This is a genomic window from Devosia sp. (genome assembly GCF_965229025.1).
Taxonomy (GTDB): Bacteria; Pseudomonadota; Alphaproteobacteria; order Rhizobiales; family Devosiaceae; genus Devosia_A.
Genome location: NZ_OZ245853.1, coordinates 572583 through 630253, shown reverse-complemented (window position 1 = coordinate 630253; position 57671 = coordinate 572583). Strand labels below are relative to the sequence as shown.

Genomic DNA, 57671 nt, shown 5'->3' with positions numbered 1-57671 from the left:
GGGCTATTGAGAATTATCGCGTTTCCAGTCGAAATGCCGATCGCCTGCCCGACATTGCAGCACGGGAGCATTGGCCCCGGCACAAAAGAGAGGACTTCCCCATGCGCTACATGCTGCTGATCCACGGCAACGAAACCTTGATGAACGCCGCCACCCCGGTCGGCGACACCGGAATGAGCCCGGACTACGCCGCCTATAACGAGGCCATGGCCAAGGCCGGCATCATGCTGGGCGGCGAACGGCTGCGCCCCACCACCACTGCGGCCAGCGTCCGCATCGTCGATGGCAAGACCGAAGTCCTCGACGGCCCCTACGCCGAAACCAAGGAACAGTTCGGCGGCTACTACATGATCGACGTGCCCGACATGGAACAAGCGGTCGCCTGGGCCGCCCGCTGCCCAGCTGCCCAATACGGCACCGTCGAGGTCCGCCCGATCTGGCCCACGCGCGGCGCATAAAAAAAGTCGAAAACGGAAAGCGCCCCACGTCATTGTTGGCCGGGCAACTGGTTCCGGCCAACCAAGGAGACCCCTTTCATGCGCTACATGCTGCTCATCCACCACGACGAAGCCGCCCTCGCCGCCGCCCCGCAATCCGAACTCTGGGCCGAATACGGCGCTTTCAACGCCGCGCTCGCCAAGGCCGGCGCCTCGAGCGGCGAACGCCTTCTACCCAGTTCAGCCGCCACCACCGTGCGCGTCTCCGGTGGCAAGACCGCCGTCCTCGACGGCCCCTATGCCGAAACCAAGGAGCAGTTCGCCGGCTACTTCTTCGTCGAAGCCGCCGATCTCGATGAAGCCATCGCCTGGGCCGGGCGCTGCCCGAGCGCCAAGTACGGCTCCATCGAAATCCGGCCCGTCGCACCGGCGGGTAAGTAACTCTTGTCTCCCGACGAGGCGCGCCGCACTGCAGAACAGGTCGCTCGCAACAGCTACGGCCGCCTCGTCGCCTTCCTTGCCGCCCGCACCCGTGATGTAGCGGGCGCCGAGGATGCCCTCGCCGAAGCCTTCGCGGCCGCGCTGCGGCTCTGGCCCGAGACGAGCGTGCCCGACAATCCTGACGCGTGGCTGCTCACCGTGGCACGCCGCCGTCAGACCGACGCGCTGCGCCGCCGCGTGACGCGCCGCACCGGCGAGGAGCATCTGCAACTCATGGCTGAAGAAATCGAAGCTGCCGCGAGCACCCCCGAAGACATACCCGATCGGCGCCTCGCGCTGATGTTCGCCTGCGCGCACCCCGCCATCGAAAAGGGTATGCGCGCGCCGCTGATCCTCCAGACCATCCTCGGCCTCAATGCCATCGACATCGCGTCGGCCTTCCTGATCCCGCCCGCCACGATGGGCCAACGCCTCGTCCGCGCCAAAACCCGCATACGCGACGCCGGCATCCCCTTCCGCGTGCCCGAAAAAACCGAACTCCCCGAGCGCCTCGATGCGGTACTTGAGGCCATCTACGCCGCCTACTCCAAGGGCTGGGGCGAGATCGGCGACACTGGCACCCCGGAGCTCGCAACCGAAGCCATCTGGCTCGGCCGCCTCGTCGTCGCGCTCCTGCCCGATGAGCCCGAAGCCAAGGGCATGTTGGCCCTCATGTACTACGCCGAGTCCCGCCGCCCCGCCCGCCGGACGGCCGAAGGCGCCTACATCGCGCTTGAAGCCCAGGACACCGGCCTCTGGGACAGCGCCCAGATCACCCTCGCCGAAACCCTCCTGAGCGAGGCCAATGCCGGCGGCCCCAGCGGGCGCTATCAGATCGAGGCCGCCATCCAGTCCGCCCACGTCGCTCGTCGACGCTTCAACCTCGACAACTGGACCGCGATCGTCGCGCTCTACGACCACCTGCTGGTCCTGACCGGCTCCCCCGTCGTCGCCCTCAACCGCGCCACCGCGCTTGCCGAAACAAAGGGGCCAGAGGCAGCTCTCGCCGCACTCGACGCCATCGCCCACGACAAGCGCCTGGCCCAATACCAGCCCTACTGGGCCGCTCGCGGCCATCTCCTCGCCCGCGCCGGTCGTGCAGCAGAAGCCGACGCAGCCTACGAACTCGCCATCGGCCTCTCAAGCGATCCCGCGGTAGAGGCCTATCTGCAGCGGCAGCGCCACGCCCTGCCCCAAACCCGGCACTAGCCCTCAACGCATTTGTCACGTCGGGATTTTCCCCGACTCCAAACCGTCCCCCGATAGCGCCATGCTCCCCCGACTGAACCGCAGCATTGGGGGCAAAGATGCGGATGATGGCGACTGTGGTGACTTCAATGTTGGTGCTGAGCGGGTGCTCCTCCATGCCGAAAGGCCTGCCGGCGGTCCCGGTGAATGTGGGCGAAGTCTTGACAACGCTCCACTGTGAACTCGCTTCGATCTATGACACCGCATCGGCCGCGCGGCTGTTCAAGGACTGGACGGCCGGCGCTCAACTCAACCTGAAAGTGTCCGATCTCGCCTCGTCGACCCCCGGGCTTACTTTCAAGCCCAAGGTCTCGCCCGCCAAATTGACTCTGCCCGGCTCAGCCACCTTCAACAACACCGGCAGCCAAGAGTTGCAGGTTCGCGATCAGATCGTCATGGCCGATCTGGATCCTGCAACGCCAACGGGTGCCAAGACGCTGGAGCGCTGCCCCGCGATCTCGAAATCCGGCAAGAGCCTTGGCCTCGGGAACACCCTTCGGCAAATGGCAATTGCAGCCGACACGGGCGGTGCAGGAACCATCTCCCTCGACAAGACCAGCATGACGATCAAGTTCACGGTCACGCGGGCTGTAGATGGCGGCCTGTCTTTCGAGAGCACTTACGTCAATGCATCTGTCTCGGCGAGTAAAGTCAGCAACACCCTCGAAAACACCATCGTCGTGGCTTTCGAGCGCACCAGACCTGCGGTGTCGCCGTTGCTCGGATTATCGCCACAGGAGTACGTTGGGGCGAGTTTGGACGCAAAGCTCGACAAGCTCACCGAGGATGACGACAAGGACACCACCATCACCTTGGCACCGGGACAGACGATCACCATCGAATAGCCTCCCCTTGCCCGTCCCCGCCCTTTCCTCTATAGCCACGCGCCATGAAGTACCCGTCACCCCTGGAGGACGGGTGCGTGAGCTTTGCGAGACGCATGGTTCACACCAACCCATGAATGGAACATTCAATGGCTACTGTTGCTAAAGAGCTCAAGGCTCAGGCGCGGAGCGGGGTGGGCAAGGGGGCCGCTCGTGCACTGCGTCGTGAGGGGCTCATTCCTGCCGTCATCTACGGTGACAAGAAGTCCCCGCTTCCGATCAGCATTTCCTACAACGAAGCCATGAAGCGCATCTACGCTGGCGGCTTTCTCTCGCACATCATCACCCTCGACGTTGATGGCGAAATGCACCGCGTCATTCCGCGCGACTACCAGCTCGATGTCGTCAAGGACAAGGCGCTGCACGTCGATTTCCTGCGCGTCGGCAAGGGCACCAAGCTCAATGTCCAGGTGCATGTGAAGTTCGTCAACGACGACCAGTCCCCGGGCATCAAGCGCGGTGGCGTGCTCAACATCGTTCACCACACGCTCGATCTGACGGTTGACGCCGACAATATCCCCGAGGAGATCATCGTTGATCTCGCCGGCCTCGATATCGGCGACATCATCCATATCTCGGCGATCACCCTGCCCGCAGGCGTCTCCGATCACAGCCACGAAAGCGATGTAACCATCGCTTCGATCGTGTCGCCGGCAGGCCTCAAGTCTGAAGAAGACACCGGCCCCGCCGAAACCGCTCCCGCAGCGGCTGCTCCGGCCGCCAAGGCCTAAGCACTCGTTCGACGCCGATCGATCATCTATGCTGCGAGGCGACCCCCGGGTCGCCTCGTTCGTTTCGGAGACTGCCCGATGCATCTTATCGTCGGCCTCGGCAATCCCGGGGACAAATACCGCAACAACCGGCACAACATCGGCTTCCTCGCAGTCGATGCAATCGCCAGTCGCCACGGTTTCCCCGGCTACCGCGAAAAGTACCAGGGCCTGATCTCCGAAGGCACCATTGGTGGCGAAAGGGCCCTGATCCTAAAGCCTCAGACCTTCATGAATTCGTCAGGCGACAGCGTCCAGAAGGTCGCGAGCTTCTATAAGCTCGGCCCCTCGGACATCACCGTCATCTACGACGAGCTCGATCTCGCCCCCGGCAAGTCGCGCATCAAGGTCGGCGGTGGCAATGGCGGCCACAATGGCCTGCGCTCCATCGATCCGCAGATCGGCACCGCCTATCGCCGCATCCGGCTCGGCATCGGCCACCCCGGTCACAAGGATGCCGTGATGCCCTGGGTGCTGGGCGATTTCTCGAAGGCCGATCAGGTCTGGCTTGGCCCGCTCCTCGACGCTCTGGCCGACAACGCCGGGATGATCCTCAGCAACGACGACAACGGGCTGATGAACAAGCTGGCACTCGCCGTTCAGGGCGATGGCGCCGCCCGTCCCCAGCGCCCGCCAACCGCCGACCCGACCCGCCCCAAGGCGCAGAGCCACATCCGCGCTGCACGGGACACTACACCGCAGGCAAAGCCGCCAGAGACCGGCCCAATGGCCGACATGCTGAAAAAGCTCTTCGGCAAAGAATAGCTCGGGCCTGCCAGAAGCCTCGACATCAGCATTTCTGGCACCTCGTCTGCACGAAACGATTGACTTAGGCGCCCCACCGCACGATGTGAGGGCCAACATATTCCGGAGACTGTCATGGGCCTGAAAATGGGCATTGTCGGCCTGCCCAACGTCGGCAAGTCGACTCTCTTCAACGCGCTCACCCGCACCGCTGCCGCGCAGGCTGCGAACTTCCCGTTCTGCACCATTGAGCCCAACGTGGGCGAAGTCGCCGTGCCCGACGCCCGGCTAGCCAAGCTCGCCGCCATCGGCAAGTCGATCAATATCCTGCCTGCCAAGATGAGCTTTGTGGATATCGCCGGCCTCGTCAAAGGCGCCAGCAAGGGCGAAGGCCTCGGCAACCAGTTCCTTGCCAACATCCGCGAGTGCGACGCCATTGCCTATGTGATCCGCTGCTTTGAGGATCCCAACGTCATTCACGTCAACAACAAGGTCGATCCCCTCGCCGACGCCGAAGTCGTCGAGACCGAGCTGATGCTGGCCGATCTCGAAAGCCTAGAAAAGCGCCGCAACGGCGTCGAAAAAAAAGCCAAGGGCGGCGACAAGGATGCAAAGCTCGTCCTCGAGTTGATCGACCGTGCGCTGGTTCTCCTGCGCGACGGCAAATCGGCCCGCCTCGTGGTCCGCTCCGCCGATGAGGAGAAGGCTTTCGGCGAGTTGCAGTTGCTCACCGCCAAGCCCGCCCTCTATGTCTGCAACGTCGATGAAGGCTCTGCCGCCACCGGCAATGCCATGACCAAGCTGGTCGAAGATTACGCCAAGCAGCACAACGCCGCCGTCGTCGTGATCTCCGCCGAAATCGAGAGCCAGCTGGCCCAGTTGCCCGATGCCGAGCAGTCCGAGTTCCTCGAAACGCTTGGCCTCCATGAGCCGGGGTTGAATCGTCTGATCAGGGAAGCCTACCAACTGCTTGGCCTGCAGACCTATTTCACCGTCGGCCCGAAAGAGACGCGCGCCTGGACCATCCACAAGGGCGATCGCGCTCCGCAGGCCGCCGGCGTCATCCACACCGATTTCGAGCGCGGCTTCATCCGCGCCCAGACCATCGGCTTTGAAGATTTCGTCACCCTCGGCGGCGAAGTCGCCGCCAAGGAAGCCGGCAAGGCGCGCGACGAAGGCAAAGAATACGTCGTCAAGGATGGTGACGTGATGCTGTTCAAGTTCAACACCTGAGTCGGCTCGCCTGCCGAGCCGAAACGCGATCCAATTCATCGCTGGCTACTCGCCCAGCATTGTTTTTCATTTCTTGCTCTCCCAACCAATTGTCGCGCGGCTCACAATGACCAACCTGTTTGCCTCCTGGTGGACTGCTACTACGGGCTATCTCAGCGCCTCAATCAGCGTGTTCACCGGTGTCGTCCACCCGGTCTCGCTGCTGGCAACGCTCGGCATGCTCTGCCTCCTTGTCGGGCTCGCCTTGGTCATCCGCTGGCGTGAGCCGAAGGCCATCAATATGCTGGTCCCGGTGGCCATGGCATCGCTCACCCCTGTCGTACTCGGCCTCGCAAATGCCGTTCTGAGCTGGGTCGGCGTGGCCTTCTCACTGTTTGCGGGCACCGTAGTGCTCGTGCTCTTGATCGCGCTCACAGCCCGTGATGCGACCCGTCGGTTACCCATCTGGCTGATCGGCGTGTTCGCCTTGACCTACGCAGCTTTCTCAGCCCTCCTCGCAATTGCCGAGATCATCGCCACGGCCTGAAATCCACGGCCTTAACTTCGTCGCCGCATCGCGCTATCAAGCCCCATGCCAACCTTCACACCCTCCCCGCGCCGCACGTTCGAAGATCTGACGGTGGGCGAGACCGTCACACTTGGACAAACCACCGTGACACGCGAGAGCATTCTCGCGTTCGCCACCGAGTTTGATCCCCTGCCCTTCCACCTCGACGAAGCAGCCGCCAAGGCCTCGCTTCTCGGTGGCCTCGCCGCCAGTGGCTGGCAGACCGCGGCGCTCTCCCAACGCCTGCTTCACGACGGCCTGCTGACAAACCTGGCGGCTGTAGGGGTCGTCGAAGTTCGGGATCTCAAGTGGTCCCGCCCCGTTCTTGTCGGCGACACCATCTCCGGCACCGCTACGGTGGCACGTCTCGACATCTCCACCACCCCTCCGGCCTGTGGCGTCGTCACCATTAAGCTGGCGATCGTGAACCAGCGCAACGAACCCGTCATGCGCCTCAAGCTCACCAACCTCGTCGAAACGCGCTCGATCCCCACGCCACAGCAGCCCTACGACGTCGAGCGCACTCCCGGCGGGAGCACTGCCCCGTGACCCGCTGGTTCGAAGACATCGCCATCGACGAGCCCTACCCCCTCGGAACCCACACCTTCACCGAAGCCGAAATCATCGCCTTCTCCCGAGCGTATGATCCGCAACCCGTGCATATGGAGACGGGCGGCTCTCATGGTCCGCATGGAGGCCTCGTGGCGTCGGGATGGCATGTCGCCAGCGTGTGTCACCGCCACATGGTCGATGCTCTCGCTGCGGAGGAACAGCGCCTCCTCGCGCTCGGCCAGCAGCCCGGCGTCTCAGGTCCCTCCCCTGGCGTCAACCGCATGGCATTCCTCGTCCCGGTGCGCCCAGGCGATGCTGTCACCTTCACGCTGCGCGTCAGCGCCAAGCGTGCCTCCAACTCCCTTCCCGGCTGGGGCATCCTCACCAACCAGCTCGATGGCGTGAACCAGCGCGGCGAAACGGTGTATACCGGCGAGGTCGTCGGGTTTTCGAAGCTCCGCGACTACCGGATGCCGGCGCAGCTGCGGCTGCTAATGGCGTTGACCAAGCTCCCCGGATTGGGGAAGTTGCTGAGGAAATGGAACTGAGTCACGCCATGCGCACTGCCCTAGCCCTCACCACCCTCCTGCTATTGGCGGCGCCGACCGCCGCGCAGTCGCTCACCGGCACCGGGGTAGAAGGCAACTGGGGCTGCCGCGCGAACATCGACGGCACGCGCGCCGGCCTTCTCACCATCTATGCCGGCAGCTATGGCTACGCCTCCGCCAACTACGGCAGCGCCGCCTCAGGCAGCGGCAACGCCGAAATGGCCAGCAACGGCGTCACCTTCCTTGACGGGAACCTGCCGACCAACGCCGGCATCATAAACGGTATCCTGAGCTTTGACGCCGAAGGCAAGGACACACTGGTGCTCAACACCATCGAAAAAGGCGTCCTCACCTGCACGCCTCGCTGATCGAGAGTGGGGTGTGGCGCTAAGACGGCTCAGTGCCCCTCGAAGTCGATCAGCTTGAAGACCTTCACGTCCATGGCGCGCAGCTTCTCGGCGCCGCTCAGGTCGAACAGGTCGATCACGAACCCCGCATGACCCACCTGCGCCCCGGTACGCCGTAGCAACGACACAGCAGCCACTGCCGTACCACCCGTGGCGATGAGATCGTCCACCATCAGCACCTTGTGCCGGCTGTCGATAACGTCGGCATGGATCTCGATCGTGTCGACGCCGTACTCGAGCGCATAGTTCTGGCCAATAGTCTCGCCTGGCAATTTGCCCTTCTTGCGTACGGGAACGAACCCCACACCCAGCGCAATCGCCACCCCTGCCCCGAAGATGAAGCCGCGTGCCTCGATCCCAGCGACATGGGTGATTCCCAACCCGCGATGCGCTGCAGCAATGCGCTCCACGCTCTCACGAAACCCATCGGGATTCTCGATCAGCGTGGTGATATCCCGAAACAGGATGCCCTTTTTGGGATAGTCGGGTATGGCGCGAACAAGCGATTTGAGGTCGAGCATAGGACGGAACCGGTCTTGGAAAACGAACGAGACCTCGTTGCTAGCACAACACCAGCTCGCCGCGAAGCGGGCAGCGGGCGCTGCCCCTGGCAACTATCGCGAGGCTCAGCGCCGCTGCGCGCTATCCACGATCCTGCGAGCGACAACACCCGCACCATGCGCTCCAGCCAGCACGGCGTCCCGCGCCTTGGTCTTGACCTCCGGCGTCAGCAGCACCGGCGCCAGGGCCAGCCCTGCCTGAAACGCCGGGTGCAGCACCACGGTACGGGCGATCGTCGCGGCGGTGACGGCAATACGGATGATTGACATCGATCAGTTCCTCGAACGTCGCCCCAATATCTGGCCCTCAAGACCTCAGTACAAGTCTTCTGGTGCAAAATTGCGGCGCCAAAGACAAAGGGCCCCTTGGGGCCCTTTGCAATCTCATTGATCGCGCGTTGGACTCAGTGCGCGACGTTCGCCCAGATCTTACGCTTGACCATGTACATGATGCCGGCAAACACGATGAGGAACAGCAGGACACGGAAACCAGATTCCTTGCGGTCCACGAGGTGCGGCTCCGCCACCCACATCAGGAATGCCGAGACGTCACGAGCATACTGGTCCGCGGTCTGCGGAACGGCCACGCCACCTTCGGCTTCGCCATAAGTCACGGCGCCATCGGTGAGCGGAGGCGGCATGCCGATCGCGTGGCCGGGGAAGTACTCGTTGAAGTACTTGCCCTCGGGGAGCGAGAACGGGGTGCCGTCCGAGTTCTTCAGCCCTTCCGGGATGGTCTCTTCATAGCCAGTCAGCAGCGCGTGAATATAGTCCGGGCCACCTTCCGCATAAGCGGAGAAGTAGTTGAGGATCCACCAGGGGAACGGCTGCGTGGTGCCGCGCGCCTTGGCGATCACCGAGAAGTCCGGCGGCACGAGACCGAAGGACGCCTTGAGGTCGGCGTCGCTTTGGCCAGTACCCGGCCAGCGATCAGCGGCAACGCCAGGGCGCTTCCCGCCGTCGACGGAATCATCTGCCACTTCATAAGTCGCAGCGAGAGCCTTGACCTGAGCTTCCGAAAACTCCGGACCGCCTGGCTCCTGAAGGTTACGGAAGGACAACAGCCGAGCCGAGTGGCAAGCAGAGCAAACTTCCTTGAAAACCTGGAAGCCCCGCTGCAACTGGTTCTTGTCGTAAGTGCCGAAGATCCCACCGAACGTCCAGGACTGCTTGGCAATCTCTGGGGTGGAATGTTCCTGCGCCGACGCCGGAGCGGCTGCCACGACCATCAGGACGGTCATGGCCAGAGCGCCGATAATGCTTTTGGTCTTGATCATTGCGGCCCCGGGCATCAGTGCGAGTTTGCAGCCGCGGCAGGGATAGCCCCGCTCGTGGCCGGCGACGTCTTGAGAACAGCTTCCGAGATCGACGCCGGCAGGGGCCGGGGCGTCTCGAAGCGACCAAGAAGCGGCAGGATGACGATAAAGTAGACGAAGTAGTATGCCGTGCAGAGCTTGGAGAAGTCCGACACCGCAATGCCGATCACCTTGGCATCCGCCGGTGCCGAGCCGAGATAGGCCAGCATGACGAAGTTGATCACAAACAGCCAGTAGAACCACTTGAACACCGGGCGGAACGTACCCGAGCGCACCTTGGAGGTATCCAGCCACGGCACGAAGAACAGCACCACGATAGCGCCAGCAAAGAAGATCACGCCGCCGAGCTTGCTGTCGATGAACAGGATGTTGAAATCGATGGCGCGCAGGATCGCGTAGAACGGCAGGAAGTACCACTCCGGCACGATATGCGCTGGCGTCACCTGGCTGTTCGCCATCACGTAGTTGTCGGGGTGACCCAGGATATCGGGGATGAAGAACACGAACCACGCAAACGGGATCATGAACAGCACGATGCCGTAGAGATCCTTCATCGTGTAGTACGGGTGGAACGGCACGGTATCGCGGCTCGACTTCACATCAACGCCAAGCGGGTTGTTGTTGCCGGGAATGTGCAGCGCCCAGATGTGGAGCGCCACCACTGCCGCGATGACGAAGGGCAGCAGGTAGTGCAGCGAAAAGAACCGGTTCAGCGTCGCATTGTCGACCGCGAAACCGCCGCGCAGCAGTTCGAGGATCGGCTGACCCAGCACTGGGATGGCGCCGATGATGTTGGTGATCACGGTCGCGGCCCAGAAGCTCATCTGGCCCCACGGCAGAACGTAGCCCATGAAGGCTGTCGTCACCATCAGCACAAAGATCAGCACGCCGAGGATCCACAGCAGCTCGCGCGGCTTCTTGTACGAGCCGAAGAACAGCCCGCGGAACATGTGGATATAGACCGCCGCAAAGAACATCGAGGCGCCCACCGCGTGGACGGCCTGCAGAATTCGTCCCCCGTTCACGTCGCGCTTGATGTGCTCGACGGAGTCGAACGCCATCCCGACATTGGGGGTGTAGTGCATCGCAAGCACGATACCGGTGATGATCTGGATCACCAGCATAACTGCAAGAATACCGCCGAAGGTCCACCAGTAGTTGAGGTTCTTCGGGGTCGGGTAGTCCATCAGGTGCTCTTTTGAGAACCTGATGATCGGCAGGCGATCGTCGATCCACTTCTCGACGACGTTACCGGGGACGTAGCTGGATTCGTGAGCCATTTGCGGTCCCCCTTAGCCGATCTGCACAAGCGTGTCGGAAACGAAATCATACGGCGGCAGCACCAGGTTCTTCGGCGCCGGGCCTTTGCGGATACGGCCGGCCGTGTCGTAGACCGAGCCATGGCACGGGCAGAACCAGCCATTGTACTCACCTGATTCGCCCACCGGGATGCATCCGAGATGCGTGCAGTTGGCGATCATGATCAGCCACTGCTCGTGACCAGACTTGGTGCGCTGCTCGTCCGTCTCAGGGTCCTTGAGATCGGAAAGCGCGACCGCCTTTGCCTCGTCGATTTCCTTCTGGGTGCGATGGCGCACGAACACCGGCAGGCCGCGCCACTTGATGGTGACCGACTGGCCCTCCTCAATTCCGACCAGATTGAACTCGATGCTTGCCAATGCCAGCACCGAAGCGTCTGGATTCAACTGGTTGATCAGCGGCCAAACGGCCCCTGCGACGCCGACAGCGCCGACGGCGCCTGCCGCGATGTAAAGGAAATCGCGCCGCCCCGAACTGGGTGCGTCCTGATGTGCCGGAGTGGTTTGCGTGGCCAAGGTTAGCTTCCGTCTGTTGTGCCCTGATCAGCGCCGCATGCAACCGGGCGCTGGCAGGCAGCATAGCCGGAGCACGCCCTTTGCGGCGCGTGATTTTGGGGTTCTTTTGGCACTCTCCTCCGTGCTTGTCCAGCCGTGCGACAGGTGACTTCCCACCGCTGCGACACTATAGCAATGCTAGGCAGGCCCTTTTGGGAGGGAACTCGAAATCGCCATCGAACTCGCCTTGTTCCAGCCGGAGATCCCCCAGAACACTGGCACCATCCTGCGGTTGGGCGCCTGTCTGGGAGTGCACGTTCACATCATTCACCCGACCGGCTTCACCTTCTCGTCCAAGGAACTCCGCCGTGCTGGGCTCGACTATCTTGATGCCGCCGAGTTCACCGAACATCCCAGCTACGCCCATTTTGCAGAATGGCGCGAATCGCAGAACCGCCGGCTGGCCCTGCTCACCACGCGAGCCGCCACTTCCGCCTACGCCACCGAATACCGTGACGGCGACATCCTCATGGTTGGCCGCGAAAGCTCCGGCGTCCCCGATAACGTCGCCAGCGCCGCTGACCTCAGGGTGCGTATCCCGATGCGGCAAAATCTACGCTCGCTGAACGTGGCCATCGCCGCCAGCCTCGTGTTAGGGGAAGCCCTCCGCCAAACCCAGGCATTCGCAGCGCTGACATGACTTTGCCCGCCGACCTTGACTCAAAACAGCAGATTGCCAGCGCCTGGTTCCGCAATCTGCGCGACCAGTTCTGCGCCGCCTTCGAGGCGATTGAGGATGCGGTTACGGGTCCCCGGGCCGACCGCGAGCCCGGTCGCTTCGTGCGCGATCCGTGGTCTCGCCCCGACGGTGGCGGCGGCGAAATGTCAGTGATGCATGGCCGCGTCTTTGAGAAAATCGGCGTCCACATCTCCACTGTGCACGGCAATTTCTCGCCTGAGTTTGCAAAGCAGATGCCCGGCACTGAGGAAGGCGCGGCCTTCTGGGCCTCTGGTATCTCGCTGATCGCCCACCCCTGGAACCCCAACGTCCCAGCCGCACACATGAACACACGCATGGTGGTGACGGCAAAGTCCTGGTTCGGTGGCGGTGGCGACCTGACGCCCGTCCTCGACCGCCGACGCACCCAGGACGACCCCGACAGCGTCGCCTTCCATGCCTCCATGCGCGCTGCCTGCGAAGCACATGGCGTCGACTACCTGCGCTACAAGACCTGGTGCGACGAGTACTTCTACCTGCCCCACCGCAAGGAGCCACGCGGCATAGGCGGCATCTTTTACGACCACCACAATTCCGGTGATTGGGCAGCCGACTTTGCCTTCACCCAGGACGTCGGCCGCGCCTTCCTCGACATCTATCCTGCCCTCGTCCGCTGCAATTTCGAAACGCCGTGGACCGACGCCGATCGCGAGGAGCAACTCATCCGCCGCGGCCGCTATGTCGAGTTCAACCTGCTCTACGATCGCGGCACGACGTTCGGCCTCAAGACCGGTGGCAACGTCAACTCAATCCTCTCCTCCATGCCTCCCGAGGTGAAGTGGCCTTAAGACGCGTCGAGATTCCTTCTAGGCGGCCGAAGCCCGCCCGCCACTGACCCCTGCCACCACCTCTTCGAGAGTCTTGGGCAGCGTCGTCGAGAAGCAGCCAGCCATGTTACGCACCACGTCGTAGTCGACCTTGCTGCGGATCGCCATGTCGACGAGGATCGAAATGGCCTGGGCCGGGGTCTTGTCTTCCTTGTAGGACCGGTGCTCGACCAACGCGGCCATGATGTCGCAAACCGTGAGGATCCGGGTCAGCGCGGTGATCTCGGAGGCACGAAGACCGTCCGGATACCCGCTGCCATCCAGCGCTTCATGGTGATGTCGAACGGCGTCCAGCACCGCCGCAGGCGTGTCTCGTTGCTTCAGCAAATAGTCATATCCGGCCGCGGGGTGTTTCTTGACGAGTTCGAACTCCTCGTTCGTCAGCTTGCCTGGCTTGTCCAGCACATGCAGCGGAACTGTGGACTTGCCAATGTCATGTAGCATCGCAGCATTGGTCAGAGTCACCGCCGCTGCTTCTTTGAGGTTGACGTGACGGGCGTAGCTGGCGGCGATGCCGGTCACCAGCAGGCAATGCTGGAAGGTCCCCTCATGGTGGTGCCGAACGGTCGTCAGCCACTGCTCGGCTCCAACACCTTTGACGCTGCGCAAAACGTCAGCGCTCGCTGTTGAAACCCCCGCCATGGAAATCGGGCGATCCGCCATCATCCCATCGAACAGTCGCGCCAGCGATCTACCGGCGTTGAGGATCGACTCTCCGCCCTTGGCGGCCCTGAGAGCCGCTTCCTGCTTGTCAGTCAGTTGCGTGGCTCCACCCAGACTGACCATGCGGCGCAGATGATAGAGCGCATTTTTGCGCGGTATGTGGTGCGAAGCACCCAGCGCGTCGGCCTGGATTCGCCAGAGCCGGAGATCGCCCCCATCTTCCACGACGAAATAGCGTTTCTGCTGTCCTCGTACGCCACCAAAGGCGTTTCGCAGCGCTTCGACGCTCGCGATGTTCCTGAGGTTTGCCTTGACTACAACCTCGCTCCGAGCCGCCAGGCTGCCCTTGGTCAGCTCGCTCAACTTCAACAGCGGGATAGACAGCTCGCGCGCAATGACTTCCGCACCACGCTGAAACTCCGCGTCGCAAGCGATCGCCAGTTCACGCTGAGCGGCCACATCCTTCGATGCCTTCGGCTCTGTCATTGAAAAATCACTTTGCACCACAGCGATCTACATTGGCGTGGCCGCGTTAAGTCGAAGTTAAGCCGCCTGTGGGACCCGAGCCCCTCACGGCTATATTCACTTCGACTGAAGTTCAGTCCGCGCCAACGACAAAAGATCGGGGCCGCTGAGCGAGAAACCACTTCCGACCCACAAGTGTTCTAACCGCTCAATTTCCAGCCCCAGCGGACGGCCTGGGGACATCCCCAGTTCAAGCAGGTCTGCTCCACCGATAGGAAAGCGCGGCACATCGATATCCTGCAACTGCTCCCGCACCGCGAGTTTGCCGGCCTCGCCCCAATTTGCCAGAACTGCAGCCACCTCGACCCCATCACCAAGAGCCGCCGGGTGGCGATAAGCCGCTTCATGCAACTTGTAGGCGCGCAGCAGCCCCGCCACCGCGAGGACCGCATCCGCTCCGCGCAACTCGTCATTTGAGAGCCGCCACAGCGCGCGAAGCTCATCGCCGCTCATCCCGGACCGCAACAGCGCAAGACGAGCCACATATTGCGGCCGCTGCACACGACGCTCGTAGCTGTACAGCAGCCCGACAAGTGCCGCCGGCACCGGCAGGATATCGGCCTCAAGCATTGCTTTCAGCGTGTTTGCAACCTTCGGCAGTTCCAGCATTCGGCGCACCTCGCCACCAACGCGCTCCGCCGCCAGTTGGCCGAGCGTCCCTGCCGCCGCCTGGCACGCAGCCAAGCCATCCCGATCCAGCACCTCGCCGCCATGGCTCGCTGAAAACCTGAAGAACCGGTAGACCCGCAGCCTATCCTCGGCGATCCGCTTTTCCGGTCGCCCGATGAACCGAACCTTCCCGCCCAGACAGTCTTCGAGCCCACCCAGCGGGTCGAAAAGGCTTCCATCCATGCGGGCGTAGAGCGCATTGAGTGTGAAGTCGCGCCGCTCCGCATCGCGCACCCAGTCTGCCCCGAACCGCACCACCGCATGGCGCCCGTTCGTCTCGACATCTTCGCGCAACGTGGTGACTTCGGCCACCAGCGCCTCGAGCTTGAGCGTCACCGTGCCATGCTCGATCCCGGTCGGATAAACCGCTACGCCCGCTTTCGCCGCCCGCGCCGAAACCTCCTCAGGCAGCAACTCCGTGGCGAGATCGATATCGGTCGACCCCGTTGGCAGGCCCAGAACTGTATCGCGCACAATTCCACCCACAGCCCGCGTCCTGCCGGCGGCACCGTCCAGCATCGCTAGAATGCGCTGCGTCTCTGGACGCATCAGCCACTCGGCGCGCCTCAGTCGGTCGTGGATATCATCGGTCTTGCTCAACGGCTCTCCCCGGCCAGCGCCAGATCGTGGAAACGACGTGTAAGGTTCGCTGTAATCCCCCAGATGACAAGCCCGCTATGCTCGATTTGCCAGGTAGTGTGCTCTCGATCCCCTCGCTGGAGGCGCAAGGTCGAAAAGTTCTGCGGGCTCATCAGGTAGTCGAGTGGCACCTCGAACACCGAGCGCACTTCCCCGGGATTGGGAATGAACGGCGCCCTCGGCTCGACCACCGCCACCACTGGTGTAATCAGGTAGTTGGTGCCCGTGTAATACAATGGCATGAAGCCGAGCACTCTGGCATCGGCCCGGTCCAGCCCCACCTCCTCATTGGCCTCGCGCAGCGCCGCGTCCGCCGCATCGGTATCAGTCGGGTCGACCTTGCCACCGGGAAACGCAATTTGCCCCGAGTGCGATCGCAACGCAGGCGACCGCTCGGTGTAGAGGATCGATATCTCGTTTTCGCGCTTCACCAGCGCGATCAGAACCGCAGCCTCCACCGGTGGCCGTCCATGCGGGATATCCGGCATCCAGTCGGGCAGCATCTCGCCCCCCAGATCGAGCGTCTCGGGTTCGGGCAGTAACCGCCCCGCAATTCTCTCGATCAAGCCATCAACGACCAAGCACCGTCTCCACAGCAGCCAAGGCTGGAAAAGTCGCAGACTTTTCCAGCAAGGTCATGTCAGAACTGCAGCAAATGCATAAGCCGCTGACGGCTAGGAGCGCTTCTTCGCGCCGAACGCCTTGATGGGGCCAGCCAGCCGCGCTGCCATTGTTGTGTCGGGCGAATAGACCAGCACCCGGCTCGGATCGACCGGCCCCGGAAACTGGATCGCGCCCAACTGCGTCGGCTCCCACCCAAGCGGGCAATAATAGTCGCGGTCGCCGACCAGCAACACAAAACTGCCAGCGCCGCGCTCAAGGGCGATGCGGCTCACTTCTTCGGCCAGCAGCTTGCCGGCGCCCCGCTTGCGGAAATCCGGATGCGTAGCGAGCGGTCCAAGCAAATAGCCATCGACGCCACCCACGCTGATCGGCGTCATCCAGACCGAACCGCACGGCACACCGTTCACTTCGGCAATAAGGCTCAACGACTTGTCGATCGGAAACCGCTCACGCACCCGAAACGCCGTCCGCGCAAAACGCCCCGGCCCAAAGGCGAGTGCCTGCAGGTCTTCAACGAATTGGTCATCGTTCGGGGTAGCGGTGCGAACTGTGGGCACAAGAGGTTGCGGAGGCTCGGCTTCGACAGCGAGGGAGGCGTAAGGCGCGTTCATGTGACGGTCCTGAAGATGGAGACAAGGACAAGTAACCAGCCCAACGAGGCCGGATGCCGACCGATTACGGTCGTCGGGTCACCTGAAAAGCCTTCTCCATCCTGGACGCCTCCTGACGTCTGAAAGCGCATTAGCACCACAGGGCACCCTGCGCCACGAAAAATCATGCGTTGCGCATCAATTTTCAAGTCCTTCAACATCACGAATAGCCGCAGGGTTTCTCACCATCGGTCAGTTGCAACCACTTCGCCCGATATCTCGGCAATACGCCGCGCCGTCCCCGGATCGATTCCGTCTGGCAAGGACGCCATCGGGAACCAGCCTATCTCGGCAATCTCTCCCCCAGGCTTGAATTCGCGCTCCCGTCGATGCGACCGGCTCACATACACCGCCACATAGTCGCGGTTGGTGGCCTCGTTTTCCTTCAGATAGAAACCCAACAGTGTCAGCGGCGCCTGTGCCGCGAGGCCAGTCTCTTCCACACCCTCGCGAAACGCACCTTCAGCGGCCGTCTCGCCAGGCTCCACGCCACCACCGGGGAAGTGCCAGCCCGGCATGTAGGTATGGCGAAGTAGCAGCACGCGGTCGCCGTCGATCAGTACCAGCCGCGAGCCGATTACCATCCGCCGCTTCAAGCCAGCAGCAAACAGGTGAACGGTTGTGCGGATCCGCTGCCAGCCACTCATCGCCATGCGCCGCATCCATCCCGAAACATCGTGGTAACCCGAAACACCTTCCTAGCCCGAAACAACTTCGTAGCCATTGAATCGTCCTAACCCGAAAATAGGTCATTTTATTGCCGCGCCCCGCGTGGCATTAGGCGCGTGCAATGATCACCCTAGCCCACCTATCCGATGTTCACCTCGCGCCGCTGCCCCCGGTTCGCCCGCGCGAACTGCTGAGCAAACGAATTACCGGCTATCTGAATTGGAAGATCAAGCGCGAAAAGACGCTCGACGGCGACGGCCTGACCCGCCTCGTGCGCCACATGCGAGACCAGAATCCTGATTTCACCGTGGTCACCGGCGACCTGATGAACCTCGCCCTCGACGCCGAAATCAACACCGCCCACAACTGGCTGGAAACGCTCGGCGAGCCTGCCACTGTCTGCATTACCCCTGGCAATCACGACGCCTACATTCCCGGCCAGCTGGAAAAAGCGCTCGACCGCTGGGACGGCTACGCGACCGGGGAGACCGTTGACGCCGAGGCATTCCCTTTCATCCGCCGTGTTGGTGAAGTGGCGATTGTCTCTTGCAGCAGCGCGATACCGACGGCGCCGTGGTTTTCCAGCGGACGCTTCGACCAGGCGCAGGCTGAGCGGTTGGCACGGAGCCTGAAGCTGCTGGGAGACGGTGGCTATTTCCGGGTAGTCCTCATCCATCACCCGCCGAACCAGGAATACGCCAACCCGCGCCTCGGCTTGCATGGCGCCCGGCTGTTCCGCAGCGTCCTTGCAGAGCATGGTGCCGAAATGATCCTTCACGGTCACACGCATCAGTCGACCGTCTTTGCCATTCCCGGGCCAAAGGGCGACATCCCCGTGGTCGGCGTCGCCGCCGCCGGTGCTGCGCAGAACGAACAGGGCGGACACGATCCCGCCCGCTATAACCTGTTCAGCATTCAGCGCCTCGGTTCGGCCTGGCAGTGCACCATGCGCGAGTTCGGCTTCCAGCGCCTCGGCACCGATATCGTTCTCCGCCTGAGCGTCCGGATCTACTGACACCCATTCTCTCAGCGAGGTTTCACACCAGCCATGGAATCCGCTATCACCCGCTCTGCTGCCTCAGAGTTCCACGCGTGACCGACACCTTCGCCATCCTGCCGCCAACCTTCGACACCGCCACCGGCGTTGCGGCATTCCGCTATGGCCTTGACGGCAAGACGTTCACCGAGCGGCTGACCTTTCCCGCCGGAGGGCAGCACGATGTCGTTGCAACGTCCGTGTTCCAGCGGCTGCTGAATCTCACCGCATTGGTTCTGGGCGTCAGCTATTTCAAGCTCACCGCACCGCTGAGCATTAGCCCGTCTTTCCCGCTGTCGGCAGCCGAACACGCCTTCGCGCTCGACGTCTACGAAAACGGCCTCGGCGAATTTTACGCCCGCAACAATCTCAAGCGCTTTGGCCAGATTTTGATCGACGCCCCCCTCGCTGAATTCACCGCCCTAGCCCCAAACCTCAAGGATCGCGCGCTGCTCCCCATCGGCGGCGGCAAGGATTCGCTGGTCAGTGAAGAGTTGCTGGCAGCCGCGGGCCTCGACTTCACCCCCTTCGCCGTCAACCCCAAGGGGCCCATTCTCGGCTCCATCGACAAGATCGGGCGCCCCCCGCTCTATGTCACCCGCACGCTCGATCCCACCATGCTGCTGCTGTCGAAGCAGCCTGGCTACTACAACGGCCACGTCCCCTCCACCGCCATCAACTCGATGATCGCGGCCCTCACTGCCCTGCTGTTCTCGTACAACCGGATCATCCTCTCGAACGAACGCTCGGCGAGCGAAGGCAATGTCGAATTCGACGGCCGGGAAGCCAACCACCAGCACTCGAAGTCGCTCGACTTCGAGCGCCTCATCGCCGGAATTCTTTCATCGGCCACCGGCGGCGCGCTTGGCTATTTCTCGCTCCTCCGCCCCTATTCCGAAGCCCGCATCGCTGCACTCTTCGCCCGAAAAACCCGCTTTGACCACGTCTTTTCGAGCTGCAACGAGAACTTCAAGCTGGCGGGCAATTCCGGGCCGCTCTGGTGCGGCAAATGCCCCAAGTGCCACTTCGTCTTCCTAATCTTTGCTCCCGTCATGGACAAGGATCGCCTCATCGGCATCTTCGGCCAGAACCTATTGGCACAGCCCTCCCACGAACATTCTTTCCGCGAACTGACCGGTCTCGCCGGGCAGAAACCCTGGGAGTGCGTTGGTGAAATCGAAGAGGCCGCGGCCTGCCTTTACGCGCTTACGGCTCGTCCAGAGTGGGCAGAAGAGCCAATCGTTTCAATGCTGAAGCCGGCATTGCTGACTCAGTATGGCAGCGCCCGGCTTGAGACGGCCCTCGCCGACCTGATGCACGATTCCACCGAGCACCTGATCCCAAACACTCTTTTTGAGAAGGTCGCACGACATGCGCTTTGAAGCCCCCGTCCTGCTCTACGGCGCCGGCCGCGAGGCGCAATCGACGCGAGCCTTCATCAGGGCACGCGCCCCGAATGCCAAAGTCTTTGTCACCGTAGACAGCGGCAGTGCGGATATCCCGGACGCCGAATTCATCGCCCCGGCCGATCTGCCGCAGGCCATTGCGGACAAGCGCTTTGCGACAATCGTCAAGAGCCCAGGCGTCTCGCGCTACCGCCCGATCTTTGCCATGGCCCGCGAGGCCGGCATCAGCGTCACCTCGAACCTCAATCTCTGGGCCGAGACCTACCGTGCTGGTCGCACAGTCATTGCAATCACCGGCACGAAAGGCAAATCCACCACGGCTACGCTGGTGCACCTGATGCTGACCCAGTCCGGCCTCGACGCCGGCCTCGCCGGAAATGTCGGGCTCGCACCGCTCGAGATTGCCGACAAGCACCCAATCGTGATCTTCGAACTTTCGAGCTATCAGACTGCGGACATGGCGTTTTCGCCCGATATCGCAGCGGTTACGAACCTCTCGCCCGAGCACACCGACTGGCACCGAACGGTCGAGCGCTATTACGAAGACAAGCTCAACCTGATCGATCGCGACGCGCCCTTCCCGGTCGCGCTGGGCGTCGGCGCCAAGGATCATCCGCTGGTGATGGCCGCGCTGCGCGATCCGAAGCGGCTTATTCCGGCACTCGCCCCGTTCCTCCGGGATCGGATTGCCACCGCTGTGACGCGCTCCCGCCTCAAAGGTGAACACAATCTTAACAATGCCATCCTCGCCGCGCAGATCGCTCTGAAGGCGGGCGCAGACATCGAAGGCATAGTCCGCGGCATCGGCCAGTTCGTGCCCCTGCCCCACCGGCTCGAAGAGCACCGTTTCGGCGGCACCGTGTTCGTCAACGACTCGATTTCGACCACCCCCGAGGCGACCAAGGCGGCGCTGTCAGCGTATGATGGCAGCCGGATCGCCCTCATCGCCGGCGGCCACGAGCGGCAGCAGAACTATGCCGAACTCGCGACCCTCCTCGCCCCGCGCGGCGTCACGGTGCTGGTGTGCCTGCCCGTGACCGGTGATCGGTTGGCGACGCTCACCTATGCGGCGGCCCCGGATATTGATGTGCTTGAAGCTGGCACCCTTGAAGAGGCCATCAAGGCTCTCTCAGCCCGAAAGTGGAGCTTCGACACCGTCATCCTCTCCCCGGGTGCGCCGAGCTACGGCCAACTTGAGCGGCCGGGTGTCGTCTTCAAAAACTTTGAAGAGCGAGGCGCAGCGTTTGTGCGGCTTGCCGAACAGTATTTCGGTGCGGCCGGATGATCGCTTACGTTTACCTCGCCATCGCCATCGTCGCCGAGGTCATCGCCACCACGGCCCTCCGCGCTGCGGACGGGTTCACCGTGCTGATCCCCTCGGCGATCTCAGTTGCTGGCTACGTCGTCGCCTTCTATTTCCTGTCGCTCACGCTGCGTGGCATGCCGGTCGGCATCGCCTATGCCATCTGGTCCGGCGTCGGCATCATCCTCGTATCGGTCGCGGGCTGGGTGATCTATCGGCAGTTGCTGGACCTTCCCGCCTTGGTCGGCATGGGCCTGATCATGGCGGGTGTTATCGTCATCAACGTTTTCTCAAAGACGGCAGTGCACTAACCCCCTGAAACTCAGGGCTTCCCGTTCAGCGCTGCTTCCGTGACCCCTGCGGCCCTCAGCGCGACGGCCATATCATCGACCAGTTGGCTGTCCGCAATCCGTCCCCGCAGCACCGGCAGGATGCCGTAGCGCATGAACCGGCCCGTCCCCAACACCTGGACGATGGTGCGATTGAGGATCGTTTCATTGCCCATCCGCTGCGCCGCCACTGTCTCGATCACCGAGGCCAGTTCCGGGTCGGCGCTCAGGGCGAGGTCGGCGTTGAACATGGCGTCGGCATTGTTGCCGTGGCGCAAGGCGTTCAGAGCGGGTGCGATATAGTACCATCGCGGCGGTCCCTCCGATCGCTGCAATGTTGAGAGGGCAAGGGCGTCGCCGCGTGGCGAGGGCCCACGTATGGTCAGCATCTGCGCCAGCGCGGCCTCGCAATCCAGATTGGCCGGATTGAGCTGAATTGCAGAGGCAAAAGCCTCCTCCGCTTCTCCGTAGCGCGCCACGACCGCAAGGAATCGCCCGTACTGCTCCCAGACAAAACTGCTGGTCGGCGCCAGTTGACGCGCCTGATTGAGCAGTCGCTCGCTCTGCTGCAGCGGCTCGGGGTCGAGCTGGCCAGGAGGCGATGTGGCAACAGTGGAGTCGACCAGCATTGCCGAGCTCATGGCCAAGGATGCTGCTGAGTTCGGCGACTTGGCGAGAACCGCATTAACGCAGGATCGCGCCCGCTCCTCGTCGGGAGAGCCTGAACTGTCGCGGTATCGGCTGAAGAGCAGGCCACAGATGAACTCGCTCTCGTTCCCTTCGATGGATTCGTTCTGATCGAGCCAGGTCATGGCATCAGCGAACAATGGTCCCCTGTGCGATCCAAGATGTTCCGCGAGAGCCTGGGACAGGTCGTCGACCTTGCTGTCTTCCATGGTGACACTCTGTGTCCAGGTCACGCCATCCGAACCTGCTCGCATCAGGCTGGCAGTCACCACCAGTCTGCCTTCAATGCGCCTCGCAAATCCAGTGAGCCGAAACTTCGCCGGGGCGGCGCCGGCCTGCGGGAGCCCACCGGCGTAGTAGCTGGCATCAATATCGTTGAACAATTGGAGGTCCGTCACCAACTCGACAGCGAGTCCGGCAACGACCTTGCTGGCGCCTTCGTCTCCCGCAATCGAGGTGAACTCACCCACCTCGATCGAGGGTGCCGACGGCGCAGCCTTGCCGCGCAAGGCGGGTTGCAGCGCGCCCCCGATCAAGAGCGTCACCACGATTGCCGCGACCGTCAGCCCGACCAGTATCCACAGCTCGCGCCACCGAATCGCGCTGCGCGATCTCGCTTTTGGCGCCACCGCAGCACTGGCATCAGTCTGCGGTGCAACTTCGGGTTTGCCCTGCAGCGCCATGAACTCGGGAACGTAGCGCCCAATGGGAAGGGTAATCCTGACCGGGCTCGCAGCACCCGCGGTCTGGTAGTACTCGTCCAGCAACGCCCGCAGCCGCCGGGCCTGCACCCGCACGATCGGGTCCATCTGCGGATCAAACTCCGGGGCCCGTCCAAACACATCAACTGCAATGGTGTAGGCCTTGATATTGGCCTCGTCGCCGTTGAGTTTCGCCGCCACGATGTAGTTGAGAAACTTGCCAAGTTGCGGCGACCGGGCGAGGCCCGACCATCGTTGCGCCTGCTCAAGTGCCTCCTCGATCAATGCTCGTGGTAGCGCTTCTGACACTGTCAGTCCTCAACGCATTCGTGACGGAACATTGCTGGTTTACATGTAAAATACAATCCAGATAACTGGCGTGTAACCCCGCATTGCCTTCCCTTGGTGCGCCAAAACCACCAAATGCGAGCAACGTTGCCTGCGCTGAAGAGTGTCAGGCCTAGGCGAGGTATGCTCAACCTCCAGCCATATGCGGCGCCTGCCACTGGCGCCCGAGGCGGATGAGCAAGCGCGGCAAGAGGTTTTGACATGAACGGCCACACAGGCGGCCAGCCCTATTTTGCTTTGGTCGATGACGATCTGCATTCTGCGCGTCTGCTGATGCGCATGCTCGCTGCCCACGGCGCGCCGACCGTCAGCTGGCAGGAAAATGCCACGCTGGCCATGACCGAACTGTCCGCGTGGCTCGCCGATGATAACGCCAGCCTGCCGGCGCTGGTGTTGGTGGATTTGAAGTCGTCGTCGGAAGCGACGGAACAGTTCGTCAAGCAGTTGCGCGCCCTGCCCGGCGCGTCGTCGCTGTTGGTGGCTGCCATCGCTCCAACGCTTGAGCGGGCGCACCGCGACGCGCTTCTCGATGCCGGTGCTGACGCTGTGTTCCAGCGCCATGCCGATTTGGAATTCTACCGTCGCGAAGCGGCGGCGATCATCAGTTTCTGGGTGCGCAATCAGCGCCTGGATGCGGTTGGCACGTAATCACTGCGTCCACAGGTTACGTGCCAGACGGGGGGCGTGTTGCTCTAGGCAGGCCACTGCCGATTGCATTCCCAAGCTCGCCTCCCGTCACATCTTCCGGCGGCCTAGCCCGCCAAATCTGCATTCCGTCGCACAGCTGTTCCCTGCAGCAGTGCTGACGGCATGGCCGGCGCCCCAAACGCCGGTCTTATAACTGGTGGTTACCGCGATCCCTCCCCGCGTTGACAGCCAGCTTCGGAAGGTCGGGGGCGCGTCAGCCGATGCGACCCCGCCTCCCAGCTACTGCCCGATGCAGCAGACACGGGCAGCGGCGATAGTTGTCAGCGCGGCTGCGGTTCGTCCCTCCCTTGCCGCAGCCGCGCTGCACTGTCTCCCCCCGCAATCAACTCTCTCGACTGTCAGACCCGGCGCGCAACAACCGCCGCGGCCCGCTCCCCTCTTCCCCAAGGTGGTCGGCCGGGTTCATCAGCGGGCAGCTCTGCGTTGAGAGGCATCCGCACCCGATGCAGCCGCTGAGTTCGTCTCGCATCCGGGTCAACAGTGTGATTCGACGATCGAGCGTGGCACGCCAGTTCTCGGACATCGCCCGCCAGTCAGCCACGGTGGGAACATGCCCCACGGGCAAGCGCTCAAGGGCACCCGCAATCTCGGCCAGCGGAATCCCCAACTCCTGCCCCATGCGCACAATCGCCAGCCGCCGCAGCACATCGCGCTCATAGCGGCGCTGGTTGCCGCCGGTTCGATGGCTGCGGATCAATCCCTTGCGCTCATAAAAATGCAGCGCAGAAACCGCGAGGCCGCTTCGTTGGGCAACTTCGCCCACTGTAAGCTCACGCGCCATTTCGCAACTTTCCCCCTTTACCTCAACCGAAGTTGAGGTTGTAAAGCTGCGGCAACGATCTGACTACCCCCAGCCGGAGACCTCCAGAATGACTGACACCAAAGGCGGCTGGCGCGAGCTGCTCGCCGGCGACCACGCCCTCGCCCTGGCGGTCTTTACCGGCGGCGTGGCGCTGCAGGCCATCGAGTTCTTCATCGGCTCCACCATCCTGCCATCGGTGGTGGCCGACATTGGCGGGTTGGAACTCTTCGCCTGGAACGCCACGGTCTTCGTTGTGGCCTCGATCTTCGCCTCGATCTTTGCCGCGCTCCGCCCCTTCGGCATCGGCCCGCGCGGCGCCTATGTGGCGGCCGCCACCGGCTTCGCGCTCGGCAGCCTGATCTGCGGGATCGCGCCGAACATGGAAATCATGCTGGTCGGCCGCACGGTTCAAGGCTTTGGCGCCGGCCTCACGGCCGCCATGAGCTACACCATGATCCGCATCGTTTTCCCCGAGCGTCTCTGGGGGCACGCATTCGCGCTGATCTCTGGCGTCTGGGGCATCGCTACCCTGATCGGGCCTGCCATCGGCGGCATCTTCGCCGCCTTCGATGCCTGGCGCTGGGCCTTCCTCGGCATTGTCCCCCTCGCCGCACTCCTCGGCGTCCTTGCTGTGCGCGTCATCCCCAAGTCCAGCGACGAGCGCGCGCCCCAGGGTTTCCCCCTTTTCCAGATTTTGCTGCTGGTCGGCGCGGTTTTCGCCGTCTCGGTAGCATCCATCCTGACCGAGAGCGCTATCCTGCCTGCGCTCCTGGTCGGACTCGCGGTGCTGGCGGTCATTGCGCTGGGCGTGATCGACCGGCACCGCGAACCTCGCCTCTTTCCACGCGGCACCTTCACCATCAGTTCCGGCCTCTCGGCGCTCTATGCCACCATGGTGCTGATCAACGTCGCCATCGCCTGCGACATGTTCGTGCCGCTGTTCCTGCAACGGCTTCACGGCCAGTCGCCCCTCGTCGCCGGCTACATGATCGCCCTCGTCGCGCTGGGCTGGAGCGCGAGTTCAATGGTGGTGTCTGGCTGGTCCGCCTCCCGTGCTCGCCTGGCACTGATCTGCGGCCCGGCCCTGCAGTTTCTCTCGATCGCCGGGCTCGCCATCTTCATGGGCCAGGACAATAGCAGCGGCACCTTCGCTCCGCTGGTCCCGGTGGGCATCGCCCTCGTCCTATTGGGAGCCGGCATCGGTATCGCCTGGCCGCACATTTCGACCCGGCTCCTGCAGGCTGCACCCGAGGGCGAACGCGACCTGACCTCAGCTTCCATCTCGATGGTGCAACAGTTCGCAGGCGGCTTCGGCGCGGCCTTTGCAGGCGTCGTCGTCAATGCGGCGGGCCTGGCCAGCGGCAAAGGCATCCCGGCCACCATCAATGCGTCGAACTGGCTCTATGGCTTGTTCGCCATCGTGCCGCTGGTCGCCGTGCCCATCGTGTGGGCTATGGTGCGCAAGGAGCAGGCGCGCACCGAGGCGCAGCCAGCAGAGTAGTTCAGCCACCGCCCTCAACCAGCAGGTAGGGGGCAAGATCCGGCGTATCGAACAACGCCTGCCGCGCCCACGGCGCCAGCATCGGTGCTGGTGGCAGGACGATCCTGCCCTCTTCGTCCCCCACCGAAACGAACTGGCCCGCCGCCACACCCAGCGCCGTCAGCGCGCAGATCAGCGCCGCCCGATCGTCGTGATTGGTGATGGCTTCAGGCCGCGATTGTGCATTTCTTCCTGGCAGCAGCAGGTTCAATAACCGGTCGAGCGTGCCATCGACCGCCAGATGCGCGAAATACCCATCCGATCTGTCTGCGCGTTTGACGGCGAGGGCCTCAGGATCAGGCAGCATCAAGCCCAGAAACGAATTGGGAAACGCCTCAACCACAGCCTTGCGGTGGATCGCCCCCGCATGCTGCGCCCGCCCCACCATCGGCAGCGCCGCTTCAACGCAATAGTTGGTGTGTTCGTTGAGCAGCTTGCCGATCGGCGCGCTCGATTGCCCCGGCTTGCCGATGCGCAGGCGAAACTCCCGCCGCGTCAGCACCCACTCGGCCTTGCGATAGAAACCGATGATGTCCAGCGCCCCGCGAAACGGCCCGTCGAACGCCGCGGCCAGCAGCGGCGTCTCGCCGATCACCGCCCCCATCACCTCGGCCCGCTCTTCAGGGGTGGCGCGAAACCGCTGAATCGACCAGCGCACGCTGTGAGCGTCCCAACTCAACAGGCACACCGCGCTCGATCGCCGCGTCGGCGATGCACCGACGTCGACCCCAAGCACCGCGCCAGAGAGGGGCAGCGTCAAACCGTCTTCAGCCAGCCACCATCGACGAAATAGGTCGATCCGGTGGAATAGCTCGCCTTGTCGGAACAGAGGAACACGAAGAAATTCGCCAGCTCGGCAGGTGTCGCAAAACGCTTCATCCCGCCCGCTTCGTTGGCGACGCCTTGGAGGTGCGCCTCCCAGCCGTCTTCACCAGCGATCTGCTTGGCGGTCTTGATCCAGTCGGGCGTCAGCACCAGCCCGGGGTTCACCGTGTTGACGCGAATATTGTCGCCCACCACCTCGTTTGCGAGGGTCTTGGAGAACATCATCAGCGCCGCTTTGGTGGTGTTATAGATCGGCTCGTACCAGAGCGGCTGCAGCGCGCAGATGGAGGCGTTGTGCAAGATCACGCCGCCCTTGTGCGCCTTCATCTGCGGAACCAGCCCGCGCCCCAGCCGCACCGCCGCCATCACGTGCAGGTCCCAGTAATACTGCCACTTGGCGTCGTCCGCTTCGGCGATAGTCTCGTTCGAGCCCGTGCCGGCATTGTTGATGAGGATATCGGCGCCGCCCATTTCCGCCGCGGCAGCAATCACCGCGTCGCAGCCGGCGGCCGTCGCGACGTCAGCGGCAACACCCCACGCCTTGACGCCGAACTTGGCTGCGATCCGCGCCGCCTCGCTCTCGACCCGCTTCTCGCCCCGCGCCGTCAGCAGAACGTTCGCCCCCTCGGCCGCAAACCCCTCCGCCACCGCGAGGCCAATTCCGACACTACCGCCGGTGATGACAGTGAGTTTATTCTTGAGACCGAGGTCCATTTTTCCCCTCCAGAAAATCGGCGCGCGAGCGCCCCCTCCACCACCCTGCGGGTGGTCCCCCTCCCCCGTTCTTCGAACAGGGGAGGACCAGAGCGCCGGCCTCTAGATCCTCCCCCGTGCAAACGGGGGAGGGGGACCGCCGAAGGCGGGGGAGGGGGCGCCCCAACGCTATTCCATCCTGATCTGCAGCTTCACATCCGTCGGCCGGCCCTCGACCGCCCGATCGAACGCCTTGATCGAGTCCTCGAACGCAAACGTTTCGGAAATCAGCGGCTTCAGATCGACCCGCCCTGACGCCATCAATGCGATGGCGCGGTCATACTGGTGGGCGTAGCGGAACACCGAGGTGATCGTCACTTCCTTCACCGAAAGCGAGGCAATGTCGAAGCTGACCGGATCGACCGGCAACCCGACCACCACCACCGTGCCGCCCGGACGCACAAGGTCGATGATCCCCTGCCAGGCGCGCGGGCTGCCCGAACACTCGAACACCACATCGGTGCCCCAGTTCTCGGTCAGCCGGTTGATCTCGCCCACCAGCGATTGATCCTTGACGTTGACCGGGATGATCCCCTGGTACTTCGCCGCGATATCGAGCTTGGGCTGCGCCAGGTCCGCGATGATCACCCGCGAGCAGCCACCTGCCAGCGCCGCGAGAGCCACCATGGTGCCGATCGGCCCTGCCCCGATCACCACCGCGGTATCGCCGGGCGTGATCTTCGCCTTGGTCGCCGCCTGCATCCCCACCGCGAACGGCTCGACCATCGCGCCTTCGGCAAAGCTGACGTTATCAGGCAGCTTGAAGGTGTAGTTGGCCGGATGCACCACGTTCGGGGTCAGCACGCCATGGATCGGCGGCGTCGCCCAGAACGTCACGGCCGGATCGATATTGTACATGCCCAGTCGTGCGGCGCGCGAGTTGGGGTCGGGCACGCCCGGCTCCATGCATACCCGGTCGCCGACCTTGAGATGGGTGACGCCCGCGCCGACCTCGACCACCGTCCCCGCCGCTTCATGTCCCAGCACCATCGGCGCGTTGACCACAAACGGGCCGATCTTGCCGTGGGTGTAGTAGTGGACGTCCGATCCGCAGACGCCCACCGTGTGGAGCTTGATCTTGACCATGCCGGGGCCGACATCCATCGGCAGGTCAATGTCGCGAAGCGTCAGTTCATGCTGGCGTTCGAGCACCAGGGCGCGGACTTTAGTCATTGTGTTTGCGCGATCTCCTCGCCCACTTGGTAGTGGTGTGACGGCCCCTTGGCGCCCGCTTCGGGCGGCGGCATGGCGCCCGTCATGATCGCCACCGCATCGGACATCGAATAGTCCTTCGGGTTGATCACCGCAATCCGCTTGCCCAGCCGGTGGATGTGGATGCGGTCGGCAACCTCGAACACATGCGGCATGTTGTGGCTGATCAATATGATCGGGATGCCGCGCGAACGAACATCGAGGATCAATTCCAGCACGCGCCGCGATTCCTTCACACCCAGCGCTGCAGTCGGCTCATCGAGGATGATGATCTTCGATCCGAACGCCGCCGCCCGCGCCACCGCCACACCCTGCCGCTGCCCACCCGAAAGGGTTTCGACCGCCTGGGTAATGTCCTGGATGGTCATCAGGCCCAGTTCGCTCAGCTTTTCGCGCGCGAACTTCTGCATGCCTGAGCGGTCCATCATCCGCAGCACCGAGCCGAGAAAGCCCTTCTTCCGCACTTCGCGGCCGAGGAACATGTTGTCGGCAATCGATAGCGCCGGCGACAGGGCGAGGTTCTGGTACACCGTCTCGATGCCGGCCTTCCGCGCGTCGTCAGGCGAGCGGAAGTTGACCGGTTTACCCTCGAGTTCGATGACCCCATGATCGGGCAGCACGGCTCCGCTGATCGCCTTGATCAGCGTCGATTTGCCCGCGCCGTTATCGCCAATCACGGCAAGGATTTCGCCGGGATAGAGATCGAAGTCCGCGCCGTTGAGCGCCACGACGGTACCGTAGCGCTTAAGCAGCCCACGGGCCTTGAGGATCGGCTGGATCTCACTCATTGCGAAGCCCTCCGGAGCCATTGGTCGAGTGCGACGGCGATGATCACTAGCGTGCCGGCCGCAAACATCTGCCAGTAGTCATCGACACCCGCCAACGACAGACCGGTATTGAAAACACCCACGATCACCGCCCCGAGCACCGAGCCGACGATCGATCCACGCCCGCCGAACAGCGAGGTGCCCCCGATCACCACGGCGGTGATGGACCCAAGGTTGACCGTGTCGAACGAGATTGGCGATACCGACCCCACCCGCCCGATGGCGACCCAGGCGGCAAAGCCGCAGATCACTCCGGCGAAGGCGTAGACCGACACCAGCGTGCGGCTGGTTCGGATACCCGAGAGCCGCGCCGAATCCAGATCGTCACCGATGGCGTGGACATGCCGCCCCCAGGCAGTGCGGTTGAGAATATACCAGACGATTGCCGCAACAACGACCAGCGACAGACTGCCATAGGTGAGCTTGGCGCCCCAGAAGCGGAAGGCCTCGCCGAACCACAACAGCCCCGGCGCCTTTTCAACGAGGTCGGCATTGCGGATCGATTCCGAGTGCGAATACCAGAGCTTCAGCGCCGTAAAAATCGACAGCGTGCCCAGCGTCACGATAAACGGCGGCAGCTTGATGTAGGCGACGAGCATGCCGTTCAGCCAACCCATCAGCCCGCCGAAGAAGATCCCGACCGCCAGCGCGATCGGCACCGGCACGCCCATGTTGACCGCGAGGTTACCCATGATCAGCGAACAGACCACGAGGATCGCGCCGACCGAAAGATCAATGCCGGCAGTAAGGATGATGAGGGTCTGCGCAATCGCCACCATCCCGGTGACGGTGACCTGCTGCAGCACAGTGGATAGCGCCCCGGCTGCCAGAAAGCGGGGTGCAATCAGCCCGAAGGCAACCACGCTGATGATCAGCACCAGGGTCGGAATGGTCGTCGGATACGACCTCAGAAACGACCGAACCAGGAAAAACAGGCTCTTGTCGTCCTCGGCAAAGCTCGCGACGGTCTTGTCCGCCTCGGCCAGCTTCGCCTCAAAATCCGAAATAGTCTTGGTTGGCGAGCCAGTGTCGCTCATATGTGCACTCCCCCCGGTTGGCCGGCGCTTTATGCGCTCGTCCCAGATGCACGAAGGGCGACAGTATCGCCGCCCTTCGCTTGGTCAAGTCAGCCTCGCTGACGGATCAGCCCCAGCAGAGTTCGGTGCCCTTGGCCGTGTCGATCGACGGCACGCCATCGGCCGGCTGGTCGGTCACAAGGTTCACGCCCGTGTTGAAGAAGCTCAGGCCATCGGAAGCGGCCGGCTTGGTGCCGTCCTTGGCGAAGGTGACGATCGCCTCGATGCCCTTGGACGCCATCAGCAGCGGGTACTGCTGCGAGGTTGCGCCGATCACGCCGGCCTTGACGTTGGCAACGCCCGGGCAGCCGCCGTCGACGGAAACGATCAGCACGCCCTTTTCCTTGCCCGCCGACTTCAGCGCCTGGAATGCACCTTCAGCCGCCGGCTCGTTGATCGTGTAGACGACATTGATATCGGGGTCCTTGGCGAGGAGATTTTCCATGCCGGACTGACCGCCCTCGGGATTGGCATTCGAGGTTTCGTGACCGATGACGCGTGTATCCGTCTCCGAGCCGAGCACGGCGAGATCAGGCACGTCGATGCCGAAGCCCTTGAGGAAGCCGGTGTCGCGGGCGACGTCGACCGAGATGTTGTCCTTGTTGATGTCGAGCATGGCGATCTTGGCCGTCTTGACGCCATCGGCGCCGAGCTTGGCGGCAGCCCACTGCCCGATCAGCAAACCGGCCTGGAAGTTGTCGGTCGCGAAGGTCATGTCCTGCGCATCCTTGTCGGCGAGCGGCGTATCGAGCGCGATCACCAGGAGACCTGCAGCGCGAGCGTCCTTGAGGGCCGGGCCAACCGAGTCGTTGGACGGCGTGATCAGGATACCCTTAGCACCGGCGGCAACGCAGTTTTCGATCGCGGTGATCTGCGGGGCAGCGTCACCATCCGTCACACCGGCATAGGCCTTGAAATCGAGCCCTGCGGTCTTGGCGGCAGCCTCGGCGCCTTCCTTCATCTTCACGAAGAAGGGGTTGGTGTTGTTCTTGGTGATCAGGCAGGCGAGATCGGCAGCCATCACCGGAGCCGACATCATGCCCAGCGCGGCAGCGCCCAGGATCAGCACTTTTTTCAGGTTGTTCACGTCGTAGTCCTCCCATTGGGTTGCTTTCCGAGCAGCAGGCCGCCCGGGAAAATGCGCAATTGGGGGAGTGTTTGAACGCTCCTCCCGATGCGTCGGCGCCCATACAGCGCAAACCGCACCCTCCTGTCAATAAGTTAATCCACTTGATTTATTAATTGACAGGCTGGCTCTCCCGGAGGAGGGTCTGCGTCATCAAGGGAGGAGGAAACCCTTGTAATCGATTGCAATTTGCGCTTCGAAAGGGCTTTGTGGTGCCGTTTCGAACACGTCATTGCTATTGAAATTCTTTAAGGAGTTCCGGGGGGTGACCACCGACGCCAGCAGCATCAAGCCTCGAGCAGCCAGTCGCGGCACCAACCAGATCGGCGTGCGCCTCTACAACGAGCGCCTGGTGCTGTCGCTGATCCGCCGGCACGGTGAACTGCCCAAGGCCGACATCGCCCGCATGACTGGCCTGTCCCCCCAAACCATCTCCATCATCATGAACCAGCTGACCGTAGATGGGCTGCTGAAGCGCGGCACGCCGGTGCGCGGCAAGGTCGGCCAGCCTTTGGTCCCCTACTCCCTCGATCCCGAGGGCGCGCTGTCCTTCGGGCTCAAGATCGGGCGGCGCAGCGTTGATCTGTACCTGATCAACTTCACCGGCAAGATCCTGAAACTGCTGCACAAGATCTACCCCTACCCAACGCCCGATGGCGTCCGCGCATTCGCGCAGGAGGGCATCCAGACGCTGCTGTCCGAAGTGCCGCCCCACCTCGTCAAACGCATCGCCGGTCTCGGCATCGCAGCTCCCTACGAGATGTGGACCTGGCACGAAGAGATCGGTGCCCCAAAGGACGAAATCGATGCCTGGCGCGATGTCGACATGCGCTCGATGATTGCCGAGTTCTGCCCCTGGCCGGTTTATTTCGCCAACGACATCACCGCCGCCTGCGCCGCCGAACTGATGTTCGGAACGGGCAGTGAGCACATCGACTATCTCTATGTCTTCATTGGCTCATTTATCGGCGGTGGGCTGGTGCTCAATGGGCACCTGTTCCCTGGGCGCACGCAGAACGCTGGCGCTCTCGGGTCGATGCCGGCTCCCGCATTCTCGCATTCGGGCTCCAGCCAAGGCGGCGCGCAGATGATGAACGTCGCCTCGATCTACGTTCTCGAGCGCAAGCTCATCGCCGCTGGCCGCAATGCCGATATCCTCTGGCAATCGCCTGACGATTGGGGCGACGACCTCGGTCCCGTGCTCGACGAGTGGATCGAGGAGGTCGCTGTCAGCCTTGCCTATGCCATCGTCGCCGCCGTCGCCGTGATCGACCTGCAATCTGTGCTGATCGACGGCGCGTTCCCCACCAGCGTGCGGACCCGCATCATCGACAGGACGCGAGAGGCCGTCGCAAAGGTCAATCGCCAGGGGCTATCGAGCTTTCGCCTGCTCCCCGGCAGCATCGGCAATGCAGCGCGTGCCATGGGCGGCGCGTCATTGCCGCTGCTGGCCAACTTCACCCAGGACCGTGAAGTGCTGTTCAAGGACAACGCCTGAACGCCGTTTTGCATAATATTCAACGGGCATGCCGGAAACGTAACGAGTTCGAAAAACTTAACCCCGAAGGTGTCTGCACTGTCTGGCGCGAAGTGCAATGTTCCCGATCCGCGGCGAAAAATCCCTGCAATCCTTTTCGGTTTCGGTGCTCGCCTCCGTCCTCGCGATTTTCGGCCTTACGGCAGCATTTCTCGCAGGCCTCGTCATCTGGTCCGGACATGAGATCGACGGCAGCGCGCTGGGTCGCCAGACACAGCGCATCCAACGTATTGTTGACGGCCAGCTCCGGCAGCTTCCCCACGATCAGCAAAGCGTCGCGATCTGGGATTCGGCGCTCAAGGCGATCGAAAACCGCGATCTTGATTGGCTGGACACCAATATCGGCCAGTGGCTGCACAGCTATTTCGGCCACGACGAGACCTACATCGTCCTTCCAGATGACACCGCGAGCTACGTCGTCCGTACGGGCATTCGCATGCCTACACAAACCTTCGCCGAACGTTCGGCAACGCTTTTGCCCATCATCCACGAAGTGCGCGCTCTCGCCCGCACCGGCTACGTCGATACACCTCCCCACGTGACCGACTTCGTGCTCCTCGCCGGCACCCCCGCCATCGTCAGTGCCATCCCCGTCGTGTCTGACAGCGGCAATATCGCGGTTCCGGCAGGCGAGGAGCCTATTCTGGTCAGTGTCGCCTATCTCGATGCTCGATTTGAGCTGGCGTTAGTCAGCAAGTACCTCATGGAAGTCGGACGCTTCGCGACCGTCGCCACAACCCCCGGCTATGCCACCGTGCCGATCACCGATCGCGCCGGTCGAATGATCGCCTTCTTCGAATGGTCGCCTTACCGGCCGGGTTCAGAATTGTTGAACCGCACGGCCCCTGCGCTGGTGGTGGCATTTCTCGTCGTTTCCCTGATCCTCGCCGTGCTGTTCAACCGCCTGTGGCGATCCTCGACCGCCATGGAAACCAACCGCCTCGATGCCGAACGCATCGCCGCCGAAGACGTACTCACCGGTCTGCCGAACCGCCTGAGCTTCGAGCTGCAGTTCGAACAACTGCTCTCCGAGCCGCGTCAGCGCCACCGGCCCATCGGTCTGCTGATGATGGACCTCGACCGCTTCAAGCAGGTCAATGACACGCTGGGCCACCATGCCGGCGACGAACTGATCAAGGCTGTCGGACAGCGATTGCGGAAGCTCCTCGCCCCCGGTGAGGTCCTCGCCCGCCTCGGAGGCGACGAGTTTGCCATCCTCTGCCGACGCACGGAATCCGATGTGGCGGTGCTGTCCGCGGCAATCATCGAGGCCATCTCGAACCCGTTCCGGCTCCAGTCCAGCGAGGCCTTTGTGGGCGTCAGCATCGGCGTCGTCATCGCTGCATCCAGCGACACCAACCGCAGCGAGCTGGCGCGGAAGGCCGATATCGCCCTCTATGAAGCCAAATCCGCCGGCCGCAACCGGGCGGTGGTCTATCTTGAGACCATGAATGACGTCGTCCAGTCACGCCACAGCATCGAGGCGGATCTGCGAGACGCACTAAAGCAACCCGACCAGCTCTGGGTCGCCTTCCAGCCGCTGTTTGGCAGGGAGGACGGTCAGATCCTCGGCGCCGAAGCTCTCGTCAGGTGGTCGCATCCCCGTCTCGGCCACATCTCACCCGCCCGCTTCGTCGCCATCGCCGAGGGCTCCGGCCTGATCGAACCGCTGGGAGAGTTCGTGCTGCGCGAGGCCTGCAAAGTCGGTGCGCAATGGCCGGGCCACACCATCGCGGTCAACATTTCGCCCGTACAATTGCGCAACCCGCATTTCCCGGACCTCGTTTTCAAGGCCCTCGCGGAGTCCGGAATGCGGGCCCAGGATCTTGAGATCGAGATCACCGAGAGCATCCTGCTCGATGACGAAAATACCATCGCAAACTCCATCAACGCTTTCCGCGAGGCCGGCATCCAGATCGCACTCGATGACTTTGGCACCGGCTACTCATCGCTCAACTACCTCAAGCGCTACCCGTTGGACCGCATCAAGATCGACCGCTCGTTCACCAAGCAACTTGACGTTGCCGGTCCCTCCAACGCCATCGTGCAGGCCATGGTCACCCTCGCGCACGCGCTGGGCATCGAAGTGACCGCCGAAGGCGTCGAAACCTCCGAGCAGCACCGCACCCTGCTGGCGATGGGGTGCAACACCTTCCAGGGCTATCTGCTCTCGCCGCCGCTGACCGCAGCCCGCCTCGAACAGTTGACCAGCGGACAGCCGCTCGATGTCACGGCTGTCGCTTGATAGCTCTCCGTTTACCACCATCGCGAATGGCCGGCGCCCGGTAAGAAGTGCTTTGCCCTCCCCCCGCTACACTCCAGCACGTTTTGGAGAGCGGTCGAAAAATGCAGCGCAAGGCAATCCGTAACTGGAGCTTCTCATTCAAAGTCTTGCTACCGGTGGCGTTGGCAATCGCGGTGCTTGTGCTTATGGCCGGTGGCTTCATCGCCTTGTCGACGGAAAAGAGCAACGAGCGTGCACTGGACCGCCAGATCCGGCTGTTCTCCCACATCTCAGAAAGTGCCCGCAGCAAGATGGCGGACGAAAGCCGCGAGCAGTCCACCTGGGACGAAGCGGTGGAAGCGTTGGACCATCCGCTCGATATGGCCTGGATCACCGAGAACATGGGGACCAACGTCTACGCGGCTTACAAATACAACCGCATCTACATTCTCGATCCCGACCTGCGGCCCGTCTTCGCCATGCGCGAGGGGGGTGAAACTCCGCCGACGAATTTCTCTGAGGACAGTGCCAGCATCCTGCCACTTGCAAAGACGCTCCAGACCGTCGACAGCCGGGCCGCCATCGCCTCGTATAACAACGGCTTCGGCGAAGTTCCTGTCGCCATGGACGTGGCAATCGTCAGCGGCAAGCCCGCCCTCATCGGCGTCGTCCCCATCGTCGCCGAGAGCGACGACCTGATGGTGCCGCCTGACCACACATTCTTTCACGTCATCGTCCGCTTCCTCGATGAGGCGATCGCCACCGAGCTTTCCGAGCAGTTCATGCTGGATGGCGCGCACTTTTCTACCGACCCGACCCCTGCCGACGGCGAAGCCGTCGTGCCGATGAACAACAATGCCGGCCAGCCCGTGGCCTACATGAAGTGGCTGCCCGATCGCCCCGGCGCCCAGATTCTCTCCGAGACCCTTCCAGGGCTGCTTGCCAACCTTGTCGGCGCCACCGTCGTCATCGCCCTGCTGATGCGCCGCCTGCAGCGCTCATCGGCCGAGCTGGAAGCGGCCCGCGCTGAAGCCCACTACCGCGCCCTGCATGATCCGCTGACTGGCCTCGCCAACCGCGCCATGTTCCAGGAGCGGCTGACCCAGGCGTTCGAAGCACTTAACAAGGGCAGCGACCCCATCGCGCTGCTGGCACTCGATCTCGATCGCTTCAAGCACGTCAACGACACCCTCGGGCACGAGGCCGGCGACGAACTGCTGCGCCAGGTCTCAGTGCGTCTCAAGGACTTGCTACGCGACAACGACACGCTGGCGCGGCTGGGCGGCGACGAGTTCGTCATCCTCCAGAGCGCCATCAAGACGGTCAAGGACGCGGGCCTCCTCTCCGATCGCATCATCTCGCGCGTCTCCGAGCCCTACCGCATCGCCGGAACGGATGTCCGCATTGGGGTCAGCATCGGTGTTGCGGTGGCGAGCGATGCAGGCCGCGACGGCCTCGACCTGCCGGCCCGCGCCGACTTCGCGCTCTACCAGGCCAAGGAGTCCGGGCGAAACCAGTACAGGTTGTACGAGGAACAATCCGCTCCTCCCGCCCCCGCCCCTCAGAAGGTCGCGTGAGGCTCGACGCGCCAACGCAGAAACCTGCGGCTTTTCGCGCGCATCGGGAGCCGGGCCCTTGACCCCATCGCGGCAAGAGGCGACCTTCCGTGATGCGTGATCACGGCCCTCAGATGACCCCTGAACTCCTCACCCGAATGATCAAGGCAGGTGCCGGCGAAGTCCCCGCTGATGTGGTGATCAAGAACGTCCGCCTGCTCGATGTCATCACAGGTGCCATCACCCACACCGATATCGCCATCGTCGCTGACCGCATCGTCGGGACGCACGGCTACTACAACGGCGCGCGCCTGATCGAGGGCGACAATCGCTTCGCGGTGCCGGGCTTCATCGATACCCACCTCCACATCGAATCCTCGCTCGTCACCCCCTACGAGTTCGACCGCTGCGTCCTGCCGCACGGCGTCACCACCGTCATCTGCGACCCGCACGAGATCGCCAACGTGCTGGGCAGCGACGGCATCCGCTATTTTCTCGAGTGCGCCGAGCGCACCGTTATGGACATCCGGGTCAACCTCTCGTCCTGCGTGCCCGCCACGCCCTTCGAGACCAGCGGCGCGCGACTCGAGATCGCCGACCTCCTCAAGTTCCGCGACCATCCCAAGGTCATCGGCCTCGCCGAGATGATGAACTTTCCCGGCGTCCTTGCGGGCGACCCCGGGATCATCGCCAAGCTCGTCGCCTTTCAGGGCGCGCATATCGATGGGCACGCGCCGCTCCTCACCGACCTCGCGCTCAACGGCTACCTCGCCGCCGGCATCCGCACCGACCATGAAGCCACCACCGCCACCGAAGCGCGCGAAAAGCTCGCCAAGGGGATGGCGATCCTCATCCGTGAGGGTTCGGTCAGCAAGGACCTCGATGCGCTCGCCGAAATTCTCGACGCCAACACCTCCGCCTATGTCGCGCTTTGCACCGATGACCGGAACCCGCTCGATATCCTCGAAGAGGGCCACCTCGACAGTTCCATCCGCCGCTTGATCGCGTGCGGCCGGACGCTGCACCACGTCTACCGCGCCGCCTCGCACTCCGCCGCCCGCATCTTCGGCCTGACCGATCGCGGCCTCGTCGCCCCCGGCTATCGTGCTGACATCAACCTCCTGGGCGACCTGGAGCACTGCCAGGTCGCCGACGTCATCACCGGCGGGCGTCTGGTGACGCCCGATCTGTTCGAGGCCCGCCAGCCCGTGCCGGCCGTAGGCCTTGCCTCCATGAAAGCCAAGCCGGTCAAGCCCGCGACCTTCATCATTCCCGCTAACCCCAGGCAGAACGAAACCCCGGTGATCGAGGTGCGCCCCGGTCTGATCCTCACCTATCGCGCCAGCGCGGTCCTCGAAGTCAGCGATCGCGGCACGCTGCCCGACCTCGAAAACGACGTGATCAAGATCGCCGTCATCGAGCGGCACGGCATCAACGGCAATATCGGCCGCAGCTTCGCCAAGGGGTTTGGTTTGAAGCGCGGCGCCATCGCCTCTTCAGTTGGGCACGACAGCCACAACATCACCGTCGTCGGCGCCACTGACGAAGACATGGCGGTGGCCGTCAACAGGCTCATCGAACTGGGTGGCGGCTTTGTCGTTGCTGATGGCGGCAAGGCCATCGCCGAACTCGCGCTCCCCATCGCCGGGCTGATGAGCCTGTTGAGCTTCGAGGCCGTCGCCGAAAAGCTCCATCGCCTCCGCGACGCGGCCTATGGTCTCGGCTGCACCCTGCCCGAGCCGTTCCTCCAGGTTGCCTTCCTCGCCCTGCCGGTCATCCCGCACCTCAAGATGACCGATCGCGGCCTCTTCGACGTCGACCGGTTCGACTTCGTCAAATGAGTTTCAGCAGTCGCTTCCTGGCCGACCTCTATGATCTGCCCAAGCGCAAGTACCGCGTTATCCGCACCCGAAATATCCCGGTTCCGATGCGAGACGGCGTGGTGCTTGTCACCGACCACTTCGCCCCAAAATCCGAAGGTCCGCACCCGACGCTGCTGATGCGCGAGCCCTATGGTCTTTCCGGCTTTGCCACCATCGGCGAAATTTATGCCGAGCGCGGCTACCACGTGGTGCTGCAGGCCTGCCGCGGTACCGACAAATCCGGCGGCGTCTTCGACCCGCTGAGCCACGAGCGCGAAGACGGTCTCGCCACCCTCGAATGGATCAAACAGCAGCCCTGGTTCGACGGCAGGCTCGGCACCACCGGCCCGAGCTACCTTGGCTACACCCAGTGGGCCATCTGCGACGCCCTGCCCAAGCACTCCGCCATGGCCACCAAGGTGACCAGCGCCGAGTTCAAGTCGATCGTCTTCCCCGGCGGCACCTTCGCAGTCGGCCTCTGGCTAAGCTGGCTGCAGACGGTAGAAGGCATACGCGGCAACCCGCTGCGAACGGCGCGCCGCATGGCGACCGGCGGCATCGAAAAGACTACCCTCAGGGCGTCCCTGAAACTGCCGCTCCGCGACGCTGACAAGCGCGTAACGGGAAAGCAGATCCCGTTCTGGCGCAAATGGATGGATGAAGCAGTCGGCAACGACGCCTTCTGGGAACCGCTCGACCACACCCATCGCCTCGGCGCGCGCACCCCGCCCACCAGCTTTGTCTCCGGCTGGTTCGATTTCATGCTCGACCAGTTGCTGCGTGACTATGAAACGCTGGTCGACGCCGGCCATGCCCCGCAACTCACCATCGGCCCTTGGACCCACGTCACATCGGACCTCCACAAGGAGAGCATCCGCCAGACCCTTACGTGGATGAACGCCAAGCTGCTCGGTGACACTTCGGGCCTCCGCGCCAAGCCTGTGCGCATCCACATTTCCGGTCTCGACGATTGGCGCGAGTTCGAGAGCTTCCCGCCCGGCCCCGCCGACAGCCAGATCTGGCACCTGCACCCCGGCGAAATCCTGTCACTGCGCCCGGTCCGGGCCTCGGCACCGGATGTCTATCACTACGATCCCGCCGATCCGACGCCGGCTATTGGCGGCGCCATGTTCGCCTTCAAGGGCGCCGGTCCCGTCGATAACGCGCGGCTGGAAAAGCGCGATGACGTCCTGACCTATACTTCCGAGCCGTTGTTCAACCCGGTGACAGTTATCGGCAACGTGCGCGTCACGCTTTACGCGCGTTCCAGCCTGACCAATGCCGACTTCTTCGTTCGCATCTGCGACGTCGATGAAGCCGGGCTATCGATCAACATCTGCGACGGCATCATCCGCAAGACCTCGGCCGACCCTGCCGTGCCCGACGACATCTGGAAGCTCAATTTCAAGCTCCACTCCACTGCCCACACCTTCAAGCGCAACCATCGCCTGCGCGTGCTGGTCGCGAGCGGCGCCCATCCGCGCTTCGCCCGCAACACCGGAACCGACGAAACCCTGGGCGACGCCACGCGACTTGAGGCGGCAGACATCGAGATCTTTCACGACCCCAGCCACCCCAGCATGCTGCAACTGCCCGTCTACGAACTGGACGGCGTCAACAACGCCTGAGGCGTTTCATGGTTGGCACAGGTGCTAATCGAAGCACCTTCTCCCCTTGTGGGAGAAGGGAAAGAGCGTCAGGCCCTGCTCCCGGCTTACCGAACCAGCCCGGCCTTGCGGCAATCGACCAGCGATAATGCCTCGAGGTCCAGACTCTTCACAAAGCTGGAGTTCCCGCTCGGAACCGCCGCTTCCTGCGGGTGTGAGTCCCACTCGTTGTTGCTGTTGCCCTGCTCGCGCGCCAGCAGCGTCGCGCATTGCTGCTTCACATAGCCCAGCTCGTGGTCGGGAACGCTGCGGCCCCGCACCATCGTGTCCGCCAATGCAGCGCTGGTCAGGCTAAGCGCTGACACCATTGAGAGCGCGATGACGTGATATTTGAGCATTGGGATTCTCCGGATTAAGGCGTTGAACATAACGCGTCTGAGACAAATTGGTTGCGCTGGCTGAAATGCACCGGGCATCAAGACTCGTTGCGCCACATCTCCACCTAATCTTTGTCGGCATTGCGACAAAGCCCTGCCTCGAGTTTTGAACCGGCGGACCGGCTTGCCCGTAGGAAAGCCGTTGCATCTGGAGGGAGCACTATGCAGGTCATGGTCGCAATTTCGCTGGCGCTGAACGTCTTGGTACTGGTGCCAGTGGCATCCAGTTTGCTGCTAGGGCTCGGCTGGATCGAGGCAGCATATGGTCCAAAGACGCCGGCCCGCGGGATCCTGCTGTCGATCTACCTCGCGATCCTCGGCATATCCGTGGCGCTGCTGTTCGTGCCGCGTCCTGAACTGGTGCTACCGCTACTCCTGGCCCAGATCCTCTACAAGGTGACTACGCCGGTTACCGTCGGATCGCTCCGCAACCCGGTGGTCGTGAGCAATCTCGGCATCGCCGCTGTGCATGCGGCGACGGTCTGGTCGATCTTGCCTGCCGTTATCTAGGCCCCGGCCTTCACCCGCTCGCGCGCGGCATGAAGGATCGGCTCAGTATAGCCCGACGGCTGCACCGCCCCCTCGAGCGCCAGCGCCAGCGCCGCCTGATAGGCAATCGATATGTCGAAATGCCCTGCCATCGGCTGGTACAGCGGGTCGCCGGCGTTCTGGCCGTCCACCACCACCGCCATCTTCTCGAACGAGGCTTTCACCTCGGCCTCCGACACCAGCCCGTGCTTCAGCCAGTTCGCCACCGCCTGCGATGAAATCCGGCACGTCGCGCGGTCTTCCATCAGCCCGACATTGTTTATGTCCGGCACCTTCGAGCAGCCGACGCCCTGGTCCACCCAGCGCACCACATACCCCAAAATACCCTGCGCATTGTTGTCGAGCTCGCGGCCGATATCGGCCTTCGTCAGCTTGCTGGCATCGAGTACCGGCATCGAGAAGAGCTGGTCGAGCCCCGGCGTCGCCTGGTTATGCCGCCGCTTCTGCGCTTCAAACACATTGACCTGGTGATAGTGCATCGCATGCAACGTCGCCGCCGTCGGCGACGGCACCCAGGCCGTGTTAGCACCCGCATTCGGATGCCCGATCTTGGCCTGCAACATCGCCGCCATGTCGTCTGGCCGCGCCCACATGCCTTTGCCGATCTGCGCGCGCCCGGAGAACCCCGCCGCGAGCCCAATCAGCACGTTGCGATCCTCATAGGAGCCGATCCACTTTTCGGCCTTCACATCATCCTTGCGCAGCACTGGGCCGGCCAGCATCGAGGTATGGATTTCGTCGCCGGTTCGGTCGAGGAACCCGGTGTTGATGAAAAACACCCGCGCGCGCGCCGCATAAATTGCCGTCTTGAGGTTGGCCGAAGTCCGTCGCTCCTCATCCATGATGCCGATCTTGACCGAGTTGGGCTTGAGGCCCAGCATCTTTTCCACCGCACCAAAAATCGCGCAGGCGAACGCCACTTCCTCCGGACCATGCATCTTGGGCTTGACGATATAGACCGCGCCGGTGGTCGAGTTGACCTTGTCGCTCAGCGCACACAGCACCGTAACCGCCGCGTCCATCAGCCCTTCGCCGATCGGCTGGCCATTCGCATCCAGCACCGCCTTGGTGGTCATCAGGTGCCCGACATTGCGCACCAGCAGCAGCGCCCTGCCCTTCAGCACCAGCGGCGCACCGTCGACGCCCTTGTACTGCCGGTCGGCGTTCAGCCGCCGCGTCAGCGTCTTGCCGCCCTTTTCGAACGATTCCTCGAGCGTGCCATTCATCAGCCCGAGCCAGTTGCGATAAACGCCGACCTTGTCCTCTGCATCTACAGCCGCGACGGAATCCTCGCAATCCTGGATCGTTGTCAGCGCCGACTCGACCAGCACATCGCTGAGCCCCGCCGGGTGCGCACTGCCGATCATGCTGGCGGGCTCGATCACCAGCACCACATGCAGCCCATGGTGCCGCAGCACCAGTTCGCCCTTGGCCTCGGTGCCACCATAACCAACAAACGCCGATGCGTCCTTGAGCCCGATCCGCCCCGACGCCGTGTCGATCACCAACTTCCGCCGGTCGCCGTCCTTGATCACATGGTAGCCCGTCACCTGCGCGTGGCTGCCGTGCTCAAGAGGAAACGCCTCATCGAGGAACTCAGCCGCGCGCGCCACCACCGCAGCGCCGCGCTCCTCGTTGAAGCCCTTGCCCGGCGCCAGCTTACCGTCGCGCGACACAGCATCCGTGCCATAAAGCGCGTCGTAGAGGCTGCCCCAGCGCGCGTTCGCCGCGTTGAGCGCGTAGCGCGCGTTCGACACCGGCACCACCAGTTGCGGCCCGCACGCCGTTGAAATCTCCGGGTCCAGCCCGCTCGTCTCGATGGTGAAATCGGCCGGCTCCGGCACCAGATACCCGATCTCCCGGAGAAACGTCTCGTACCCGGCAGGATCAGCCGCGACCGGCCCGTTGCCCTTGTGCCAGTCATCGATCTGCGTCTGCAGCCTCTCGCGAAGCGCCAGCAACTCGCGGTTCTTCGGCGCGAAATCCTTGACCAGCCCGGCAAACCCCGCCCAGAACCCCTCCGGCGCAATCCCCGTTCCCGGGATCGCCTCGCGCTCGACGAAATCCACCAGCAGCTGATCGACCTTCAGGCCGGATTTTTCGATGTAGTTCGGCACAGCTGCCCCCTTGTTTTCGTCACTCTTGCACTAGCGGTCGCGACCTCTCGCCGCAAGCACCGCCCCTCGCCCCCTCCACATGCTCCGCGATGCGGGTGAGGATCAGAGGCGGCGCCACTTTTGGTCCTCCCCTGCAACGCGGGGGAGGGGGACCGCCGAAGGCGGTGGAGGGGGCGCCTAGACGAGCCCCGATTTCATCGCCTTGCCCATCACATACGTCTCCGCCACTGCCCGGTCGTCGCCACAGGTCTGCAGCAGGAACAGCTCCTGCTCCAGCGTCGCCACCGTTTCCATCCGAAGCGCCATCTGCGGCGTCGCGCGCGCGTCAAGCACCACCACATCGGCCTCCATCCCGGCCGCGAGCGTGCCGATCCGGTGATCGAGGCTCATCGCCCGGGCATTGCCCAGCGTCATGTGAAAGAACGAGCGGAGCGGCGTCAGCCGCTGCCCGCGCAGCTGCATCACCTTGTAGCCCTCGTCCATGGTACGCAGCATCGAATACGAACTGCCGCCGCCCACGTCCGTCGCCGTCGCGATCCGCACCCCATGCATGTGCTGCCGGTCGTAATCGAACAGGCCCGATCCGATGAAAAGGTTCGAGGTCGGGCAGAACACCGCCACCGACCGCGTCTCGGCCAGCACCTCGGTCTCGCGATGGCTCAAATGGATGCAATGGCCAAGCAGCGTCTTGGGGCCCAGGAGGTGGAACTTCTCGTAGATCCCGACATAGTCGCCATAGTTCGGGTAGAGCTCGTTGGCGAAAGCGATTTCCGCAAGGTTCTCCGACACATGCGTCTGGATATGGAGATCCGGGAATTCCTTCGCCAGCGCCTCTGCCATCGCCATCTGCTCGTGCGTCGAGGTGATCGCAAAGCGCGGCGTGATCGCGTAGTGCGCCCGGCCCCGACCGTGCCACTTGGCGATGCCCGCCTTGGTGTCGTCATAGCCCGATTGCGGCGTATCGAGCAGCGCCGGCGGGGCGTTGCGGTCCATCATCACCTTGCCCGCCACCATCAGCATGTCGCGCTTTTCGGCCTCGCCGAAAAACGCATCGACCGATTGCGGATGCACCGAGCAATAGGCAGCCGCGGTGGTCGTCCCATGCCGGATCAATTCATCGAAGAACCGCGACGCGATGCGGGTCGCATGGTCGATGTCGCCGAACTTCTGCTCCTCAACAAACGTGTAGGTGTTGAGCCATTCGAGCAGCGCGCCAGCATAGGCGCCGATCACCTGCATCTGCGGGAAATGGATATGCGGATCGATGAAGCCGGCCATGATCAGGTTCGGCCGGTGGTCGATCACCTCGTAGGGCTCAGCGGCCTTGGCGTTGAACGCGCCCACCATCACGATCTTGCCGGCATCGATCACCACAGCGCCGTCTTCAATGTAGCGGTACGACCCGGTGTCGTCGCGCCCCTGCGGCTCCTCGACGAAGGTGAGGACCCGCCCGCGCAGCACCTTCACCGTCACTTCGAGCCCTCGCGGAACCACGCCACGATCAGTGCCCTCTCCTCGTCGGTGATATCGGTGACATTGCCCGGCGGCATCGCATGGCTGAACCCCGCCTGCATCACGATCTGCTCGGCGTGGTTCGCAATGGCGATCGGGTTGTCGAGAATGACATTCTTGGGCGCCTCGTTGATGCCTTCCCAGGCCGGCTCCGCCGCGTGGCACATCGAGCACCGGCCGAGCACCGTATCGGACACCGCCTGGAAATGCGGGCTCTCCATAAACGCCTGCGACGACGGTGCGGCCACCGTCTCTGCCCCGGTCGGCAACTTCGGCCCACTCGACAGCCACGCGATGGCGATGAAGATCACGATCGCTACGGCCCAGGTCCAGGTCGGGTTGCCCTTCCGCCCATGGCGGCTGTTGAAGAAATGGCGGATCACCACGCCTTCGAGGAAGATCAGCGCCGCAATCAGCCAGTTCCACTGCGTCGCGAACGCCAGCGGGTAGTGGCTTGAAAGCATGAAGAAAATCACCGGCAGGGTGAGGTAATTGTTATGCAGCGAGCGCTGCTTGGCGATCTTGCCGTACTTGGGGTCCGGCACCCTCCCCGCCTTAAGGTCCGCCACCACCACCTTCTGGTTGGGGATGATGATACCCGCAACGTTCGCCGCCATGATCGTCGCGGTGAACGCGCCCATGTGCAGCATCGCCGCCCGGCCCGTGAACACCTGCGTATAGGCCCATGCCATCGCGACGAGGATCGCAAACAGCACCACCATCAGCCCGCCGGTCGACTTGCCGATCGGCGATTTGCACAGCGTGTCGTAGACCAGCCAACCGAAGATGATCGACCCCAGCGAGATCAGGATCGCCGCCCAGTTCGGCACGTCGAGCACATGCCGGTCGATCAGGAACAGGTCGGCGCCAAAATAGTACACCACCACCAGCAGCATGAAACCGCTCAGCCAAGTGAAATAGGCCTCCCACTTGAACCAGGTCAGGTGCTCGGGGAGAAAGTCCGGCGCCACGAGGTACTTCTGGATGTGGTAAAACCCGCCCCCATGCACCTGCCACTCTTCGCCATGCGCCAGCGGCGGCAGGCTCGGCGTCTTGCGCAACCCCAGGTCGAGCGCGATGAAGTAAAAGCTCGAGCCGATCCAGGCAACCGCCGTGATCACGTGCGTCCAGCGCACCGCAAAGCTCAGCCATTCCCAAAAGATCGCAAAATCCGTCATCGCCCGCCCCAGTCTTCGTTAGTCACTTCGCCGCGCGACTTCGTCGCGACCCCTCATCCGGCCTTCGGCCACCTTCTCCCACAAGGGGAGAAGGCCACATGCCGAGAGCTCTCGAGAATAGCCTTCTCCCCCTGTGGGAGAAGGTGCCCAACGGGCGGATGAGGGGTTCTCTCCGCTCACTGGATGCCGACAGAAAAAGAGGCGGACTCGCGCCCGCCTCTTTCAGTTCAGATCGAAATCAGGCAGCGCTCTCGACGCCCTTGACGAACCAGTCCATCACCGCGAGGTCGGCGTCGGAGATCACTTCTCCGTCCTTAACCTTCAGGTTCCCGTCCTGGTCGTAGATCGGGCCGGTGAAGATATTGTAGGTGCCGGCCTTGTAGCCAGCCTGCACTCCGTCGGCGAGCGCCACAACATCGGCCGGGATCGACTTGTTGTACGGCGAGATCACCACGGTGCCTTCCTTGAAGCCATCCCAGGTGTCGGTCGAAGCCCACTTGCCGTCGAGGATCGCCTGCACGCGCTCGACGTAGTACGGGCCCCAGATGTCTTCGATGGCGGTCAGATGCGCGTTCGGCGCAAAGCTCGACATGTCCGCGCCCTGGCCGAAGCCGAACAGGCCCTTCTGCTCGAGGATCTGCAGCGCAGCCGGGCTGTCGGTGTGGGTGGTGACGATATCGCAGCCGAGGTTGAGCAGCGTCTCGGTGGCAGCGGCTTCCTTCGGGGGATCGAACCAGCTGTCGATGAACACCAGCTTGAGCTTGGCATCGGGGTTCTGCTTCTGGGCCGAGAGCATGAACGAGTTCACGCCCAGCACCACTTCCGGCACCTTGTACGAGCCGAGGTAACCCATGGTGCCCGACTTGCTCATCTTGCCCGCGATCGTGCCGAGTACAGCGCGGCCTTCGTGGAACTTCGAGTTATAGGTCGCAAGGTTGTCAGCGCGCTTGAAGCCGGTGCAGTGCTCGAACTTCACGTCCGGGAACTCGGCGGCAACCTGCACCATCTGGTCCATGTAGCCATAGGTCGTGCCGAAGATCAGCTTGCAGCCCTGCTGGGCAAGGTCGCGCAGCACCGGGATGGCCGATGCGTCTTCCGCAACGTTCTCGACATAGATCGTCTCGACCTTGTCGCCGAGCGCAGCGTTCACTGCTTCGCGGCCCTTGTTGTGCGCCCAGGTCCAGCCGTAGTCGCCGATCGGGCCGAGGAACACGAAGCCGATCTTGATCTTTTCCTGCGCGAAGGCATTGCCGCTCAGCGGCAGCACTGCAGCGGCGGCACCAGCCGCGGCGATGAATGAACGACGATTGAGTTTAGTCATAGGCGTCTCCTGTTTTATTCGTTTTTAGGTTGCGGGAAGGAAGGGCTTGCCGAGGCAAGCTGGCGCGTTGCCGCCGCTGCTTTCGCGCATCGAAATCAGCGCCAGCGCGACAACGGTCATGACGTAGGGCATCGCTGCCCAGAACTGCGATGGCAGCACCGAAAAACCTGCCGCCTTGGCATAGAGTTCGAGGGCCATCAGGATACCGAAGAAATAAGCGCCCGCGAGCAGCCGCCCCGCGCGCCAGCCGGCAAACACCACCAGCGCCAGCGCGATCCAGCCACGGCCGGCCGTCATTTTCTCGGCCCACATCGGGGTAATCACCATCGAGAAATAGGCGCCGCCGATGCCGGCCATCGCACCCCCGAAGGCTATCGCCGCATAACGGACGCCGACCACCGAATAGCCGATCGAGTGCGCCGAAAGGTCGTTCTCGCCCACCGCCCTGAGGATCAGCCCGGCACGGGTCGACTTGAGGAACCACGCCACCACCGGCACCATGATCAGCGCGAAATACACCAGCGGCGAATGCCCGAAGATCACCTTCAGCAGAGGGTCACGCGCCAGTTCCGGCGGAAAGATCGCACCGAACGGCGCGATGATCCGACCGACAAACGCCAGCCCGATCAACGAACTGAGCCCGGTGCCGAAAATCGTCAACGCCAGCCCCGTTGCGACCTGGTTCGAATTCAGCCCCAGCACCAGCACCCCGAACAGCAGCGCTGACAGCGCCCCGCCCACCGCAGCCCCAACCACGCCGAACCACGGATTGCCAGTCAGCACTGTCGCCGCAAACCCGGAGATCGCGCCGATCAGCATCATGCCTTCGACGCCAAGATTGAGCACCCCGGACTTTTCGACCACCAGTTCCCCAAGGCCCGCCAGAAGGATCGGCGTCGAGAGCCCGACCACCGTGATGAACGCAGCAATGATGAAATCCAGGCTCATCGGATCACTTCCCTGCCGCAAGCGCGGGCTTCGCCGCTGAAATGAACCGCACGCGGTAGCGCACCAGGATGTCGCTGGCGAGAATGAAGAACAGCATCATCGCCTGGAAAATGCCTGCCGTGGCGTTGGGGATATGCACAGAGCTCTGCGCCACCTGCCCGCCCACATAGGTCACCGCCAGAACGATGCCGGCGATCAGGCAGCCAATTGGATGCAGCCGCCCGAGGAACGACACGATGATCGCCGTGAACCCGTAACCCGACGGGAACCCGAGATTGATCGTCTTCAGCGCACCGGTGAACTCCAGCGCCCCTGCGAGACCCGCCATCCCGCCGCCAATCAGCATCGCCGCCCAGATCGTCTGCTGGTTGTCAAACCCGCCATGCCGCGCCGCATTGGGCGCCGAACCGACCACCCGGATTTGGTAGCCGAACACCGAACGCGACATCACCAGCCAGAACACGAACGGCAGGATCACCGCAATCGCCACGCCCAGATGGATCGTCGTGCCGGGAAACAGGATCGGCAGCGTCTGGTCAGGCGCCAGCGGCGCCGTCGCCGGGAAATTGCGTCCGTTGGGGTCCTTCCATGGCCCGCCAACCAGGTAGCTCAAAACCTGCAGCGCCACATAGGTCAGCATCAGGCTCGAGAGAATTTCGTTCACATGGAACCGCGTCCTGAGCAGCGCCGGGACCGCGCCCCATGCCGTGCCGCCAACCATGCCGGCGATCACCATGAGGAACACGATGATCGGCCCGCCGCTGGTCCCCGCCGCAATTCCGACGCCGGCGGCGCACAGCGCGCCGATGATGTACTGGCCCTCGGCGCCGATGTTCCACACCTGCGCCCGGTTGCCGATCGACAGCCCCAGCGCGATGATGATCAGCGGCGCGGCTTTCACCGCCACGTCCTGCCACTTGTAGCTGGCGAGCAGCGGCGTCACGAAGATATCGATCACCGCGCGCTGCCCATCGATGCCGATGGCGTCAAAGACGATCACCCCGATCAGCATGGTCAGCAGCACCGAGGCAATCGGCGTCACCACCAGCATCAGCCGGCTCGGGTCTGGGCGCTTTTCGAGCTTAATGCGCATCGGCAAGCTCCAGTGGAGGAATGACCGCGTCGGGATCGCCGTGAATGCCACCCATCAACAACCCGATCTCCTCGATATCCGCACCCACCACAGGCATCGGCTTCGACAACCGGCCCTCGTTGATCACCGCCAGCGTGTCGCAGAGCGACAACAGTTCATCGAGATCCTGGCTGATCACCACAATCGCCGAACCCGACGCCGCCAGATCGACAATTGCCTGATGGATCGCCGCCGCAGCACCCGCATCCACACCCCAGGTCGGCTGGCTGACCACCAGCACCGAGGGCTTCTGCATGATCTCGCGGCCCATGATGTATTTCTGGAGGTTCCCGCCCGAGAGCGAACCCGCCGTAGCCTTCGGCCCCAGCGCCTTCACCGCGAACGCGGCGATGACTTCGCCCGCATAGGTCTTGGCCGCACCGGATTTGATCAACCCCGCCGTCACCATCCCCAGCCGGTCACGCGCCGTCAGGATCGTATTGTCCGAAAGCGTGAACTCGGGCACCGCCGCGTGGCCGTTCCGCTCTTCAGGCACGCTCGCCACGCCCTTGACCCGACGCTGCTTGGCGTTGAGCCCGCCCACCGGCGCGCCATCCACCGTAATCGACTCGCTGTCGCCCGAAACCACTTCGCCCGAAAGCGCCAGCAGCAGTGCGTTCTGCCCGTTGCCCGCCACCCCGGCGATACCGAAGATTTCGCCGGCTTTGACCGTGAAGGTAATGTCCTTGAGCGACACACCGAACGGCCCGATTCCTGCCACCGACAGCCGGCTTACCACCAGTTTTTCCCGGCCAAGGTCACGCCCCGCCGGCTTCTGGATGGTCTTGAGGCTGCCCCCGATCATCTTTTCCGCCATCGAGCGCGAGGTCTCGACCTTGGGGTCGCACGTGTCGACGAGCTTGCCACCGCGGAGGATCGTCGCCGTATGGCACAGCGCCTTGATCTCATGCAGCTTGTGCGAAATGTAGAGGATCGAGCAGCCTTCCGAGGCGAGCTGCCGCAGCACCACGAACAACTGCTCCACTTCCTGCGGTGTCAGCACCGATGTGGGCTCGTCCATGATCAGCAGCTTGGGGTTCAGCAGCAGCGCCCGCACGATCTCGATGCGCTGGCGCTCGCCAACCGACAGCGTCGATACCAGCCGGTGCGGCTCGAGCTTCAACCCATATTGCGCCATCACTTCGCGAATTTTGGCTTCGAGGTCGCGCGCCGGGATCTTCGCATCCATCCCCAAGGCAATGTTCTCAAGCACCGTCATCGCATCGAACAGCGAGAAATGCTGGAACACCATGCCGATGCCGAGCTTGCGCGCTGCCTTCGGGTTCGCCACCCGGATCGCCTCGCCGTTCCAGCGGATTTCGCCGGCATCGGGTTGCATGATCCCGTAGATCATCTTCACGAGGGTAGATTTGCCGGCGCCGTTTTCGCCGAGCAACGCATGAATCTCACCCGGCAGCACCGAGAAAGAAACATTGTCGTTCGCCAGAACGCCCGGAAAGCGTTTGGTGATGCCGGTCAGTTGCAACCGAGCCGAAATACTATCGTCCAATGACGGCTCCCGACATTTGTTCGGTGGCCAGCCGCGCGTCTATTTTCAGAGCTTCCCGGCGGACAATGTGGACCATAATTTCTGCAGCCGCCAGTGCCGCAATGACTTCCGGCCGCTTGTCCCCAACCCCGCCTGGAAATGCCGCTCCGCCGATCGGCAGCACCAGCCGCTCAAGCGCCGCTGCGGGGTATCCCTCGCTGAGATACCAACTGCGGAACTTCGCTTTTTTGGTCAGCGACCCCACCATCCCGACATAGGGCGCATCCTGCCGCTGCAGCGCTTCCGCCGCGATCAGGAAATCGAGGGCATGGTCGTGCGTCAGGATCACGAACGCGCTGCCCTGCGGCGCCGACCGCACCATCGCCTCCGGCATCGCCACCGCCTGCGTTTCGACGTCGTGGGGAAACCCAACCAACTCGTCCGGCCGCGTGTCGATCACCTGCACCTGCAACGGCAGCGCCGAAAGCGCCTGCGCCAGCGCGTGGCCGACATGCCCCGCGCCAAACATCACCACATGCGGCCGCGCCGCCTTCTCCGCCTCGATCCTGCCGACCAGTTCCTGCGCCTGCGCCTCGGTCACCCGCCGCAGCGCCACATCCACCCGTCCGCCGCAGCACTGCCCGATTTCGGGCCCGAGCGGAATATCGAGACTGTCCTCGTGTCCCCCGTCCCGCAGCACCTGCCGCGCCCGGTCGATCACCATATACTCAAGCGCCCCGCCCCCGATCGTGCCGATCTGCGCCTCGGCCGAGATCAACATAAACGTCCCCGCCGCCCGCGGCGAAGACCCCCGTACCGCCGTGAGCTCGGCGACGATCGCTGCGGGGTTGGCACCGAGAAAAGCGCGAAGGGCGTTGACCGAGAGCGTCATGGCGTGGCCACCCCCTCCCCACCCCTCCCCGCAAGGGGGAGGGTGCCGGCCGGTGAATGAATCACGATCGAACCACAAATTCGGTGCGGCACCTCCCCCTTGACGGGGGAGGATGGGAGGGGGTGCGCCCGGAGCGCCGCGCTCAAGAGGTCCGCTCCCGCCGCATCCGCTCCACGCCCATCAACACCCGCTCGGGCGTTGCCGGCATATCGAGCTGGGGCGCAATCTTGTAGTCCGCCACCGACGCCACCGCCATCGACAGCGCCTCGACCACCGAATAGCCCAGCACCAGCGGCGGCTCGCCCACTGCCTTCGAGCGCCCGATGGCCGGCTCCTTGTTCACGCTCCACTCGGCAAGCTTCACGTTGAAGATCGGCGGCACATCGGAAGCGACGGGAATCTTGTAGGTCGATGGCGCGTGCGTCCGAAGTTCGCCCTTCTGGTCCCACCACAATTCCTCGGTGGTGAGCCAGCCCACGCCCTGAATGAACCCGCCCTCGACCTGCCCGATATCGATCGCCGGGTTGAGCGAGCGGCCCACATCCTCGAGCACGTCCGCCCGGTCGATCTGGTATTCCCCGGTCAGCGTATCGATCGTCACCTCGCTCACGGCCGCGCCATAGGCGAAATAATAGAACGGCCGCCCGCGCCCGGTCGACCGGTCCCAGTGGATCTTGGGCGTCGCATAGAACCCGGCGGCCGAGAGCTGAACCCGCGCCATATAGGCCGACATCACGATCTCGTCGAAGCCGATGAACGTGTCGCCCGCCAAAACCCCGGATTCCTGCCAGCTGACCTGCTCAACTGGCAGCTTGTACTTTGCCGCCGCATGCGCGACGAGCCGCTCCTTGATCTGCCGCGCCCCGTCCCAGGCCGCCATGCCGTTGAGATCGGTGCCCGACGACGCTGCCGTCGCCGAGGTGTTCGGCACCTTGCCGGTATTGCTGGCGGTGATATTGACCCGATCGACCCCGACGCCGAACGCATCTGCCAGCACCTGCGCCACCTTGATGTGCAGCCCCTGCCCCATCTCGGTGCCGCCATGGCTCAGATGGATCGAGCCGTCGCGATAGACATGCACCAGCGCCCCGGCCTGATTGTGCCAGGTCGCCGTAAACGAGATCCCGAACTTCACCGGGATCATCGCGATCCCTTTTTTGAGGATCGGGCTGGTCGCGTTGAACTTCAGGATTTCCGCCCGACGCGCCTGATAATCCGAGCTTTTTTCGAGATCATCGATGATTCGGTGGATGACATTGTCCTCCACCACCTGGTGATAAGGCGTCACGTTGTCCGTATCGGTGCCGTAGAAATTGAGCTTGCGGATCTCCAGCGGATCCTTGCCCAGCGCATAGGCGATATCCTCGATCCAGCGCTCCGCCGCGACGATCCCCTGCGGCCCGCCAAAGCCGCGGAATGCGGTGTTCGAGACCGTATTTGTCATCAACGGCTGCGAATTCACCCGCACCGCCGGATACCAGTAGGCATTGTCGGCATGGAACAGCGCCCGGTCCGTCACCGGCCCGCTCAAATCCGCGGAAAAACCGGAACGCGCGGCGTAAGTCGCTGTCACCGCATGAATTTTGCCATCCGCGTCATAGCCAACGTCATAATCGACCACGAAATCATGCCGCTTGCCGGTGATCGAAAAATCGTCATCCCGGTCCGGCCGGATCTTCACCGCCTTGCCGTACTTCTTGGCCGCCACCGCCGCCACGGCCGCGAACAGGTTCCCCTGCGTTTCCTTGCCGCCGAACCCACCGCCCATCCGGCGCATGTTTACCGTCACCGCCGCGTGCGGGATGCCCAGCACCTGGGCCACCATCACCTGGATTTCGGTCGGGTGCTGCGTCGAGGTCTGAATCGTCACCTCGTCGTCTTCGCCGGGAATGGCGAGCGCGATCTGGCTTTCGAGATAGAAATGCTCCTGCCCGCCGATCCGCACCCTGCCCTTGGCGCGACGTGCCGATTTCGCGAACCCGGCATCCACATCGCCGCGCTCGAGCTTCAGCGGTTCGGTCACCAGCTTGCCACCGGCCGCCTGCGCCGCATCGACATCGGTCAGATGCGGCAGGTCCTTGTAGACGATCTTGACGAGCTTCGCCGCCCGCCGCGCCGCATCGCGACTCTCGGCAATCACCGCAAAGATCGGCTGGCCGTAATAGCTGACCACGCCCTCGACCAGCACCGGCTCATCGTGCTTGTGCACCGAACTCACGTCGTTGACCGCCGGAATATCCGCCGCCGTCAGCACCCCGACCACGCCAGGCGCACTGCGCACCGCGTCAAGCTCGATGCTGGAAATCTCCGCATGCGCCCGCGTCGACAGCCCCAGATAGGCATGCAGCATGCCCTCGGGTTCCGCGAGGTCATCGACATAGTCCGCCCTGCCCGCAACCTGCTTAGCCGCCGAGTCATGCGGCGTCGAAACATGCAGCGCGGAGCGATACGCGGTGATCGGGGTCTGCCTGTTCATGCCACCTCCCGCTTCAGTCGCTGCCCGGCGCCCGTTGTCTCAAGGAAAAACCGCCGCAACAGGTTCTGCGCCGCCAGCAGCCGGTATTCTGCCGAAGCCCGCATGTCGGTCAGCGGCTGATAATCCGTAGCAAACGCCGGGATCGCCGCCTCAACACTCGCGAGGTTCCACGCCTGCCCTACCAGCGCCGCCTCGACCGCCTTCGCCCGCTTCGGCGTCGCCGCCATACCGCCAAAGGCAATGGTCGCCGCAGCAACGCGCCCGCCCTCAAGCCTCACCCGGAACGCCCCGCAAAGCGACGAAATATCCTCGTCCTTGCGCTTGGAAATCTTGTAGCAGGCAAACTGCTCAGCCTTGGGCAGCGCCGGGATCGAAACGCTCTCCACAAACTCGCCCGGCTGCCGGTCCTGCTTGCCATAGGCGATGAAGTAATCCTCGAGCCGCACCACGCGGCGCGCGCTGCCCTTGCGGAGCGTCACCGAAGCGCCCAGCGCAATCAGCGGCGGCGGCGAGTCGCCGATCGGCGAACCGTTGGCGATGTTCCCACCGACCGTCCCCGCATTCCGCACCTGTTCGCCGCCGATCCGGTCCCAGAACTCGCCCAGTTGCGGGTAACACTTCACCATCGCCTGCCGCGCCCGCGTGTAGGTCACGCCAGCACCCAGCGTCAGCGCCTCGGCGCTCTCATGGATCCCCTGCAGGTCCTTGAGGCCGCCGATATAGATCATCGACCCGATATCGCGCATGAACTTGGTCACCCACAGGCCCACATCCGTCGCGCCGGACACCAGAGTCGCCGTCGAGTTCGCGGCATAAATCTCCGCCAGGTCATCGACCGAAGCCGGCACGATCAACCGTCCCTTGCCCTCGCCGATCTCCACCCGCGCCCCGTCATGCAGCGCCCTGATCCGCGCCTTCATCGCCTCGCGATGCGCGACCAGCGGATCGCTCGCAACCGCGCCATAGTTCGAGATGGTCTTTGCCGCCCGGATGATCGGCGCATAGCCGGTGCAGCGGCAGAGGTTCCCCTGCAGCGTCTGCTCCGTAGTCAGTTGCCCCGGGTTGGCATCCCGCATCCACAGCCCATAGAGCGACATCACGATGCCCGGCGTGCAGAACCCACACTGGCTGCCATGCTCGACCACCATAGCCTGCTGCACCGGATGAAGCGGCCCATCGGCCCGCGACAGATGCTCAATCGTCACCACATGGGCGCCATCGAGCGAGCCGGTAAAACAGATGCAGGCGTTGATCGATTCATAGACCAGTTCGTCGCCGCTCAGGCGCCCCACCAGCACCGTGCAAGCCCCGCAATCGCCCTCAGCGCAGCCTTCCTTCGAACCCTTCAGCCGCTTGTCGATCCGCAAAAAGTCCAGCAGCGTCTGCGTCGCCGAAACCGCGTCGAGAACAATGTCCTCATCGTTGAGGATGAAGCGAAGGGTGGAGCGCACCTGCACCATTAACTGCCCCGATATGTCGAATAGCCATACGGCGAAACCAGCAGAGGCACGTGATAGTGCGCCATCTCACTGATCACGAAGCGGATCGGCACCGTGTCCAAAAACTGGTGCGTCAGGTCGAGCCCCAGCCGCTCGAAATACTGCCCGACATGAAACACCAACTCGTAGCCACCAAGGTGAAACCGGTCTCCTTCGAGCAGCGGTTGATCGGCGCGGCCATCGGCATTGGTGTGCGATGACAGGATATGGTGCGAGTGGTCACCATGCATCATCAGCAGGTCGAACCGCATCCCCGCCGCGGGCTTGCCATGCGTCGTGTCCAGAACATGTGTGGTGAGCCGCGCTAACCCTGCCATCTGTCAGACCTTTTCTTGCCTTTGGAGTCGCACGCCAGACAGGCACGATCTCATGATTGCCTGACTATTGAGCAAATCTGCGTAGGTTCCAAGTGGGTCCGTGAGCGAATTTTACCATCTGGTCCACTTTTGCCGGACTTGCGTGCCCCCCGCGGCGCGCGCCATAAATCTCTCCAACCATTCTATAGAGGTGCCTTATGCGCTATCCCCGCAACCTGCAGGGCTACGGTCCGAACCCGCCTGACGCCAAGTGGCCCGGCGGCGCCCGGATCGCCGTGCAGTTCGTCCTCAACTATGAGGAAGGTGGCGAGAACAACGTCCTCCATGGTGACGCCGCTTCCGAGGCATTCCTCGTCGACGTCATCGGCGCCACGCCGTGGCAGGGCAAGCGCCACTGGAACGTTGAGTCGATGTATGAATACGGCGCCCGCGCCGGCTTCTGGCGGCTCCATCGCCTCTTCACCTCGCGCAACCTGCCCGTCACCGTCTATGGCGTCGCCACCGCGCTCCAGCGCTCACCGGTGCAGGTCAAGGCCATGCTCGATGCCAACTGGGAAATCGCCAGCCACGGCCTCAAGTGGATCGACTACCGCGACCACGACATCGAGCACGAGCGCCGCGACCTCCACGAAGCCGTCCGCCTCCACACCGAAATCACCGGCACCCGCCCCACCGGCTGGTATTGTGGCCGCACCTCGATCAACACCGTCGATCTCGCGAGCGAAGAAGGCGGCTTTACCTACGTCTCCGACACC

Annotated in this window: 57 protein-coding genes (2 of these 57 cut by a window edge); 27 read left to right on the top strand and 30 right to left on the bottom strand. The window is 63.3% G+C overall.

What is annotated here, in order from left to right; genetic code table 11:
* The 12 genes from ACO06J_RS03045 to ACO06J_RS02990 form a co-directional block, all read left to right on the top strand.
* Positions 1–10, top strand: partial view of a YciI family protein gene (locus ACO06J_RS03045; RefSeq protein ID WP_421759223.1) — the final stretch only. The gene continues 431 nt to the left of window position 1, outside the view; the window shows 10 of its 441 coding nt (coding positions 432–441); the start codon falls outside the window, past its left edge; the stop codon is at positions 8–10.
* 91 nt (positions 11–101) lie between these two features.
* Positions 102–458: a YciI family protein gene (locus ACO06J_RS03040; RefSeq protein ID WP_421759222.1), complete on the top strand. Its 357-nt coding sequence runs from the start codon at positions 102–104 to the stop codon at positions 456–458.
* A 78-nt stretch (positions 459–536) separates the two neighbouring features.
* Positions 537–878, top strand: a complete 342-nt coding sequence (locus ACO06J_RS03035; protein WP_421759221.1) for a YciI family protein — start codon at positions 537–539, stop codon at positions 876–878.
* Between the two features lie 3 nt (positions 879–881).
* On the top strand, positions 882–2126 hold the full coding sequence (locus ACO06J_RS03030; RefSeq protein WP_421759220.1) for an RNA polymerase sigma factor: 1245 nt from the start codon (positions 882–884) through the stop codon (positions 2124–2126).
* Positions 2127–2281: 155 nt separating this feature from the next.
* Positions 2282–3010, top strand: a complete 729-nt coding sequence (locus tag ACO06J_RS03025; RefSeq protein WP_421759219.1) for a hypothetical protein — start codon at positions 2282–2284, stop codon at positions 3008–3010.
* A 128-nt stretch (positions 3011–3138) separates the two neighbouring features.
* Positions 3139–3780 (top strand): 50S ribosomal protein L25/general stress protein Ctc, encoded by a 642-nt coding sequence (locus tag ACO06J_RS03020; protein ID WP_421759218.1) that lies wholly within the window; start codon positions 3139–3141, stop codon positions 3778–3780.
* Between the two features lie 78 nt (positions 3781–3858).
* The gene (pth, locus tag ACO06J_RS03015) at positions 3859–4584 is read left to right on the top strand and encodes an aminoacyl-tRNA hydrolase (protein ID WP_421759217.1); all 726 of its coding nucleotides are present in this window, start codon (positions 3859–3861) and stop codon (positions 4582–4584) included.
* A gap of 114 nt (positions 4585–4698) precedes the next feature.
* Positions 4699–5796, top strand: a complete 1098-nt coding sequence (gene ychF / locus ACO06J_RS03010) for a redox-regulated ATPase YchF (protein WP_421759216.1) — start codon at positions 4699–4701, stop codon at positions 5794–5796.
* A gap of 106 nt (positions 5797–5902) precedes the next feature.
* A complete protein-coding gene (locus tag ACO06J_RS03005) occupies positions 5903–6322 on the top strand; it encodes a hypothetical protein (protein WP_421759215.1) in 420 nt (139 codons plus the stop codon).
* 45 nt (positions 6323–6367) lie between these two features.
* The gene (locus ACO06J_RS03000) at positions 6368–6892 is read left to right on the top strand and encodes a MaoC family dehydratase (protein WP_421759214.1); all 525 of its coding nucleotides are present in this window, start codon (positions 6368–6370) and stop codon (positions 6890–6892) included.
* Entirely contained in the window at positions 6889–7443 is a 555-nt protein-coding gene (locus ACO06J_RS02995; RefSeq protein WP_421759213.1) for a MaoC/PaaZ C-terminal domain-containing protein, read from the top strand. Before ACO06J_RS03000 ends, ACO06J_RS02995 begins: the two co-directional genes overlap by 4 nt.
* Before the next feature lie 8 nt (positions 7444–7451).
* Entirely contained in the window at positions 7452–7811 is a 360-nt protein-coding gene (locus ACO06J_RS02990; RefSeq protein ID WP_421759212.1) for a hypothetical protein, read from the top strand.
* A gap of 29 nt (positions 7812–7840) precedes the next feature.
* Here the strand turns inward: ACO06J_RS02990 and ACO06J_RS02985 are convergent, their stop codons facing one another.
* From ACO06J_RS02985 to petA, 5 genes are all read right to left on the bottom strand, one after another.
* Positions 7841–8371 (bottom strand): adenine phosphoribosyltransferase, encoded by a 531-nt coding sequence (locus ACO06J_RS02985; RefSeq protein WP_421759211.1) that lies wholly within the window; start codon positions 8369–8371, stop codon positions 7841–7843.
* A 105-nt stretch (positions 8372–8476) separates the two neighbouring features.
* Positions 8477–8680: a hypothetical protein gene (locus tag ACO06J_RS02980; protein ID WP_421759210.1), complete on the bottom strand. Its 204-nt coding sequence runs from the start codon at positions 8678–8680 to the stop codon at positions 8477–8479.
* Between the two features lie 134 nt (positions 8681–8814).
* Positions 8815–9687 carry a cytochrome c1 gene (locus tag ACO06J_RS02975; protein ID WP_421759209.1) on the bottom strand — a complete coding sequence of 291 codons (873 nt, stop codon included), beginning with the start codon at positions 9685–9687 and terminating at the stop codon, positions 8815–8817.
* Positions 9688–9701: 14 nt separating this feature from the next.
* On the bottom strand, positions 9702–11006 hold the full coding sequence (locus tag ACO06J_RS02970) for a cytochrome b (protein ID WP_421759208.1): 1305 nt from the start codon (positions 11004–11006) through the stop codon (positions 9702–9704).
* 12 nt (positions 11007–11018) lie between these two features.
* The gene (petA, locus tag ACO06J_RS02965) at positions 11019–11561 is read right to left on the bottom strand and encodes a ubiquinol-cytochrome c reductase iron-sulfur subunit (RefSeq protein ID WP_421759207.1); all 543 of its coding nucleotides are present in this window, start codon (positions 11559–11561) and stop codon (positions 11019–11021) included.
* Positions 11562–11775: 214 nt separating this feature from the next.
* On the opposite strand from petA, the gene ACO06J_RS02960 reads away from it, so the two are divergent.
* Both ACO06J_RS02960 and hemF read left to right on the top strand, forming a co-directional pair.
* The gene (locus tag ACO06J_RS02960; RefSeq protein WP_421762438.1) at positions 11776–12240 is read left to right on the top strand and encodes a tRNA (cytidine(34)-2'-O)-methyltransferase; all 465 of its coding nucleotides are present in this window, start codon (positions 11776–11778) and stop codon (positions 12238–12240) included.
* Positions 12237–13106, top strand: coding sequence for an oxygen-dependent coproporphyrinogen oxidase (hemF, locus tag ACO06J_RS02955; RefSeq protein ID WP_421759206.1), 870 nt, complete (start codon positions 12237–12239; stop codon positions 13104–13106). Before ACO06J_RS02960 ends, hemF begins: the two co-directional genes overlap by 4 nt.
* An 18-nt stretch (positions 13107–13124) precedes the next feature.
* Here hemF and ACO06J_RS02950 read toward each other — a convergent pair whose 3' ends face one another.
* From ACO06J_RS02950 to ACO06J_RS02930, 5 genes are all read right to left on the bottom strand, one after another.
* Complete coding sequence (locus ACO06J_RS02950; RefSeq protein ID WP_421759205.1) at positions 13125–14294, bottom strand: HD-GYP domain-containing protein; 1170 nt, start codon at positions 14292–14294, stop codon at positions 13125–13127.
* Between the two features lie 96 nt (positions 14295–14390).
* Positions 14391–15602 (bottom strand): CCA tRNA nucleotidyltransferase, encoded by a 1212-nt coding sequence (locus tag ACO06J_RS02945; RefSeq protein WP_421759204.1) that lies wholly within the window; start codon positions 15600–15602, stop codon positions 14391–14393.
* On the bottom strand, positions 15599–16222 hold the full coding sequence (locus tag ACO06J_RS02940; RefSeq protein ID WP_421759203.1) for a CoA pyrophosphatase: 624 nt from the start codon (positions 16220–16222) through the stop codon (positions 15599–15601). The genes ACO06J_RS02945 and ACO06J_RS02940 overlap by 4 nt, the downstream gene beginning before the upstream one ends.
* 93 nt (positions 16223–16315) lie before the next feature.
* Positions 16316–16876: a GNAT family N-acetyltransferase gene (locus ACO06J_RS02935; protein ID WP_421759202.1), complete on the bottom strand. Its 561-nt coding sequence runs from the start codon at positions 16874–16876 to the stop codon at positions 16316–16318.
* A gap of 221 nt (positions 16877–17097) precedes the next feature.
* The gene (locus tag ACO06J_RS02930) at positions 17098–17568 is read right to left on the bottom strand and encodes an NUDIX domain-containing protein (protein WP_421759201.1); all 471 of its coding nucleotides are present in this window, start codon (positions 17566–17568) and stop codon (positions 17098–17100) included.
* 137 nt (positions 17569–17705) lie between these two features.
* Between ACO06J_RS02930 and ACO06J_RS02925 the strand changes: the two genes are divergently transcribed.
* The 4 genes from ACO06J_RS02925 (at position 17706) to ACO06J_RS02910 (ending at position 21640) form a co-directional block, all read left to right on the top strand.
* Complete coding sequence (locus ACO06J_RS02925) at positions 17706–18599, top strand: metallophosphoesterase family protein (protein ID WP_421759200.1); 894 nt, start codon at positions 17706–17708, stop codon at positions 18597–18599.
* Between the two features lie 77 nt (positions 18600–18676).
* Positions 18677–20002, top strand: a complete 1326-nt coding sequence (locus tag ACO06J_RS02920) for a hypothetical protein (protein WP_421759199.1) — start codon at positions 18677–18679, stop codon at positions 20000–20002.
* Entirely contained in the window at positions 19992–21311 is a 1320-nt protein-coding gene (gene murD / locus ACO06J_RS02915; protein ID WP_421759198.1) for a UDP-N-acetylmuramoyl-L-alanine--D-glutamate ligase, read from the top strand. Before ACO06J_RS02920 ends, murD begins: the two co-directional genes overlap by 11 nt.
* Complete coding sequence (locus tag ACO06J_RS02910) at positions 21308–21640, top strand: SMR family transporter (RefSeq protein ID WP_421759197.1); 333 nt, start codon at positions 21308–21310, stop codon at positions 21638–21640. Before murD ends, ACO06J_RS02910 begins: the two co-directional genes overlap by 4 nt.
* 11 nt (positions 21641–21651) lie before the next feature.
* On the opposite strand, the gene ACO06J_RS02905 is transcribed toward ACO06J_RS02910, so the two are convergent.
* Entirely contained in the window at positions 21652–23355 is a 1704-nt protein-coding gene (locus ACO06J_RS02905) for a hypothetical protein (protein WP_421759196.1), read from the bottom strand.
* Positions 23356–23595: 240 nt separating this feature from the next.
* Here ACO06J_RS02905 and ACO06J_RS02900 point away from each other — a divergent pair, with 240 nt between their 5' ends.
* Positions 23596–24042, top strand: a complete 447-nt coding sequence (locus ACO06J_RS02900) for a hypothetical protein (RefSeq protein WP_421759195.1) — start codon at positions 23596–23598, stop codon at positions 24040–24042.
* 382 nt (positions 24043–24424) lie between these two features.
* Here ACO06J_RS02900 and soxR read toward each other — a convergent pair whose 3' ends face one another.
* A complete protein-coding gene (gene soxR / locus ACO06J_RS02895; protein WP_421759194.1) occupies positions 24425–24883 on the bottom strand; it encodes a redox-sensitive transcriptional activator SoxR in 459 nt (152 codons plus the stop codon).
* An 88-nt stretch (positions 24884–24971) separates the two neighbouring features.
* Here soxR and ACO06J_RS02890 point away from each other — a divergent pair, with 88 nt between their 5' ends.
* Positions 24972–26405, top strand: a complete 1434-nt coding sequence (locus tag ACO06J_RS02890; RefSeq protein ID WP_421759193.1) for an MFS transporter — start codon at positions 24972–24974, stop codon at positions 26403–26405.
* Between the two features lies 1 nt (position 26406).
* Here the strand turns inward: ACO06J_RS02890 and ACO06J_RS02885 are convergent, their stop codons facing one another.
* From ACO06J_RS02885 to ACO06J_RS02860, 6 genes are all read right to left on the bottom strand, one after another.
* Complete coding sequence (locus ACO06J_RS02885) at positions 26407–27204, bottom strand: hypothetical protein (protein ID WP_421759192.1); 798 nt, start codon at positions 27202–27204, stop codon at positions 26407–26409.
* Positions 27201–27983, bottom strand: a complete 783-nt coding sequence (locus tag ACO06J_RS02880) for an SDR family NAD(P)-dependent oxidoreductase (protein ID WP_421759191.1) — start codon at positions 27981–27983, stop codon at positions 27201–27203. The genes ACO06J_RS02885 and ACO06J_RS02880 overlap by 4 nt, the downstream gene beginning before the upstream one ends.
* A 168-nt stretch (positions 27984–28151) precedes the next feature.
* On the bottom strand, positions 28152–29195 hold the full coding sequence (locus tag ACO06J_RS02875) for an NAD(P)-dependent alcohol dehydrogenase (protein ID WP_421759190.1): 1044 nt from the start codon (positions 29193–29195) through the stop codon (positions 28152–28154).
* The gene (locus tag ACO06J_RS02870; protein ID WP_421759189.1) at positions 29192–30022 is read right to left on the bottom strand and encodes an ATP-binding cassette domain-containing protein; all 831 of its coding nucleotides are present in this window, start codon (positions 30020–30022) and stop codon (positions 29192–29194) included. The genes ACO06J_RS02875 and ACO06J_RS02870 overlap by 4 nt, the downstream gene beginning before the upstream one ends.
* Complete coding sequence (locus ACO06J_RS02865; protein WP_421759188.1) at positions 30019–31098, bottom strand: ABC transporter permease; 1080 nt, start codon at positions 31096–31098, stop codon at positions 30019–30021. The genes ACO06J_RS02870 and ACO06J_RS02865 overlap by 4 nt, the downstream gene beginning before the upstream one ends.
* Before the next feature lie 106 nt (positions 31099–31204).
* A complete protein-coding gene (locus ACO06J_RS02860; RefSeq protein WP_421762437.1) occupies positions 31205–32176 on the bottom strand; it encodes a substrate-binding domain-containing protein in 972 nt (323 codons plus the stop codon).
* A gap of 352 nt (positions 32177–32528) precedes the next feature.
* Here ACO06J_RS02860 and ACO06J_RS02855 point away from each other — a divergent pair, with 352 nt between their 5' ends.
* The 5 genes from ACO06J_RS02855 to ACO06J_RS02835 all read left to right on the top strand — a co-directional run bounded on the left by ACO06J_RS02855 (position 32529) and on the right by ACO06J_RS02835 (position 41070).
* Positions 32529–33761: an ROK family transcriptional regulator gene (locus ACO06J_RS02855; RefSeq protein WP_421759187.1), complete on the top strand. Its 1233-nt coding sequence runs from the start codon at positions 32529–32531 to the stop codon at positions 33759–33761.
* 97 nt (positions 33762–33858) lie between these two features.
* Complete coding sequence (locus tag ACO06J_RS02850; protein ID WP_421759186.1) at positions 33859–36045, top strand: putative bifunctional diguanylate cyclase/phosphodiesterase; 2187 nt, start codon at positions 33859–33861, stop codon at positions 36043–36045.
* A 101-nt stretch (positions 36046–36146) separates the two neighbouring features.
* Positions 36147–37601 carry a diguanylate cyclase domain-containing protein gene (locus ACO06J_RS02845; protein ID WP_421759185.1) on the top strand — a complete coding sequence of 485 codons (1455 nt, stop codon included), beginning with the start codon at positions 36147–36149 and terminating at the stop codon, positions 37599–37601.
* Between the two features lie 113 nt (positions 37602–37714).
* Complete coding sequence (gene ade / locus ACO06J_RS02840) at positions 37715–39421, top strand: adenine deaminase (RefSeq protein ID WP_421759184.1); 1707 nt, start codon at positions 37715–37717, stop codon at positions 39419–39421.
* Positions 39418–41070 carry a CocE/NonD family hydrolase gene (locus ACO06J_RS02835; protein WP_421759183.1) on the top strand — a complete coding sequence of 551 codons (1653 nt, stop codon included), beginning with the start codon at positions 39418–39420 and terminating at the stop codon, positions 41068–41070. Before ade ends, ACO06J_RS02835 begins: the two co-directional genes overlap by 4 nt.
* Positions 41071–41156: 86 nt before the next feature.
* Here the strand turns inward: ACO06J_RS02835 and ACO06J_RS02830 are convergent, their stop codons facing one another.
* On the bottom strand, positions 41157–41447 hold the full coding sequence (locus ACO06J_RS02830; protein WP_421759182.1) for a hypothetical protein: 291 nt from the start codon (positions 41445–41447) through the stop codon (positions 41157–41159).
* 201 nt (positions 41448–41648) lie between these two features.
* Between ACO06J_RS02830 and ACO06J_RS02825 the strand changes: the two genes are divergently transcribed.
* Entirely contained in the window at positions 41649–41996 is a 348-nt protein-coding gene (locus tag ACO06J_RS02825) for a hypothetical protein (protein ID WP_421759181.1), read from the top strand.
* Here ACO06J_RS02825 and ACO06J_RS02820 read toward each other — a convergent pair.
* The 11 genes from ACO06J_RS02820 to uraH all read right to left on the bottom strand — a co-directional run bounded on the left by ACO06J_RS02820 (position 41993) and on the right by uraH (position 56916).
* Positions 41993–44152, bottom strand: a complete 2160-nt coding sequence (locus ACO06J_RS02820; protein WP_421759180.1) for a malate synthase G — start codon at positions 44150–44152, stop codon at positions 41993–41995. The two genes, ACO06J_RS02825 and ACO06J_RS02820, sit on opposite strands and share 4 nt — an antisense overlap.
* 177 nt (positions 44153–44329) lie before the next feature.
* Positions 44330–45625, bottom strand: coding sequence for a guanine deaminase (guaD, locus tag ACO06J_RS02815; RefSeq protein ID WP_421759179.1), 1296 nt, complete (start codon positions 45623–45625; stop codon positions 44330–44332).
* On the bottom strand, positions 45622–46842 hold the full coding sequence (locus tag ACO06J_RS02810) for a urate hydroxylase PuuD (RefSeq protein WP_421759178.1): 1221 nt from the start codon (positions 46840–46842) through the stop codon (positions 45622–45624). Before ACO06J_RS02810 ends, guaD begins: the two co-directional genes overlap by 4 nt.
* Positions 46843–47080: 238 nt before the next feature.
* Positions 47081–48163: a BMP family ABC transporter substrate-binding protein gene (locus tag ACO06J_RS02805; RefSeq protein WP_421759177.1), complete on the bottom strand. Its 1083-nt coding sequence runs from the start codon at positions 48161–48163 to the stop codon at positions 47081–47083.
* Between the two features lie 24 nt (positions 48164–48187).
* A complete protein-coding gene (locus ACO06J_RS02800) occupies positions 48188–49105 on the bottom strand; it encodes an ABC transporter permease (RefSeq protein ID WP_421762436.1) in 918 nt (305 codons plus the stop codon).
* A gap of 10 nt (positions 49106–49115) precedes the next feature.
* Entirely contained in the window at positions 49116–50204 is a 1089-nt protein-coding gene (locus ACO06J_RS02795) for an ABC transporter permease (protein ID WP_421759176.1), read from the bottom strand.
* Positions 50194–51753 (bottom strand): ABC transporter ATP-binding protein, encoded by a 1560-nt coding sequence (locus ACO06J_RS02790; RefSeq protein WP_421759175.1) that lies wholly within the window; start codon positions 51751–51753, stop codon positions 50194–50196. The genes ACO06J_RS02795 and ACO06J_RS02790 overlap by 11 nt, the downstream gene beginning before the upstream one ends.
* Positions 51743–52624, bottom strand: a complete 882-nt coding sequence (gene xdhC, locus ACO06J_RS02785) for a xanthine dehydrogenase accessory protein XdhC (RefSeq protein ID WP_421759174.1) — start codon at positions 52622–52624, stop codon at positions 51743–51745. Before xdhC ends, ACO06J_RS02790 begins: the two co-directional genes overlap by 11 nt.
* A 142-nt stretch (positions 52625–52766) precedes the next feature.
* On the bottom strand, positions 52767–55100 hold the full coding sequence (gene xdhB, locus ACO06J_RS02780) for a xanthine dehydrogenase molybdopterin binding subunit (RefSeq protein WP_421759173.1): 2334 nt from the start codon (positions 55098–55100) through the stop codon (positions 52767–52769).
* Positions 55097–56560 carry a xanthine dehydrogenase small subunit gene (gene xdhA / locus ACO06J_RS02775; protein WP_421759172.1) on the bottom strand — a complete coding sequence of 488 codons (1464 nt, stop codon included), beginning with the start codon at positions 56558–56560 and terminating at the stop codon, positions 55097–55099. The genes xdhB and xdhA overlap by 4 nt, the downstream gene beginning before the upstream one ends.
* The gene (uraH, locus tag ACO06J_RS02770; RefSeq protein WP_421759171.1) at positions 56560–56916 is read right to left on the bottom strand and encodes a hydroxyisourate hydrolase; all 357 of its coding nucleotides are present in this window, start codon (positions 56914–56916) and stop codon (positions 56560–56562) included. Before uraH ends, xdhA begins: the two co-directional genes overlap by 1 nt.
* A 197-nt stretch (positions 56917–57113) precedes the next feature.
* Here uraH and puuE point away from each other — a divergent pair, with 197 nt between their 5' ends.
* Positions 57114–57671, top strand: partial view of an allantoinase PuuE gene (puuE, locus tag ACO06J_RS02765; RefSeq protein ID WP_421759170.1) — the start only. It continues 861 nt past the right edge of the window; 558 of the gene's 1419 nt are visible here — the first part of the coding sequence; its start codon is at positions 57114–57116; the stop codon falls past the right edge of the window.

Coding starts and splice junctions, on each gene's coding strand:
- ACO06J_RS03025 (WP_421759219.1), top strand. CDS start 2,282: ATGCCGAAAGGCCTGCCGGCGGTCCCGGTGAATGTGGGCGAAGTCTTG.
- xdhB (WP_421759173.1), bottom strand. CDS start 55,100: ATGAACAGGCAGACCCCGATCACCGCGTATCGCTCCGCGCTGCATGTT.
- ACO06J_RS02845 (WP_421759185.1), top strand. CDS start 36,147: ATGCAGCGCAAGGCAATCCGTAACTGGAGCTTCTCATTCAAAGTCTTG.
- ACO06J_RS02875 (WP_421759190.1), bottom strand. CDS start 29,195: ATGACTAAAGTCCGCGCCCTGGTGCTCGAACGCCAGCATGAACTGACG.
- ACO06J_RS02805 (WP_421759177.1), bottom strand. CDS start 48,163: ATGACTAAACTCAATCGTCGTTCATTCATCGCCGCGGCTGGTGCCGCC.
- ACO06J_RS03000 (WP_421759214.1), top strand. CDS start 6,368: ATGCCAACCTTCACACCCTCCCCGCGCCGCACGTTCGAAGATCTGACG.
- ACO06J_RS02930 (WP_421759201.1), bottom strand. CDS start 17,568: ATGGCGATGAGTGGCTGGCAGCGGATCCGCACAACCGTTCACCTGTTT.
- ACO06J_RS03020 (WP_421759218.1), top strand. CDS start 3,139: ATGGCTACTGTTGCTAAAGAGCTCAAGGCTCAGGCGCGGAGCGGGGTG.
- uraH (WP_421759171.1), bottom strand. CDS start 56,916: ATGGCAGGGTTAGCGCGGCTCACCACACATGTTCTGGACACGACGCAT.
- ACO06J_RS02950 (WP_421759205.1), bottom strand. CDS start 14,294: ATGACAGAGCCGAAGGCATCGAAGGATGTGGCCGCTCAGCGTGAACTG.
- ade (WP_421759184.1), top strand. CDS start 37,715: ATGACCCCTGAACTCCTCACCCGAATGATCAAGGCAGGTGCCGGCGAA.
- ychF (WP_421759216.1), top strand. CDS start 4,699: ATGGGCCTGAAAATGGGCATTGTCGGCCTGCCCAACGTCGGCAAGTCG.
- murD (WP_421759198.1), top strand. CDS start 19,992: ATGCGCTTTGAAGCCCCCGTCCTGCTCTACGGCGCCGGCCGCGAGGCG.
- ACO06J_RS03040 (WP_421759222.1), top strand. CDS start 102: ATGCGCTACATGCTGCTGATCCACGGCAACGAAACCTTGATGAACGCC.
- ACO06J_RS02810 (WP_421759178.1), bottom strand. CDS start 46,842: ATGACGGATTTTGCGATCTTTTGGGAATGGCTGAGCTTTGCGGTGCGC.
- ACO06J_RS02990 (WP_421759212.1), top strand. CDS start 7,452: ATGCGCACTGCCCTAGCCCTCACCACCCTCCTGCTATTGGCGGCGCCG.
- ACO06J_RS02910 (WP_421759197.1), top strand. CDS start 21,308: ATGATCGCTTACGTTTACCTCGCCATCGCCATCGTCGCCGAGGTCATC.
- ACO06J_RS02900 (WP_421759195.1), top strand. CDS start 23,596: ATGAACGGCCACACAGGCGGCCAGCCCTATTTTGCTTTGGTCGATGAC.
- ACO06J_RS02985 (WP_421759211.1), bottom strand. CDS start 8,371: ATGCTCGACCTCAAATCGCTTGTTCGCGCCATACCCGACTATCCCAAA.
- soxR (WP_421759194.1), bottom strand. CDS start 24,883: ATGGCGCGTGAGCTTACAGTGGGCGAAGTTGCCCAACGAAGCGGCCTC.
- ACO06J_RS02835 (WP_421759183.1), top strand. CDS start 39,418: ATGAGTTTCAGCAGTCGCTTCCTGGCCGACCTCTATGATCTGCCCAAG.
- xdhC (WP_421759174.1), bottom strand. CDS start 52,624: ATGACGCTCTCGGTCAACGCCCTTCGCGCTTTTCTCGGTGCCAACCCC.
- ACO06J_RS02795 (WP_421759176.1), bottom strand. CDS start 50,204: ATGCGCATTAAGCTCGAAAAGCGCCCAGACCCGAGCCGGCTGATGCTG.
- ACO06J_RS02925 (WP_421759200.1), top strand. CDS start 17,706: ATGATCACCCTAGCCCACCTATCCGATGTTCACCTCGCGCCGCTGCCC.
- ACO06J_RS02850 (WP_421759186.1), top strand. CDS start 33,859: ATGTTCCCGATCCGCGGCGAAAAATCCCTGCAATCCTTTTCGGTTTCG.
- xdhA (WP_421759172.1), bottom strand. CDS start 56,560: ATGGTGCAGGTGCGCTCCACCCTTCGCTTCATCCTCAACGATGAGGAC.
- pth (WP_421759217.1), top strand. CDS start 3,859: ATGCATCTTATCGTCGGCCTCGGCAATCCCGGGGACAAATACCGCAAC.
- ACO06J_RS02975 (WP_421759209.1), bottom strand. CDS start 9,687: ATGATCAAGACCAAAAGCATTATCGGCGCTCTGGCCATGACCGTCCTG.
- ACO06J_RS02860 (WP_421762437.1), bottom strand. CDS start 32,176: ATGATGTCGGCTCCGGTGATGGCTGCCGATCTCGCCTGCCTGATCACC.
- ACO06J_RS02980 (WP_421759210.1), bottom strand. CDS start 8,680: ATGTCAATCATCCGTATTGCCGTCACCGCCGCGACGATCGCCCGTACC.
- ACO06J_RS02870 (WP_421759189.1), bottom strand. CDS start 30,022: ATGAGTGAGATCCAGCCGATCCTCAAGGCCCGTGGGCTGCTTAAGCGC.
- ACO06J_RS03035 (WP_421759221.1), top strand. CDS start 537: ATGCGCTACATGCTGCTCATCCACCACGACGAAGCCGCCCTCGCCGCC.
- ACO06J_RS02970 (WP_421759208.1), bottom strand. CDS start 11,006: ATGGCTCACGAATCCAGCTACGTCCCCGGTAACGTCGTCGAGAAGTGG.
- ACO06J_RS02935 (WP_421759202.1), bottom strand. CDS start 16,876: ATGAACGCGCCTTACGCCTCCCTCGCTGTCGAAGCCGAGCCTCCGCAA.
- ACO06J_RS02825 (WP_421759181.1), top strand. CDS start 41,649: ATGCAGGTCATGGTCGCAATTTCGCTGGCGCTGAACGTCTTGGTACTG.
- ACO06J_RS02830 (WP_421759182.1), bottom strand. CDS start 41,447: ATGCTCAAATATCACGTCATCGCGCTCTCAATGGTGTCAGCGCTTAGC.
- ACO06J_RS02890 (WP_421759193.1), top strand. CDS start 24,972: ATGACTGACACCAAAGGCGGCTGGCGCGAGCTGCTCGCCGGCGACCAC.
- hemF (WP_421759206.1), top strand. CDS start 12,237: ATGACTTTGCCCGCCGACCTTGACTCAAAACAGCAGATTGCCAGCGCC.
- ACO06J_RS03005 (WP_421759215.1), top strand. CDS start 5,903: ATGACCAACCTGTTTGCCTCCTGGTGGACTGCTACTACGGGCTATCTC.
- ACO06J_RS02880 (WP_421759191.1), bottom strand. CDS start 27,983: ATGGACCTCGGTCTCAAGAATAAACTCACTGTCATCACCGGCGGTAGT.
- ACO06J_RS02865 (WP_421759188.1), bottom strand. CDS start 31,098: ATGAGCGACACTGGCTCGCCAACCAAGACTATTTCGGATTTTGAGGCG.